Genomic DNA, 57671 nt, shown 5'->3' on the forward strand with positions numbered 1-57671 from the left:
CGATAAAATTCATTTTGAACCTATTATTGATGCATATGGGGATTTGGAAAATCGTAAAGGGCATAGGGAGAAAAATTTAAAAAATAAAAATGTTTTAACAAAAACCCAACAAAATTTAACAATTGGCGCTCATTTCTCAGAATTATTTGATAAAAGTGATGAATTGATGCTATTTTTTCAATAAAAAGCTTCCATAATAGGGTAAAACTGCCTAATTTCGCGAAAAAAATATATGAAAATGGGTAAATTCAAATTAGACGAAACGGATCACAAAATTTTAGATCTATTAATTGACAATACGCGTATTCCATTCACAGATATCGCTAAGAAGCTTGAAATATCGGCAGGAACTGTACACGTTAGGGTTAAGAAGATGGAAGATGCAGGAATAATAACAGGTTCTTCATTACAGGTAGATTATCAAAAACTAGGATACTCTTTCATTGCTTATGTTGGAATCTTTATTTTCAAAACCTCTCAAACTCAATTTGTTTTAGAACGCATTAGTGAAATTCCATTTATTACAGTTGCTCATGTAACCACAGGAAAATTCAATATTTTCTGTAAAATTAGAGCGAGAGATACAGCCCACGCTAAAGAAATTATTTACGAAATTGACGATATTGAAGGTGTAAGTCGTACAGAAACAATGATTTCTATGGAAGAAAGCATTAATGATAAAAAGAGGATGCTACATTCAATCTTTAATGAGATGTAATCTTATTAACTAAACACTATTAAAACCTTTACTTCTTGGTAAAGGTTTTTTTTATTTCAAAATTTAAAGAGTTGAAATTAATTAAGTTTTTCTAAATTTATAAAAATCAACAATTGAATATGAAGCTATTCAAACTCTTAAAGAATACCTATTTAAGTTGGGATAAAAATGATCCTTGGGCTAAAAGTGCAATTATCGCTTATTATGCATTATTCTCACTGCCTTCCTTACTGATAATTACTGTACATTTTGCAGGCGTATTTTTCGGTCGAGAAGCGGTAGAGGGAAAAATTACAGAAGAAATAAGTGGCTTAATAGGAAAGGGAAGTGTAGACCTTATTGAAACAATGATAATAAATTCAGCTTTATCTGAAAGTTCTCTATTATTTATAATCTTTGGTGTAGGAGTTCTAATTTTTGGTGCTACAGGAGTGTTTTTTCAGCTTCAAAAAGCTTTGAATAATATTTGGAGCGTTCGCGCATTAAAAAACAGCATTTTAGATACCTTAAAACGGAGAGCAGTTTCTTTTGGAATGGTGCTAATTATAGGCTTATTGTTATTAATATCATTGGTGTTAAGCACGGCTGTAAATGCATTAAGTGATTTAATTGGAAACTATTTCAATGAGTTTTCTACTTTTTTTATAAGATTGCTCAACTTTGTTATTTCACAAATTATAATAACTGCATTATTTGCATCAATTTTTACTTTACTTCCAGATGTAAAAGTTAAGTGGAAAACCAATCTAATTGGTGCATTTATGACATCCTTGTTATTCTTAATAGGTAAGTACTTAATAGGATTTTACTTTTCAGAGTCAGATCCAGCTTCTGTGTATGGTGCTGCAGGGAGTGTCGTTTTGGTTCTATTATGGGTATATTATACTTGTTTAATATTATTCTTTGGTGCTGAATTTACCGTCAACTGGGCACTTTATAAGAATATTAAAATTGAACCCACTGAAAATGCTACGCTATCATACGAATTAGAAATGCAGGAACTCAGAGAATATAAACGTAAAGTTGAGGAAGATAAAAAAAAAGCCTTAGCCTTAAAAAGTAATGTGAAGAAGTAAGCGTTGCCTAAAAGTAAAAAAGAGGCTCTAATGAGCCTCTTTCCTTATTAATGCGTTCAAAAGAGGTTTACTCCTCCTCGTCCATTTTTCTCTTATCTAACATTTCGCTAATTGGTTCGTTGAAGTCTGCTTCTTCGTAATCATCTTCATCAAAATTAGCCATGGACACTTCAAGTCGAGAGCTTACTTTTACCAAATATATGGCATCTTCCGTTCTTACCTCAACTGCTTCAACTAATTCGTTTTTTGCGTTTTTAAAGGTAATAACATGGTCATCATCATACCCATCAGGGTATTTTTCAACTAATAAAGAAAGTATTTCTGGAGTCAACTTTCGGTAATCTACAATTATGCGCTTCATGTAATTTTTAATCTTTAAATTATGGGATAAAACTATTTAAAATATGATTACTTAAAAATGTTTTAAAGAATTTTTTTACAAATTTTTATAGTACTCAAAAGCTTTGTAAATCAATTCGTTGTTAACAGTGCAATTAATTTGATAAACACCAATGTCCTCTAAAAGTACAAAAAGAACTTTACCGTTTCTGTTTTTCTTGTCAAATACCAGCAATTTAATGATGTTTTCAATGTCCGAATTAGTGAATTCAATCTTCGAAAAATAATTTAAAATGCTTGTAGAAATTTCTTCTAGGGTATTTTTTGGAAAATTATGTGTTTCCGATGAAATGTAAGTTGCTAAAATAATACCTATCGCAATAGCTTCCCCATGTAATAATGTTTTTTTCTCTGAGCTTTCGAGAAAGTAGGATTCTATTGCGTGACCAAGTGTATGGCCGTAATTTAAAGTTTTTCTTAAATCTTCTTCAAAAGGATCTTTAGTGACAACCTCTTTTTTAATGTTTATAGAACCCCAAATTAATTTTTCAAACTCATCTTTATTGAACACATTTATATTCTTAACTTCATTCCAATATGTTTTACTGTGTATAACTCCGTGTTTTAACATTTCAGCAATCCCAGAGGTTAAGTGTTCTGAAGGAAGTGTTTTTAAGAATACTGTATCAATAAGTATCATTTCGGGAGCGTTAATTACTCCAATTTGATTTTTTAAATGCCCTAGGTCTATTCCGTTTTTTCCTCCTACTGAAGCATCAACTATAGCGAGTAGGGAAGTAGGTATATTAATAAAATTTACACCTCTATTATATGTAGATGCCACAAAACCACCTAAATCAGTTACTACACCACCTCCAAGGTTTATTATTAAGCTATTTCTGTCGGCTCCATTTTCTGAAAGTGTATTCCAAACATCTACACAGGTAGAAATGCTTTTGTATTTTTCACCGGCAGGTATCGTTATAATGTAAGGAGTAGATTCAAAAAAAGTTTCTTCTAAAAAGTGAGGAATGCAATGTTTGCGCGTATTTTTGTCGGTTATTATGAAGATATTAGAAGGGCTTGATTTCTCGATAAAACTACCCAAGGCTTTCCAAGCTTCTTTGCTGTTGTAAATCAATTCGTTATCCTTTTTATTTGTAGACATTAATTTCTTGAATTTTATGGTGTAAACACAATTCAAATCTAAGTATATTTGTACACTTTATTTCCCCTTTTATGTCAACAAATTCTCTTTTCGATAATACGGAAACTGCATTTCAGTTAAAAAGTGATTCAGAACTAGAACGCGCTTATTTCCTGTTTAAAATGATTTCTAACGAACCTTTAGTAAAAATAGGTTCTGCGGTTACAAAGTTTGCATTAAATATAAATTTGCCTGTAGAAGGGCTGATACGCTCTACAGTATTCGACCATTTTTGTGGTGGTGTAAATGAGTTAGACTGTATGCCTACCGTGGATAGGTTGCAAGAGGTGGGTGTGTCTTCGATACTTGATTACTCTGTAGAAGGTAAAGAAGAAGAAGAACAATTTGAAGCTACTGCTAAAAAAGTTATTGAGTTAACAAAATTTGCTAAAAATAAGGAAGCAATGCCTTTTTCGGTATTTAAACCTACAGGACTTGGAATGTTTAAAATTTGGCAAAAGCTTACAGAAAAAGAAGCTTTAACAAATGAAGAAAAAGATCTTTGGAATAATATCGTGTCCAGATACGATAGAATTTCGAAAGTAGCTCACGAGTGTGATATTCGCATTTTAATTGATGCAGAGGAATCTTGGATGCAAGAGGCAGCAGATGATCTTTGCGAAAAGATGATGGAGAAATACAATAAGGAGCGACCAATAATATTTAATACTTTACAATGCTATCGCTGGGATAGATTAGACTATCTAAAAGAATTACATAAACGCGCTAAAGAAAAAGGATTTAAACTAGGGTTTAAGGTTGTTCGTGGCGCATATATGGAAAAGGAAAATGATCGCGCCCTGGAGAAAGGTTATAAAACGCCTATTTGCGAAAGTAAAAAAGCAACAGATGATAACTTTAACAATGTATTACAATACATTTTTGATAACTTAGACGATATCGAGTTGTTCGCTGGTACTCATAATGAATATAGCACTTATTTAGCCATGGATATTATGAAGCAAAATGGAATCTCTAAAAGTGATGACAGGGTTTGGTTCGGACAGTTATATGGTATGAGTGATCACATTTCTTTTAACCTTGGTGCTGAGGGATATAATGTTGGAAAATATATTCCATTCGGACCTGTAAAAGATGTTATGCCTTACTTAATCCGTCGTGCTGAAGAAAACACATCTGTGGCTGGGCAAACCAGTAGGGAACTTACTTTGCTTAAAAAAGAAAAAGAGCGAAGAAATCTCTAAGAAATTAAAAAACCTCTTATTTAAGAGGTTTTTTTTATGTTTTTATTTTTGCTGAGTTACTTCCGCTTTTGAAACAGTTGCTGTGTTATTGCAATTTTCAACTCTAATCTTTAGCGTTTTCTCTGAAAATTTCTTTTCAATTACATATTGATTGCAAGAATCTAAATTGGTGATACTTTGAGAGAATATTACATCTCCATCAATTAATAAACTAGATACAGCCGAAGTGTCCATTTTGTTTTCGCGAAGGACTCTCAAGCTTTCTGTGGTAAAGGCTCTTTCTTTGTTGCGAATGTTTTTTAATGTCCGAGATTCTGGACCATAATCACAAGATGTCTTTTTTCCGCTTAAAATAAAAAACAATAAAAGTATTCCTATTAAGAAACCCCCTGAAAAATAGGCGAATCGGTGTGTTAATTTCATTTTATGGGATTAGAGTTTTGGTATGTGTATTTATTAAAGTAGAATTTTATATCTAAATTTAAAATATCAATAAATTAATATCGCTATAAGACATATCAAACCAATCGGCAATAGCTTTGTTGGTTAAAATTCCGCGGTAAAAGTACAAACCATTTTTCAAACCGTTGTCAAAACGTACAGCATTTTCTAATCCACCACTTTCGGCGATTTCTAAAAGATAGGGGGTGAAAATATTACTGATAGAAATTGAAGCTGTTTTCGGATATCGCGCCGGGATATTAGGCACCCCGTAATGTATTACATTGTGCTTAATTATTGTAGGATTATCGTGACTAGTAGTTTCGGTAGTTTCAAAACACCCACCCATGTCTACGCACACATCTATCACTACAGCGCCTTTTTTCATATTCTCCACCATATCTTCGGTTACAATTATAGGCGCGCGGTTGTGACCTCTAACGGCGCCTATCGCCACATCACAACGTCGTAAAGCTTTCATTAAATTCTTTGGCTGTATAGTAGAGGTGTATAAAATACGACCTACGTTAGTCTGGATTTTTCGAAGTTTCGTAATTGAACTATCAAAAACTTTGACGTTGGCACCTAGTCCAAGAGCAGATCGCACAGCAAACTCACCAACGGTGCCAGCCCCGATAACAACAACTTCAATAGGTGGAACGCCGCTAATATTTCCAAAAAGTAAGCCGTTACCTTTTTTTGCGTTTACCATTAATTCTGCTGCTATAAGAACAGAAGCAGTTCCTGCTATTTCACTTAAAGCTTTAACTGCAGGGTAGGTGTGATCTTCATCTCTTATAAATTCAAAAGCGAGCGCGGTAATTTTCTTTTTTGCCAGAACGTCAAAATATGATTTCTGACGAGTTTTTAATTGTAGTGCAGATATTAAAACAGTTTTAGGATTTATAAGCTCTAATTCGTCGAGAGTTGGTGGCTCAACTTTTAAAACCATCGGGCATCCAAATACCTTGGTTTTATCTTCGGTAATCTGAGCTCCAGCTTCAGAGTAATCTTTATCTGTAAACCCTGCATCATCTCCAGCGCCTCGTTCAATCAAAACTTTATGCCCATTGTTAACCATTGCATTCACAGCATCTGGGGTTAGACAAATTCTTTTTTCTTGAAAATAGGCTTCCTTAGGTATCCCAATAAGGAGTTCACCCTTTTCTCGGGATATTTCAAGAGTTTCCTCTTGAGGAATTAATTGAGCGTGTGTGAAAGGAGATGTGGGATGAGACATAATACTAGATTAACCGTCTCAATTTACGAATAATTTTCATTTTTGTTTAGAAAATTTCAATAGCAATTAGACTTCAGAAATTTATAAACCATAAGAAGTGAACTTAGTTATCAATCTTTAAAATTCTACTTCCGTCTTCATTTTTGGATAAGTATACCTTCGTTGCATTTTCAGGTAATAACGAAGAAACTTTTTCTGGCCATTCAATAAAAACGTAATCTCCAAATTCAAAATATTCTTCAACGCCCATATCAAAAGCTTCTGATGGATCTTCTAATCTATAAAAATCGAAGTGATAAATTTGTAAGTCTTCAGCTCGATACTCATTTACTATTGAAAATGTCGGACTTCCAACTGTGTCTGTGCAGCCAAGTTGTTTAATTAATTCTTTAATGAGTGTTGTTTTACCAACACCCATTTTTGCAAAGAATAAAAATATATTATGTGGTGCCTTTTCAAGTAGCTGTTTAGCTACTTCAGCAATTTTATCTTCAGTATAAACAATCTCCATCACAAATGTCTATTTATCGAGTCAAAAATAATTTAAGGAATGCAATTGAACACCTTAATTCCATTTTTTATTTAGGTGTAAATACTGAAAATGGAATTATCATTTCTTCTAAAGAAACCCCTCCGTGCTGATATGTGTTACGATAATAACTAACGTAATGGTTGTAATTGTTAGGATATGCAAAGAAGTAATCTCCTTTAGCAAATATGAACGAACTACTCATGTTTATAGTTGGTAAACATAGCTTTTTAGGGTCTTTGGCTGCCAGAACTTCCTTGTCTTCATAGGTTAAACTTCTACCTGTTTTATAACGTAAGTTTAAACTAGTGTTTTTATCGCCAATAACTTTAGACGGGTTTTTCACATTAATTGTTCCGTGGTCGGTAGTGATAATAAGTTTAAAACCTAAACGGGCAGCTTGTTGTATAACTTCTAATAAAGGTGAATTCTTGAACCAACTTTGGGTTAACGAACGATACGACTTATCTGTTGAAGCAAGTTCCTTAATTACTTCCATTTCGGTTTTGGAATGCGAAAGCATATCAACGAAATTATAAACTACCACAGTTAGATCTTCGTCTTTGTGGCTTTTAAAATTTTCAACAAGTTTTTTTCCTTGTTTTAAACTTGAAATTTTGTGGTAACTCCAATTTATATTTATTCCCAATCTTTTTAATTGTGCAGTTAGAAACTCTTCCTCCTTCATGTTTTTTCCACCTTCATCTGTATCATTTAACCATAAATCTGGGTGAAGTTTTTCCATTTCACTAGGCATTAAACCTGAGAAAATTGCATTTCTAGCATATTGAGTAGCCGTTGGAAGAATACTGCAAAACAGTTCTTCGGTAGTTTTTTTGTAAATGTTGGCTACGGTAGGTTCGAAGGCTTTCCATTGGTCAAACCTAAGGTTGTCTACAACAACTAAAAGGGTAGGAGTACCCGTTTTAAGCTCTGGCTGTATTTTATCTCTAAAAAGGGTATGCGACATTACTGGTGCTTCACTTGTATCTTCAAACCAAGAGGGGTATGCTTTATCTATAAACTTGCAGAATTGGTTGTTAGCCTCGGTTTTTTGTGATTCTAAAATCTCAAACATCCCCGAATCTTCAATTCCTTCCAATTCTAATTCCCAGTAAACTAATTTTTGATAAAGTTCTTTCCACTCCTCAAAGCTGTTAACCATAGAAAGGTCCATCGCAATTTTTCTAAATTCTTGCTGATAATTTGAAGTTGTTTTTTCAGAAACTAACCTACTGTGGTCTAAGTTTTTCTTTAAGCTAAGAAGAATTTGATGAGGATTTACGGGTTTAATTAAGTAATCGGCTATTTTAGAACCAATGGCTTCTTCCATTATATATTCCTCTTCACTTTTAGTTATCATTACAATAGGAATCGAAGCTTGTTGCTCTTTAATTTCAGCTAAAGTTTCAAGTCCACTAAGGCCTGGCATGTTTTCATCTAAAAAAACAATATCAAAAACTTGTTTTTTTATTTCTTCTAGGGCCTCCATACCGCTCTGTGCAGTAGTTACTTTATAGTTTTTATTTTCTAAGAACAGAATATGTGGTTTAAGTAAATCTATTTCATCATCTACCCATAGTACTTTTATGTCGCTCATATATGTATATTTGTGTTGTTGCTCCTTTACACTTAACCTATATAATAATGTTTATAAAAGATGCTAGCCTAGGAGAATTGTTAAATCAATATGGTATAATTCTCACAAATTTGCGAAGAATCACTTCAAAAATAGCCCCGAATTGTGTCAAAAGAATATTGTAGCTATTAATTTAAAGTTAAAGTTTGAAAACCTTTCCCAAACTCAAGTTTATAAACGACCCCATCTATGGTTTTATTACCATACCAAGTAAATTGGTTTTCGATTTGATAGAACATAGATACTTTCAAAGATTGCGCAGGATTTCACAAATGGGTTTTTCCTACATTGTATATCCAGGAGCCCATCACACGAGATTTCATCACGCATTAGGGGCCATGTTTTTAATGCAGAAAGCTGTACAAACTCTCAAGTCTAAAGGAGTTGATATTTCAACAAATGAAGAAGAAGGGTTGTATATAGCTATACTTTTACACGATATAGGTCATGGTCCGTTTTCACATGCTATGGAAAACAGCATAGTAGAAAATGTAAGTCACGAGCATATTTCACTATTGTTTATGGAAACTTTAAATAGTGAGCTTAATAATCGATTATCCTTGGCTATTGAAATATTTAAAAATGAATACTCTCGTAAATTTTTCCATCAATTAGTATCTGGCCAGTTGGATATGGACCGATTGGATTATTTAAAACGCGATAGTTTTTTTACAGGAGTTCCAGAGGGAACTGTAAATGCTCAACGTTTAATTGCGATGTTGAATGTAAAAAACGATGCTTTAGTGGTAGATGAAAAAGGAATTTATTCGGTGGAAAATTTTCTTGTAGCAAGACGTTTGATGTATTGGCAGGTTTATCTTCACAAAACAGGAATCGTAGCTGAACAACTTTTAGTTCGAGTTTTAAAACGTGCAAAACAACTTACGGCACAGGGAGTAGAGTTGCATGCTAGTAAAAACCTACAATTTTTTCTAAAGAATAATATAACCATAGATAGTTTTTCAGAGGAAGTACTCGATACCTTTTCTAAGTTAGATGATTACGATATTGTATCTGCGATGAAGGTTTGGGTTGACAATGACGACTTTGTATTAAAGAATTTATCTTCAATGCTACTTAATCGCGATTTATTAAAAGTAAAAGTTAAGTCGAAACCGTATTTAGATAAGAAAGTAAAAAGTAAAAGAGAGAAGTTGATGGATAAATATCAGCTTTCAGAAGAAGAAGCTGCTTACTTTGTTTTTAGCGGTACGCTTCAGAATCAGGCTTATAGTATGGAAAAGGAAACCATTAATCTATTGTTGAAAAATGGAAAAATTATAGATGTGGCAAAGGCTAGTGATCAGCTAAACTTAGAGGCTTTATCTAAGTCTGTGGTTAAGTACTATATGTGTTATCCAAAAAACAGTACTGATAGCTATAGAGACTAAGTCCTTTTTTTCTATTTTTGCAGGAATGAAAATTAACAACCTATATTTAAATCATTTTATTAATGCTAATTTGCGGTTGATTATTTTCCGAAATTCGGTTGAAGAAAATCCACTCGCATTATGAAATTTACAGCAGCCCAAATAGCAGGAATACTTGACGGAACCGTAGAGGGAAACGACAGTGTAGAAGTTTCTGAACTATCTAAGATTGAAGAAGGTAGTGAAGGAAGCTTAACGTTTCTAGCAAATCCTAAGTATACGCATTTTATATATTCAACAAAGGCTTCGGTAACTATTGTTAATAATGATTTTGTTGCAACCGATAAAATTTCAACTACACTTATTCGAGTTGAAAATGCCTATAATGCATTTTCCAAATTACTAGAATATTATAATCAAGTAAAGATGAATAAGACGGGTATTGAAAACCCTGTTTTTATTTCAGAAAGTGCCAAATACGGTGAGAACTTGTATTTAGGCGCTTTTTCATATATAGGTGAAAATGTTAAGATTGGGAAGAATGTAAAAATTTATCCGAATTCTTATTTAGGAGATAATGTAACTATTGGCGATAATACTGTGATTTTTACTGGTGCAAAATTGTATTCAGAAACTAAAGTTGGCGAATCTTGTGTGTTAAACAGTGGTGTTGTAATTGGAGCTGATGGATTTGGCTTTACGCCAAATGAAAAAGGGGAATATAAAAAAGTTCCTCAAACCGGAAATGTAATTCTAGAGGACAATGTAGATATAGGTCCGGGAACGACAATAGATCGCGCTACATTAGGATCTACAATAATTAAGAAAGGGGTTAAGTTAGACAACCAAATTCAGATTGCTCATAATGTAACTATTGGAGAAAATACCGTTATTGCAGCTCAAACTGGAGTAGCCGGTTCTACCAAAATAGGAAAAAATTGTATTATTGGTGGCCAAGTAGGAATAGCTGGGCATATTGTAATTGGAGATAATGTAAAAATACAAGCTCAGAGTGGTATAGGAAGAAATGTAAAAGATAATGAAACCTTACAAGGCTCTCCAGCGCTAAGTTATGGCGATTTTAATAAAAGTTATGTATATTTTAAAAACCTTCCTAAAATAATGGAAAGGTTTAATATAGTAGAAAAAAAACTTGATAATGAATAAAAGTGTGGTAAAACAACGCACCATTGGTAAAGAGATATCTCTTACTGGGGTAGGCCTACATACTGGCAAGGAAGTTACAATTACGTTTAAACCTGCACCTGAAAACCATGGCTATTCTTTTGTAAGAATAGATTTGGAAGGTCATCCTGAGATTGAAGCAGATGCCAATTTTGTAGTCAATACACAACGCGGAACCAATTTAGAAAAGCGAGGTGTAAAAATTCAAACTTCAGAACACGTTCTTGCTGCATTAGTAGGACTTGAGGTTGACAACTGTATTATGGAGCTCAACGCTTCAGAACCGCCAATTATGGACGGTTCATCTAAGTATTTTGTTGAAGCTATTGAAAAAGCTGGAATAGAAGAACAAGAAGCTGAAAGAGATGAGTATATTGTTACTGAAGTTATTTCGTATGTAGATGAAGAATCAGGTAGTGAAATACTTGTAATGCCATCGGATGAATACCAAGTAACTACAATGGTGGATTTTGGCACTATGGTTTTAGGCACTCAAAATGCTTCATTAAAAAAGATTTCAGACTTTAAGGACGAAATTGCAAACGCGCGAACTTTTAGTTTCCTTCACGAAATTGAAATGTTGTTAGAACACGGCCTAATTAAAGGTGGTGATTTAAACAATGCTATTGTTTATGTAGATAAAGAGCTTTCTCCGGAAACTATGGAAAAGCTTCGCAAGGCTTTTGGAAAAGATAATATCTCGGTTAAGCCAAATGGAATTCTTGATAATCTTACGCTTCATTATCCAAACGAAGCAGCTAGACATAAGCTGTTAGATGTTATTGGTGATTTAGCGCTGATTGGTACTCGAATTCGCGGGAAGGTTATAGCGAACAAGCCAGGCCATCACGTAAATACACAATTTGCTAAAAAACTTTCAAAGAGAATTAAAATTGAAAGACGAAATAAAGTTCCTAAATTTGATTTCAACCAACCACCTGTAAAAGATGTAAATGATATAATGGCTATGCTTCCACATAGACCACCATTTTTATTGGTTGACAAAATTATGGAAATGACTGAAACAGGGGTGGTAGGCCTTAAAAACGTGACTATGAATGAACCTTTCTTCGTTGGTCACTTCCCAGGAGCACCCGTTATGCCAGGAGTTTTAATTGTTGAAGCTATGGCACAAACAGGTGGAATTTTAGCATTAAGCACTGTGCCAGACCCTGAAAACTATCTTACATTTTTTATGAAAATAAACAATGTAAAGTTTAAACAACAGGTTAATCCTGGAGATACCCTTATATTTAAATTGGAACTAATTACCCCTATCCGCCGTGGAATTGTACATATGCAAGGAAACGCTTATGCTAATGGTAAATTAGTTACAGAAGCTGAGCTTATGGCTCAAATGGTTAAAACAAAAAATTTATAAATGAACCAACCACTTGCATACGTCCATCCGGGCGCAAAAATTGCCAAAAACGTTGTGATAGAACCTTTCACAACAATCCATAATAACGTCGTAATTGGCGAAGGAACTTGGATTGGAAGTAATGTAACTATTATGGAAGGTGCACGTATTGGTAAAAACTGTAATATTTTTCCAGGTGCTGTAATTTCTGCAGTTCCTCAAGATTTGAAATTTAAAGACGAAGAAACAACAGCCGAAATTGGAGATGGTACTACTATTAGAGAGTACGTTACAATCAATAGAGGTACGGTAGATCGCGGGAAAACTGTAATCGGTAAAAATTGCTGGATCATGGCTTATTGCCATATTGCTCACGACTGCATCGTTGGAGATAACTGTATTTTTAGTAATAACAGTACACTTGCTGGGCATATTACAGTAGGCGATCACGTAGTATTAGCAGGAATGACTGCTGTTCATCAGTTCTGTATGATTGGTAATCACGCATTTGTTACTGGTGGGTCGTTAGTACGAAAGGATGTACCACCATACGTTAAAGCCGCTCGAGAACCACTTAGTTATGTGGGTATCAACTCGATTGGATTAAGAAGAAGAGGATTTACATCAGAAAAAATCACTGAGATTCAGAATATTTATAGATTGCTATATCAGAAGAATTATAACACCTCTCAAGCTACAGAAATTATTGAAGCTGAAATGGAGGCAACTCCTGAACGAGATGAAATCCTTCAGTTTATTAAAAATTCCAAGCGTGGAATTATGAAGGGATATTTCAATTCAAATTAATTTATACAAAAATACTATCAATTAACCATAAAAATAAATAATGGCTACTTCATCAGATATAAGAAAAGGACTTTGTATTCGTTACAACAACGATATTTACAAGATTATTGAATTCCTTCACGTAAAACCAGGAAAAGGCCCTGCATTCGTAAGGACTAAATTAAAAAGTGTCACTACTGGAAAAACTATTGATAACACTTTTTCGGCTGGTCATAAAATTGACGATGTGCGTGTTGAAACTCATAAATTTCAATACTTATATAGTGAAGGTGAAATGTATCACTTTATGAATACAGAAGATTATTCTCAAATACAATTAATGAGGGGAATACTTGATACTCCAGAATTAATGAAAGAAGGAGAAGTCGTATCTGTACTTATAAATGCAGAAGACGGTGCGCCACTTTCAGTTGAAATGCCTGCGCATGTAATTTTAGAAGTTACATCAACAGAACCAGGTGTAAAAGGAAATACAGCTACAAACGCTACTAAACCAGCAACTGTTGAAACTGGAGCTGAAATTAATGTTCCGTTGTTTATCAATGAAGGCGATAAAATTAGAATCGATACCGAAAAAGGTCAGTATCAAGAACGTATAAAAGAATAAACTTTATTCATTTATTAAACTTCAAAAACATTATTCATCAATTCTATAGCTGACTAAAAGTGAAATTTCCAACTCCACAAACTCTTGAAAATATAGCCATTATTATTGGTTCAGATTACGTAGGTAATCCTAATTTTCCAGTTTTTGGAATGAATGAGATTCACGTAGTTCAGCCTGGAGATATTGTTTTTGTAGACCACCCAAAGTACTACGATAAAGCACTACAATCGCAGGCTACAGTTATTCTTATTAATAAAAAAGTAGATTGTCCTGAAGGGAAAGCTCTATTAATTTCAGATGATCCTTTCCGAGACTTTAACAAGCTTAGTCGTTATTTCAAACCTTTTACTGTTTCTACCAGTTTAGTTTCAGAATCTGCTGAAATAGGAGAGGGAACAATTATTCAACCCAATGTATTTATTGGTAACAACGTAAAAATTGGGAAAAACTGCTTAATTCATCCTAATGTTAGTATTTATAACAATACTGTAATCGGAAATAATGTTACAATTCACGCGGGTACTGTGTTAGGTGCTGATGCTTTTTACTATAAAAACCGTCCCGAAAACTTTGATAAATTATTAAGTGGCGGAAATGTTGTAATAGAAGACAATGTAGATCTTGGCGCACTTTGTACTATAGACAAAGGAGTAACAGCATCTACTATCATTGGAGAAGGCTCCAAGCTCGACAATCAAGTTCACGTAGGGCACGATACCGTAATTGGTAAACGCTGTTTAATTGCTGCTCAAGTTTGTATAGCAGGCTGTGTTTTGATAGAAGATTTTGTAACACTATGGGGTCAAGCAGCAGTTACTAGTGGGGTTACAGTGGGCGAAAAAGCAATAATATCTGCACAAAGTGGCGTAAGTAAATCACTTCCTGGGCATAAATCATATTTTGGTTCGCCTGCAGAAGAATTTAGAAAAAAATATAAGGAATTGGCCATGGTTAAGCTAATTCCAGACATAATTAAAAAATTGGATAAATTGCCATGAGTAAAAAAGCAAAAGAATTAGTTAGGGATTTTTATAATTCCGATTTATTAAAAGACGAAACAATTTTAGAGCGTTTTTTCCATCCAGATTTACAGTTGATATGGAATAGTGCTGATGGTCTTAATATTTTAAATTATGACGACTTAAAAAACTTCTTAAGTGAGGTTAAGCGTTCTTATAACGATTTGCGAATTGAAATTAGTCATCTCTTATCAGACGGGCCACACGTAACAATACGATACAAATATTACATCCGTACTATGGAAAATCCAGATGAAGAGTTAGGAATTGCTCATTTCATTGGTATTTGGGAGGTTAAAGACGATAAAATTTACAAAGGATATCAAGTTAGTCAGCCTGTTACAGAAAATGACGACACTACCGAAAGTTATCAAAAAGTTAAGGTTTAATTATTTTTAAAACCGTTGTCAAAAACTGTATCTTTGCAGGAATTCTGAATAAAATTCGAAAAGTTTATTTGAATTTAAATTATATATAACAATTACAAAATAGTTAAAAATGAGCGTTTTAGTAAATAAAGATTCAAAAATAATAGTTCAAGGATTCACTGGAAGTGAAGGAACTTTCCACGCTGAACAAATGATTGAATACGGAACTAATGTTGTTGGAGGAGTAACTCCAGGAAAAGGTGGACAAAAACATCTTGATAAACCGGTATTCAATACAGTTGAAGAAGCTGTAAAAGAAACTGGTGCCGACACCACTATTATTTTTGTGCCGCCTGCATTTGCTGCAGACGCCATTATGGAAGCTGCTGATGCAGGTATCAAAGTAATTATCACAATTACTGAAGGTATTCCAGTAAAAGATATGATTACTGCTTCAAACTATATTAAAGACAGAGATTGTCGCTTAATTGGTCCTAACTGTCCAGGAGTTATTACTCCAGGTGAAGCAAAAGTTGGTATTATGCCAGGTTTTGTTTTCAAAAAAGGTAATGTAGGAATCGTTTCAAAGTCAGGAACACTTACTTATGAAGCTGCCGATCAAGTTGTAAAACAAGGTTTAGGAATTACCACGGCAATCGGTATTGGTGGAGATCCAATTATTGGAACTACTACAAAAGAAGCTTTAGAATTGCTTATTAACGATCCAGAAAGTGAAGCAGTTGTAATGATTGGTGAAATTGGTGGTCAATTAGAAATTGATGCAGCAAAATGGTATAAAGAAAGCGGTAGCAAAAAGCCAGTAATTGGTTTTATCGCTGGTGAAACAGCGCCTGCAGGACGTACAATGGGCCACGCTGGTGCAATTGTTGGAGGTAGTGACGATACTGCTCAAGCAAAGAAAAAAGTAATGCGCGAATGTGGAATGCACGTAGTGGATTCTCCAGCAGAAATTGGAAAGAAAGTAAAAGAAGTTTTAGGCTAATCTTTTCTACATATAGATTAAAAAGCTCTGTGAAATTCACAGAGCTTTTTTTATGGTGAAGCCACAAGCTTTTGTTATATTTGAAATCCGCCTCTCGCGGTTATCCTGCAAGGTTTAAATAATCATGAGGATATATTAGATTAAATAAAAACAAACCTTAATATGAAATTACTGGAAGGAAAAACAGCAATTATTACAGGCGGAAGCCGCGGAATTGGAAAAGGAATTGTAGAAGTATTTGCTAATCACGGCGCAAATGTGGCTTTTACCTATAGCTCCTCAGCCGAAGCTGCAAATAATTTAGCAGAAGAGGTTGCCAAATTAGGTGTTAAAGCTAAAGCATATCAAAGTGATGCCGCTTCTTTTACTGAAGCTCAAGCTTTGGTAGATGAAGTTTTAAAAGACTTTGGAAGTATTGATATTCTTATAAACAATGCTGGAATTACCAAAGACAATCTTTTGATGAGAATCTCTGAGGAAGATTTTGATAAAGTAATAGAAGTAAATCTAAAATCCGTTTTCAATATGACTAAGGCTGTACAACGTACAATGCTGAAGCAACGCAAAGGTTCTATAATTAATATGAGCTCTGTTGTGGGAGTAAAAGGGAATGCAGGTCAAACAAATTATGCAGCTTCCAAAGCAGGGGTTATAGGATTTACAAAATCTGTAGCGATCGAATTAGGATCTCGTAACATTCGTTGTAATGCAATTGCGCCTGGTTTCATTGAAACTGAAATGACGCAAAATTTAAATGAAGACGCAGTAAAAGGGTGGACAGACATTATTCCACTTAAACGTGGCGGTTCGCCACAGGATGTTGCAAATGCTTGTGTATTTTTAGCAAGTGATTTATCTGCTTACGTTACTGGACAAGTTCTCAATGTAGATGGAGGAATGCTTACTTAAAAAATACCTTTTCGGTGGTAAAAATCAGTACCTTGAAATGATAAACTTGAAACTAATTTAGTGACCACAGAAACCATATTTTATATTTTAATCGCCGGAGTAATTTCTATTGCTCTGGCGGTTTTTATGTATGGATATAAGTCCAAGCAAAAAGGACTGTTGGCTTGGATTTTTGGCGTACTTAGATTTATTTCAATTTTTTCAATTTTACTTTTATTGATTAATCCTAAGTTTAAAAGTGAAACTTATACCATCGAAAGGCCTAAACTCCCTATATTAATAGACAATTCAGCATCTATAAATGAGTTAGAGCAAACAGATAATGTTTCTAAATTTCTTGAAAAATTAAAAAACAATAAGGAGTTAAATACCAAATTTGAACTTTCTTATTTTTCTTTCGGAAGCGATTTCAAAGAAAGCGACTCTTTAACTTTTGATGATAGGAACACCAATATTTCAAAAGCGCTTTCATCATCAAATGAAATTTTTAAAAATGAAATCGCCCCAATAATTCTTATTTCAGATGGAAATCAAACACTTGGGAGTGATTACGAATTTTCTTCTACAAATAGTAAAAATCCTATTTATCCTGTAATTCTCGGGGATTCTGTACAGCATAAAGATTTAAAGATATCGCAATTAAATTCAAATCGATATGCTTTCTTAAAAAATCAATTTCCAGTAGAAGTTATTGTAAATTACACAGGTCCAACACCTGTCAATACCGAATTTATCGTTAATCAGGCCGCTTCCTCTGTATATCGAACTAATGTTTCGTTTTCTAATAATGAAACTTCGAAAACAATAAACTTTACGCTTTCCGCAAATTCGGTAGGACTTCAAAAATATTCAGCAGAACTTCTTCCACTTTCAGATGAAAGGAATAAAACTAATAACAGTAAGTATTTTGCTGTAGAAGTAATCGACCAAGCAACAAATGTTTTGGTAGTTAGCAATATAACACATCCAGACTTGGGTGCGCTTAAAAAGGCAATTACATCAAACGAACGCCGAACTATTACTTTCAAAAAGCCTTTTGAAGCTGTTTCAGTTTTAAACGATTATCAATTGGTAATCCTCTATCAGCCCGATAGAAATTTTGCTACAGTATATTCTGAAATAGAAAAATTAAACAAAAACAATTGGGTATTCTCTGGATTGCAAACCGATTGGCATTTTTTAAATGCTGCCCAAAATAATTATATTAAAGAAGCATCAACACAAACAGAAGATGTTCAAGCAAAAGTTAATAGCAATTACGGTACATTTGCGTTCGACGATATAGGATTTGACGATTTTCCACCCTTGCATACTGAATTTGGATCTTTGTCTGTAACTGTTTCAAATGAAGAAATGTTAGCGCAAACCGTAAGTGGAATTTCTAATGGCAATCCACTCCTAGCTACAATGGAAGTAAATGGTACACGCAACGCTCTTTGGGATGGTGAAGGCTTTTGGCGTTGGAGAGCACGTAACTATGTGAATAGCAATAGCTTTAAAGAATTTGATGATTTTATCGGAAATATTGTTCAGTATTTGGCATCTAATAAACGCAGAAGTAGGCTAGAAGTGTCTTCTGAAACTTTCTATTACAACAATAATCCTATTAAAATCTCAGCCCAATATTTTGATAAAAATTATGTGTTCGACAATCGTGCTTCCCTAAATATACAGGTGAGAAACACTGAAACTGACGAATTGACGATTTTCCCAATGCTACTTCGTAATAATTATTTTGAAGTGGATTTAAACACCTTAGCTGCTGGCGAGTATGAGTATACGGTCTCAACTGCAGACGAATCAATTAAAAGCAGTGGAGGTTTTACTATTTTAGATTTTAATGTAGAACAACAATTTTTAAACGCAAATGTGTCAAAATTAAATAGAGTGGCAGTAAACTCTAACGGAAAAGCATACTTCGCATCACAAAGCGACGCCTTGATAGATTTGTTGATAGCCGACACTAACTACCAAAATATTGAAAGAAGCGAACAAAAAGTAGTACCTTTGATAGATTGGAAATATCTTCTAGCAATTATCATTCTAGCGCTCGTTTTAGAATGGTTTATCAGAAAATATAACGGACTTATATAGAAACCCAAACACTTTTTAAAAATGGAAAAACTTCCCAAATTAACAATACCTGTAATTGTAGGAATTGTATTGTTTATTATTTTAATCTCAAAATCATCTGTAACTATTAGCTCTGGTCACGCAGGAGTTTTATATCAAACTTTCGGAAATGGTGTAGTAACCGATAAACCACCGTTGGGTGAAGGTTTTCATATTATAGCACCTTGGAATAAGGTGTTTATATACGAGGTACGTCAACAAGAATTAAGTGAAAAAATGCAAGTTCTTTCGTCAAACGGTCTAGAGATTAAATTAGATGCTTCTGCTTGGTATCAACCAGAGAGTAACGACATTGCAAAACTTCACCAAGAAAAAGGTGAAAATTATTTACAACGTGTAATCCAACCAGCAATTAGAAGTGCTGCAAGAAGTGTAGTTGGTCGCTATACTCCAGAACAACTTTATTCTAGTAAAAGAGATGCAATTCAAGAGGAGATTTTTGAAGAAACTAAAAAAATATTAGACAAACAATATATTCAATTAAACGAAGTATTAGTTCGCGATGTAACGCTTCCACCTGCAATTAAAGATGCTATTGAGCGTAAACTACGTCAAGAACAGGAATCTTTGGAATATGAGTTCCGTTTAGAAAAAGCGACTAAAGAAGCTGAAAAAGTGAGAATTGAAGCACAAGGTAAAGCAGACGCAAACGCAATTTTAAGTGCTTCGTTAACAGATAAGGTGCTTCAAGATAAAGGAATTGATGCAACTTTAAAGCTAGCACAATCACCAAACTCTAAAGTTGTGATCGTTGGTTCTGGAGATAGTGGTTTACCTTTAATTTTAGGGAATAACTAAAAATAAATGACAAATTGATATCTTTCGCACAGTGTGCATTGACTTAAATTGCACTAAATTCGAAATTTATAAAATGTATATAATTAAAACCTTCCCGCGTGGAAGGTTTTTTTATGGAACAAATTCAGAAAGGTTTATAAACATCGATATAACTAACATTGTTTTCCTAATTTTGGATTATGCTTATCAAGGTTGTCCCTATAAAAGTAGCAGAATATGAAAAACACCAAAATAATTTTCGGTTTAATTGGCTTGATAGTAGGTGTCATTTTATTAATTCTCTCGGTTAGTTTACTATCTAAACCATCAAATTCTCCTCTGACTTTTGATCCTATCGGGAGTTTTCAAACATACTTTTTTAGCTTCGGCTTTACTTTAGGAGTAATTGGATGGATTATTGGAAGTGTATTACTTATAGGGTATTTAATTTTGTTTTACTTTATAGGAATATGGATAAGTAAAAAGATAGCAAAACAATAAACTATCAAAACGATATGAAAACCACCCCAGAACATAACGAGCGTATAGCCAAAATGACTTTCGCTTCGGTTTACCCACATTATATTACAAAGGTTGAAAAGAAAGATAGAACAATAGAAGAATTACATCAAGTAATCGAGTGGCTTACAGGCTTCAATGACAAGGATTTAAAGAAACTGATTGATGAAAAAGCTACTTTCGAAACCTTCTTTAAAAAAGCTAATCTTAATCCTAATGCCACTCTCATCAAAGGAGTAATTTGTGGATATCGCATAGAAGAACTTGATAATCCATTAACAAGACAAGTGCGTTACCTAGATAAATTGGTAGACGAGTTAGCTAAAGGCCGTAAAATGGAAAAAATACTTAGAAATTAATAAATTTCAATAACAGTTGATTAAACCCTTTAAAAACTTACTTATGAATTATAAAAAAATAGGTTTATCAGTATTAACAGTTCTATTATCATTTGGGATTGGATTATATATCAATAATGTATTTGCAAATCTTCCAAAGGAGGATAATTTCACACTAACAAAAATTAATAATATGAAAGATAACGATATGAAATTAGGCGCGTTCTCAGTAAGTCTGAATGTAAAGGATTTAGAAGTTTCAAAACAATTTTACGAAAACTTAGGATTTAGAGTTTTTGGAGGAAGTATGGAGCACAATTACCTAATAATGAAAAATGGAAATGCACTAATCGGAATTTTTCAAGGAATGTTTGAAGGTAATATTTTAACCTTTAACCCAGGTTGGGATGAAAATGCTCAGAATGTAGAAAGCTTTATGGATGTAAGGGACATTCAAAAAAACCTTAAACAGAATGGGGTAGAACTCGCTACAGAAGCAGATGAAAATACATCGGGGCCCGCAAGTATAACTCTTACTGATCCTGATGGAAATATTATTTTAATAGATCAACATCGATAGATTGATTTATTATATAATAATACAGACTTTCTAATTTAGAAGGTATTTGTTATTTGGTTTATTCCGTTTTCTGAAAAGATTTTATAACTGCCAATCCGCAGATTACAGCTACGGCAGTGAGACTAAATGCTAAAATGGTATTACTGTACATAAAGTTCCCGATGGCGAATAGTGTACAGTAAACACCTACAACCCCTGCAAAAAATCCCAGTATCTTCATTCCAAACCCTTTAAATTTGGATTCGTTTCCAAAAATTAGGCTATTAAAGCTATTTAGTGTTTCAGCATTTGACGGTTTTGTCAATAGCGTTACAAGTACCCATCCAATCGTGGTAATTACAACCCCAAGGACTAATTGCCAATGACCAGCCATTTCAATCATTGGAGTGTCCATTTTGCCATTAATAAAGAAAAAGGCAGCGATTAAAAATGAAATTAACATAGCGGCAATTTCACTATACGGGTTTATTCTACTCCAAAACCATCTTAAAATAAACAACAATCCAGTACCTGCTCCAATTGAAAGTAATAAGTTGAAGCCATCTCGAGCTTCTTCCAAAATAAGGGCTAACAAACCTGCGAAGATCATCATTACTACAGTAGAAATTCTACCGACGGCAACTTGTTCTTTACCCGTAGCTTTTTTTCGAAGAAAACGTACATAAAAATCATTTACCACGTAAGAACTTCCCCAATTTAAATGCGTTGAAATAGTACTCATAAAAGCTGCTATTAACGAAGTAACTACAATTCCTAATAATCCAGCAGGTAAAAAGGTGAGCATTGCGGGATAAGAAAGATCATTTTTTACAAAATCAGGATCTAAATTTGGGAAGGCCGCTTGTAAACTTTCTAAATTTGGAAAAATCACAATAGATGCCAGTCCTATAATAATCCATGGCCAAGGTCTAAGCGCGTAATGTGCAATATTAAAAAATAAGGTAGCATAGGTTGCGTGTTTTTCATTTTTAGCAGCTAACATTCGTTGTGCAATATAACCACCACCACCAGGCTCGGCACCGGGATACCATACGCTCCACCATTGCACAGCTAATGGTATTATAAGCAAAGGAATTAATAATTCAGGTTTCGAAAAATCAGGCAGCATTGCTGTTTTCGCTGCTACCGTTGGGGTAGTAAGCAACTTATCTATCCCACCAATTTCAGGCATATTTACAATGTAAATTGTAGCCCAAATACTTCCGACCATTGCGATAATAAACTGTACAAAATCTGTAAGTAAAACCCCTTTTAATCCCCCAAAGGCTGAATAAATAACAACTACAGGGGAGGCAATCAATAATACTTGATAGGAAGACAGACCGAACATTACGTGTCCAATTTTAATTGCCGCTAGACAAACATTCGCCATAATTACAATATTGAAGAAAACTCCTAAATAGATGGCTCTAAAACCTCTTAAAAAGGCGGCGCTTTTTCCGCTATATCGCAATTCGTAAAACTCTAAATCGGTTGTAATCCCGCTTTTTCGCCATAATTTGGAATAGAAAAAGACAGTTAGCATTCCGGTAAGTAAAAAACTCCACCAAATCCAGTTTCCAAAAACTCCATCTTCACGGATTACACCTGCAACAAAGTTTGGCGTATCTGCAGCAAAGGTCGTTGCAACCATACTAACCCCTAGAAGCCACCAAGGCATATTTCTATCGGAAAGAAAAAACGATTTCGAATCTTTTCCAGCTTTTTTAGACACGATTAAACCTATTGCGATAAAAACGATAAAAAATGAAATTATAATTACCCAGTCAATAATTTCTAAATGCATAAGTAGAATATGTTTTTTCGGTTGCTCACTTTTGAATTTGTGAAAGTAAAGAATTTGAATTGAAATTAATTAATCGTTAAAATTTTATATTCACAGTTTAATAACCATAATTTTAATTTAGTTTTGTGCTCACAATTATGAATAAATCTATTTTACATCATATCCATATTATTTTCCACGCTCACGCGAGGTGATATGGCTGTTGTATAATTTAAACAATATTCTAGACCCGTTTGAGCAATCAAACGGGTTTTTTTATTCCCTAAACTCAACCTAAACTCCAATATTTAGCAAATGAAAAAATTAAAAATAGCAGTTCAAAAATCAGGAAGATTAAATGAAGAGTCACTTGCCTTATTAAAAGATTGTGGCATTTATATAGATAATGGTCGGGATCAACTAAAAACCTCAGCCTCTAATTTTCCTCTGGAAATATATTATTTACGCAACGGCGATATTCCGCAGTATTTAAAAGATGGAGTGATAGACTGTGCGATTATCGGCGAAAATCTTTTGGTTGAAAAAGGTCCGCAAATTCCAATTTTAGACCGGTTGGGCTTTTCTAAATGCAGGGTTTCTCTTGCCGTTCCAAAAACCTTTAAATACAATTCTCTAAAAGATTTTAACGGAAAAAAAATTGCGACGAGTTATCCTGAAACTATTCTTAATTATTTAAACGAACATGAAGTAACGGCAGAACTTCACATCATTAGTGGAAGTGTGGAGATAGCACCAAACATAGGACTTGCCGATGCAATTTGTGATATTGTGAGTAGTGGTAGTACACTCTTTAAAAACAATTTAAAGGAAGTAGAAGTAATTTTAAAAAGTGAAGCTGTGCTCGCAGTTTCACCGAATATTTCAGTAGATGCAAATAAAATTCTAGATAAAATTCGCTTTAGAATTCAGTCTGTTTTGCAGGGCCGCGATTCCCGATATGTGTTATTAAATGCCCCAAATGTTAAGGTAAACGAAATAATTAAAATATTACCTGGAGTAAAAAGCCCAACCTTACTCCCTTTAGCTAAAGAGGGTTGGAGCAGTATTCACTCCGTAGTAAATCGAGATACTTTTTGGGATGTGATTGAAGAATTAAAGGCAGCTGGAGCTGAGGGAATATTAGTTTGTCCAATTGAAAAAATGATTCAGTAAAATCTGCAACTTCAACGTTGAGCGACGCAATATAATTTTTAAATAGAATTTAAGATGAAAAAAATATACAACCCAAAACCTGAAACTTGGACTAAGCTTTTAGAACGACCTTCCCAAATCTTTGTCGATGTGGAAGCAACAGTGAATGAAATATTTTATGAGGTAAAGTTAAAAGGCGATGCCGCCGTACGAAAATATACGCAGTTATTTGATGGAGTTTCCATTGACGAACTATCAGTTTCAAGAGAAGAAATTGAGTTAGCAAATAAGGAGATACCTAAAGAATTAAAGGCCGCAATCAAACTTGCTAAAATAAATATTGAAAAATTTCACAAGGCTCAAAAAACTAAAAGTATTACAATAGAAACAACAGAAGGTGTAAAGTGCTGGCAAGAAAAACGTTCTATTCAAAAGGTAGGTTTGTATATTCCTGGAGGTTCGGCGCCATTGTTTTCAACGGTTTTAATGTTAGCTATTCCTGCAAATATCGCAGGGTGCAACGAAATTATTTTATGCACACCTCCCGATAAAACCGGTAAAATAAATCCTGCAATTTTATATGCTGCAGCTCTATGCGGCGTCACTAAAATTTTTAAAATCGGCGGTATACAGGCAATTGCAGCAATGACTTTTGGTACCGCAAGCGTACCTTCCGTTTACAAAATTTTCGGTCCAGGAAACCAATTTGTTACCGTGGCAAAACAAATTGCAACCAAATATGGTGTAGCAATAGATATGCCCGCGGGCCCTTCGGAATTATTAGTTTTTGCCGACGAAACAGCAAATGCATCCTTTGTGGCTTCTGATTTATTATCACAAGCCGAACACGGTGTAGATAGTCAAGTGATTTTGGTTACAACCTCCGAAAGGTTTTTAAATTCAGTAGCCAAGGAAATAGCCCAACAAATTGAATTACTGCCAAGGAAAACAATTGCAGAAAAAGCAATAGAAAATTCAAAACTAATTTTAGTTGATAGTAATGAAGAAGCTATAAAACTGATTAATGAATACGCTCCAGAACACTTTATTATTATATCAAAAGAAGAAGAATTTTTTATAGAAAAAATTCACAATGCCGGTTCTGTATTTATAGGTAATTACACTCCTGAAAGCGCTGGTGATTACGCCTCGGGCACTAATCACACTTTACCCACCAACGGTTATGCAAAGCAGTATAGTGGTGTAAATCTAGAAAGTTTTTTAAAAAGTATGACTTTTCAAAAAATTTCAGAAAAAGGGATTCAAAATATAGGTAAGAGTATAGAAATAATGGCAGAAGCTGAAGGTTTACAAGCACATAAAAATGCCGTAAGTTTAAGATTAAACAGTCTAAAGGGAAAGCGAGATGAATAAAACTGAATTTAATATAAATAATGTAATTCGTCCTAATGTAGCTAGTATGGTGGCATATAGTTCGGCACGAGATGAATTTAAAAATTATGATAGTGAGATGATTTTTTTAGATGCTAATGAAAATCCATTTGAAACTAGTGTAAATCGGTATCCAGATCCGCAACAGCGAGAGCTAAAAGGTATCTTTTCAAAACAAAAAAACCTTCCAACAGACCAAATTTTTTTGGGAAACGGAAGTGACGAAGTGCTGGACCTAATTTTTAGAGCTTTTTGTGAACCTACAAAAGACAATATAATCACGTTGCCACCAACATATGGTATGTACAGCGTATTGGCTAATTTAAACGATGTTGAAAACAGAGAAGTGCTTCTTGATTCAAATTTTCAACCGAATTTGGATGCGATTTTAGGAGCTATCGATACACGCACTAAACTGTTATTTATATGTTCACCTAACAACCCAACTGGAAATTTAATTGCTTCAGAAAAGATTTCACAACTTTTAAAAAGCTTCAACGGTTTAATTGTAATTGATGAAGCCTATATCGATTTTGCAAATGGAGAGAGTTGGATTTCGAAATTGGATGAATTCCCAAACTTGATTATCACACAAACCTTGTCAAAAGCATACGGCTTGGCGGGAATCCGTTTGGGAATCTGTTATGCTTCACAGGAAATTATATCGGTTTTAAACAAAATTAAACCACCCTACAATATCAACATACTCACTCAACAAACCGCAATTGAGAAATTGAACAATACGCTAAGAATTAAGCGTGAACTAAGCTTACTAAAAGTAGAAAAAGAAACTATACTCAAAGCTTTAAATCAGGTCAGTTTTATTAAAAAAATTTATCCAACCGATGCCAATTTTATACTCTTTAAAGTTGATAATGCTAAAAAACGCTATTTGCAATTAGTAGCGAAAGGCATTGTTGTGCGCAATAGAAGTTCGCAGCCACTTTGTGAGAACACGCTTCGAATAACCATAGGAACAATTTTAGAGAATAAAAAGTTAATGAAAATTTTAAAAGAACTGTAATGAAAAAACGTGTATTGTTTATAGATCGTGACGGCACAATAATTAAAGAAACCGTGGATGAGCAGATTGATGCTTTTCATAAAATGATTTTTTACCCAAAAGTTTTTACCTATCTCGGTAAAATTGCTACTGAACTCGATTTTGAGTTGGTAATGATAACCAATCAAGACGGATTGGGCACTGATTCGTTTCCAGAGAAAAACTTTTGGCCAGTACATGATTTTATAATTAAATCTTTTTTAAATGAAGGAGTGTGTTTTAATGAGGTTCTTATTGATCGCACCTTTCCGCACCAAAATGCTACTACGCGTAAACCCGAAGTAGGACTCTTAACAAAATATTTTTCAAAAGAATACGATCTTCAAAAATCATTTGTAATAGGCGATAGATTAACTGATGTTGAATTGGCTAAAAACTTAGGTGCTAAAGCAATTTTTATTAACGATAATACCTATTTGGGAACTTCGGAAATATCAGTTAAAGCTGATGAACTTCAACCATTCATTGCCAAGGAAACTAATGACTGGAAAGAAATTTATGAATTTTTGAAACTCGAGCAACGCGTTTCCGGAATACAGAGGAAGACTAATGAAACAGATATTTCAATTAAAATTAACTTAGACGGCAACGGAAAAAGCACAATTAACACGGGTATTCCTTTTTTCGACCACATGCTAGACCAGTTGGCCAGACACGGTCAAATGGACTTAGAAATTACCGTAAATGGTGATTTAGAGATTGATGAACACCATACTATAGAAGATACCGCGATTGCCTTAGGAGAAATATTTAATACAGCGCTAGGAGACAAATTGGGGATTGAGCGTTACGGATTTTGTCTACCCATGGACGATTGTTTGGCACAAGTTGCTATTGACTTTGGTGGTAGAAATTGGCTAGTGTGGGATGCCAGCTTTAAACGTGAAATGATTGGACAGATGCCCACAGAAATGTTTTACCATTTCTTTAAAAGTTTTACCGATGGTGCTAAGGCAAATCTTTACATAAAAGCTGAAGGAATAAATGAACATCACAAAATTGAAGCCATTTTTAAAGCATTTGCAAAAGCAATAAAAATGGCTGTTAAGCGCGATGCGGAAAAAATGATTCTTCCTTCAACAAAAGGAATGTTGTAGTTTCAAAAAACAACTTTGAAAAATATTAAACGTATAGTGAAAGACTTTATGGAATATAAAATTCAAAATAATTTGAAAGAATCTACCAGTCGTGGGGATGGGAAAATTGTGATAATTAATTACGGAGCTGGAAATATTCAAAGCATAATTTTTGCTTTAAAAAGACTTGGAGTAGAAGCTATTTTATCAAATAATGAAACTGAAATCCGCAATGCAGATAAAGTCATCTTTCCAGGTGTAAGCGAGGCTAGTACCGCCATGCAAAAATTGAAAACTTCAGGATTAGACAAAGTAATTCCGACTTTAAAACAACCCGTTTTAGGAATTTGTTTGGGAATGCAATTGCTCTGTAATTTTTCGGAAGAAGGCCATACAACTGGGTTGGGTATTTTTGATGTTGATGTTATAAAGTTTTCCACAAATGTAAAAGTGCCACAGATTGGGTGGAACCAAATTCAGAATTTAGAATCTGATTTGTTTAAAAATGTGCCTGAGAATGAATTTATGTATTTAGTACATAGTTTTTATGCTCCTATTTGTAAAGAAACCATAGCGACCTGTGTTTACGAAAAGCAATATTCAGCAGCTTTAAAAAAAGACAATTTCTACGGGGTACAATTTCATCCAGAAAAAAGTAGTTACAAGGGAGAACAAATTTTAAAAAACTTTTTGAGTCTCAAATCTCAAATCTAACATCACCAAATTAAATATGAGAATAATACCAGCAATAGACATCATAGACGGCAAGTGCGTCCGATTATCAAAAGGCGATTACAACACCAAAATAATTTATAACGAAAACCCGTTGGAGGTAGCGAAACAATTTGAAAACCATGGAATTAAGTATTTGCACCTAGTGGATTTGGACGGCGCAAAAAGCAAGCATATTGTAAATTATAACATTCTGGAAAAGATTGCGCTAAATACTGCATTAAAAATCGACTTCGGGGGTGGTTTAAAGTCTGATGATGATTTACGTATTGCCTTTGAAAGTGGTGCAAATCAGATTACGGGAGGGAGTATTGCAGTAAAAGACCCAGGAGTTTTTAAAAACTGGTTTCTAAAATTTGGAAGTGATAAAATTATTTTAGGTGCAGATGCCAAAGACGAAAAAGTGGCAATAAGTGGGTGGACGGAGCAATCAGATTTAAAGTTGATCCCCTTTATTCAAAAATTCGTAGCAGAAGGTATTAGCCACGTTATCTGTACGGATATTAGTAAAGACGGAATGTTGCAAGGACCGTCGTATGAATTATATAAAAAAATTATTAGCAAAACTAAAGCGGTTAAACTCATTGCTTCTGGCGGAATCTCGACATTTGAAGAAATTCCACAGCTAAATGATATTGGTTGCGAAGGAGTGATAATTGGTAAGGCTATTTATGAAAATAGAATTAGTTTAAAACAACTAGAAAAATATATCTTAAATGCTTAGCAAAAGAATAATACCCTGTTTAGATGTTAAAAATGGAAGAACCGTAAAAGGAGTCAATTTCCTTGATTTGCGTGACGCTGGTGATCCTGTGGAACTGGCAAAAATCTATTCCGAAAATGGGGCAGACGAACTTGTGTTTTTAGATATCTCAGCAACTGAAGAACGCAGAAAAACATTGGCTAAGCTTGTATTAAAAGTAGCAAAAACTATTAATATACCTTTTACCGTTGGCGGTGGTATTTCTTCTGTAGAAGATGTTGAAATGCTGCTAAAAAATGGTGCCGATAAGGTTTCGATAAATTCTTCAGCAGTAAAAAATCCACAATTAATAAATGACTTAGCTTCCAAATTTGGATCACAATGCATTGTAGTGGCCATAGACGCAAAACAAATTGACGGTAAGTGGTTTGTGCATTTGGTAGGGGGAAAGGTACCTACGGAGCTGGATTTATTTGCCTGGGCTAAAGAAGTAGAACAACGTGGTGCAGGTGAAATACTTTTTACTTCCATGGATCACGACGGCACCAAAAATGGCTTTGCTACTATAGCTTTGGCAAAACTATCTACTTATTTAAATATTCCTGTTATCGCCTCTGGTGGTGCAGGAAAAATACAACATTTTACTGATGCATTTACATCTGGAAAAGCAGATGCAGCCTTGGCTGCTAGTGTTTTTCACTTTAAGGAATTAACCATTCCAGATTTAAAAAAAGAATTAAAAACACAGGGAATACCTGTTAGAATATAAGTAATATGAACATAGATTTTAAAAAATATATTAACGGCCTTGTACCAGCAATTATCCAAGATAATATAACTGGTAAAGTGCTTATGCTAGGTTATATGAATGAGGAAGCTTTTTTAAAAACCAATCAATTAAAAAAAGTTACATTTTTTAGTCGAAGCAAACAAAAACTTTGGACCAAAGGAGAAGTAAGTGGAAATTTTTTAAATTTAGTTTCCGTTGGGGTTGACTGTGATAATGATGCTCTACTAATTAAAGTAAATCCTACCGGCCCCGTTTGTCACAAAGGTTCAGATACTTGCTGGCAAGAAAATAATGTTTCAGAATTTGGATTTCTTTATAAACTTGAAAATATTATTGAAAACCGACAAAAAGACCTAGATAATGAAAATTCATATATTTCATCTCTTTTCAAAAAAGGAATCAATAAAATAGCTCAAAAAGTAGGCGAGGAGGCCGTGGAAGTAGTTATTGAGTCAAAAGATGGTAACGATACGCTATTTTTAGATGAAAGTGCTGATTTACTTTTTCATTACTTAATACTGCTTAGGGCAAAAGGATTTTCTTTAAACGATGTAGCGGAAATTCTTCGTCAACGTCATAATTCTAAATAATGTAGAATCTTTTCCTACCTTTAAAAACAAATTCATTTTTATGGCAAAACGTAGGAACAAAGCGAAAGCTACTAAAATAGAACCCAAAAGAGCCAGAAATTTATCTCCCGGTACTGTAAGTTACACAGGAAAAAAGGCAACCACAATTACAGAATTAGATATAATTGATTACTCCAAAGATCATTATCATCGGTTTAAAACCAATGATATTAATGAAGCCTTCAATTACGAAGAATCTACAAATATTACTTGGATAAATGTAAACGGCCTTAGCAATGCTGATGATATTATTAAACTAGGTACCCATTTTGAACTGCATCCATTAATTCAAGAAGATATAGTTAGCACGTATCAACGTCCAAAAATTGATGAATACGAAGAATACTTGTTTATAGTATTTAAAATGCTTCACTATGACAACGATAAGCTTAACAATGAGCATATTAGTATGATTATGGGGAAGGATTATGTGTTAACTTTTCAAGAAGCTGAAGGAGATGTGTTTAGTGATTTGAGGGAGCGTTTAGAACACGGAAAAGGTAGAATTCGTGGGGTAGGAGCAGACTACTTAATGTTTGCTATTCTAGATGCAGTTGTAGATAATTATTTTACAGTTATTGAATACCTAAGTAATAAAGTAGAGTTATTAGAGGATAAGCTTTTCGATAAGAAGGAGGATCCAGATATTGCAGAGGAGATTCAACAATTAAAAAAGGAAATATTAAAAATTAGAAAAGCAGTAGTTCCTTTACGAGAAGTAGTAAATAGATTAGAAAAAATAGATTACACTATCATTGAAGAGCGTACCAATAAATATATTCGTGATTTATACGACCATATTATTCAAGTTAATGAAAGTGTGGAAATTTACCGGGAGATGATTTGGAGTTTAATGGATATGTATATGACCACAATAAGCAATAAGATGAATGAGGTTATGAAGGTCTTGACAATTATGGCTTCTATATTTATTCCGCTCACCTTTATGGCGGGTATTTACGGAATGAATTTTGATCATATGCCTGAACTTCATCTTAGATATGGGTATTATTACCTTTGGGGGTTAATGATTCTTGTTTTTCTGGGTTTACTTTGGTATTTCAAAAGAAAAAAGTGGATATAATTGGCTTCTCTATTTTGATGAAATTTTAAAAATATTATAAAATTAAAAAAACGATATAATGGAATTAATGACAGTTGGTGGTGGATGTTTTTGGTGTACTGAAGCGGTGTTCGATCAAGTGAAGGGAGTAGAAAAAGTTGTTTCGGGTTACACTGGAGGAACTGTTCCTGGAAGACCAACCTATCGTGAAGTATGCTCAGGTTTGACAGGTCACGCTGAAGTAGTACAAGTTAGATTCGATCCCGAAGTAATTTCGTACGAAGATTTAGTAGTAATTTTTATGACGAGTCACGATCCAACAACCCTAAATCGTCAGGGGGCGGATGTAGGTACACAATACCGTTCGGTAATTTATTATCACAACGAGGCTCAAAAGGAGATTTCAGAAACCATAGTAAAGGAAATGGCGCCTTATTATACAAATCCAATTGTTACAGAAATAAGTCCCTTACAAACTTTTTATGAAGCTGAAGAAGATCACCAAGATTATTATGCAAACAATCAAAACGCTGGATATTGTACAGCAGTAATTTCTCCAAAATTGGCAAGGTTACGTAAAATGCACAGTGATAAGCTCAAATAGAATTAAAAATATAATTTTAAATTTTATCATTTAAAACTTTCTTAAACACTGAAGGTGAGGATTTTTAGCTGCCTTTTTTTTGCTGTTATTCGTTAAAAATTTAAGCGTCAAAATATATTATTTTGCAATGTGAAAAAAGGACGTAATTTTGCACCTTCCAAAAAAGGTAGAATTTATGATGGAGGTAACAGACGCATTAAAAGAAAAAAAGACTGATAAGGAGCTATATAGCTATCAAAAAGGCGCAATAGATCAAATTTTTGAAAAATTTGAAACCGCTCCAGACGATTATCATTTGTTGTATCAATTGCCAACAGGTGGAGGTAAAACAGTTATCTTTTCTGAAATCGTCCGTCAATATCTTAAACTTCACAATAAAAAAGTTTTGGTGATGACTCACCGAGTGGAGCTTTGCAAGCAAACGTCTGAAATGCTTACAAGTTTTGGGGTTGTAAACAAAGTTGTTAATAGCACTGCTGATCTTTCCGATCAAGCAAAATACAGTTGTTTTGTGGCAATGGTTGAAACTTTAAACAACCGTTTGAACGATGATAAGCTTGATATTTCAGATATTGGATTAGTAATTATTGATGAGGCTCACTACAACTCATTTACAAAACTTTTTAAATTCTTTGAAAAATCATTTATCCTTGGCGTTACAGCAACTCCATTAAGTTCTAATAGAAATCTTCCGATGAAGGATAACTATCAAGAGCTAATTGTTGGAGAAAGTATTCAATCGTTAATTGATAATGAGTTTCTAGCTCAAATTGAAGTTTTTCAATATAATATGGGGCTAACGTCTTTAGAGATTGGATCTAATGGTGATTATACTGTTAAATCATCAGACGATTTATATTCTGGAGTAAATATGCTTGACCGTTTACTTGAGGCGTATAGAACGCACTCTAACGGCAAGAAAACGTTGATTTTCAACAACGGTATTAACACATCTATACAAGTGTATTATCATTTAAAAGCAGAAGGTTTGCCTGTAATGCATTTAGATAATACAGCTACAAAAAAACAGCGAAAGCAAATTTTAAATTGGTTCCGTGAAACTCCTGATGCTATACTAACATCTGTAAGTATTTTAACCACAGGATTTGATGAACCATCGATAGATACAATTATTCTAAACAGAGCGACACGTTCCTTAACGCTTTATTTTCAGATGATTGGTCGTGGTTCCCGTATTTGGAATAATAAAACTAAGTTCTCGGTTATCGATCTTGGTAATAACTTTCAGCGATTTGGACCGTGGGAGGCACCTTTAGATTGGCAGGCAATTTTTAATTCACCTGACTTTTTTATGGATCGCTTAGTAAGCGATGAGGAGTTAGAAAGTAACTTCCGTTACGAAATGCCAGAAGAGGTTCGCAATGAGTTTGCAAAGAGTGAGAATGTTTATTTTGATATTAAACAAACCTATCAAGATTCTGTAGCAAAGGGTGAATCTAGTAAGGTAATTTTAGAAAGATCTATTGAACAACACGCGCGAATTTGTATAGAAAACAGTGAAGATGTTTATGACGCACTTGCTTTAGCGAAAATGCTAGGAGATGATATCGATCATCGAATTGAAAAATATGCGCAGTGCATTAGTAAGAGTACAGGTAATTTTATTAGTTGGTTAAAAGAAGATTACCGTTTAAAGTTTAGAAATTATCTTCGAGAGAACTTTGATGAAGTTTTTGAAGAAATTCACGGATATGCACCTGAAGAATAAGAAGTAATTAAAAACTCTGAATTCTAATTTAATTTTTAGAATTCAGAGTTTTAAATTATAGACCTAATATTGTTCACTTTCATTGGGAAAATCGCCGCTCTTTACGTCTTTGCTATATTGTGTAAAGGCGTTTTTCATATCAGTATACAAGTCTAAATAACGTCTAAGAAAACGAGGGTTAAATTCGTGAGTCATTCCAATCATATCGTGAAGCACTAAAACTTGTCCATCAACGCCATTTCCGGCTCCAATTCCAATAACTGGAATATTAATTTTTTCGGCTACTTGTTGTGCTAGCTTTGCTGGAACTTTTTCTAGAACAATTGCAAAGCATCCAATTCTTTCCAATAAAAGCGCGTCTTCAATTAATTTATCGGCTTCTTCCTCTTCCTTAGCGCGTACAGTATAAGTTCCAAACTTATAAATTGATTGGGGGGTTAACCCTAAGTGCCCCATTACAGGAATACCTGCATTTAAGATTCGCTTTACCGATTCTTTTATTTCTTTTCCACCTTCCAGCTTAACTGCGTGTCCGCCACTTTCTTTCATAATCCTGATAGCAGAGCGAAGCGCTTCTTTTGGGTCGCTTTGATAGCTTCCAAAAGGTAAATCAACTACAACTAGACTGCGTTCAATAGCGCGAACTACTGAAGCGGCGTGATATATCATTTGGTCTAAGGTAATTGGTAGAGTGGTTTCGTGTCCAGCCATCACATTACTAGCAGAATCACCTACTAAAATTACGTCTATTCCTGCACTATCAACAATTTTGGCCATGGTAAAATCGTATGCAGTTAGCATCGAAATCTTTTCACCTTTCTTTTTCATATCCACCAGAGTTTTGGTGGTAATGCGTTTGTATTCTTTTTTAGCTATACTCATAGTTATATTGAAATTGAATGGTAAAAGTAATAAATTACGACATTAGAAACTTGGATTTTAGATTTGATAATTCTTAGATATTTTTAAACCAATTATGAATACTGTGAATTAACAATCGCTCACATTAACTTGTACTGCAAGACCTCCTTCGCTAGTTTCTTTATATTTCGATGTCATATCTTTTGCCGTTTCCCACATTGTTGCAATTACCTTATCTAAAGGTACTTTTGCCTTGGCAGGATCACTGTTAAGTGCCATTTCGCAAGCATTTATGGCTTTAATTGCACCCATTGCGTTACGCTCTATACAAGGAATTTGAACCAAACCAGCAATTGGGTCACAGGTTAAACCTAGGTGATGTTCCATTGCAATTTCACTAGCCATTAAGCATTGGTCTGGCGTTCCTCCCATAAGTTCGCATAAGGCACCTGCAGCCATCGATGATGATACACCAATCTCTGCCTGGCATCCTCCTAAAGCCGCTGAAATAGTAGCTCCTTTCTTAAAAAGGCTTCCTATTTCGCCAGCAGTCAATAAATATTTCTGAACGTCTTCAAAATTTGCATCGTGGTTTTCAATCACCATGTAATACATCATTACAGCAGGAATTACACCAGCACTTCCGTTTGTTGGAGCGGTTACAACTCTACCTAAAGAAGCATTTACTTCGTTAACAGCTAAAGCAAAACAAGAAACCCATTTCAGAATTTGGCGGAATTTTACTTCGGTATTTCTGATGGCATCTATCCATTCTTCAGCATTATTGTATGAAGTTTCTCCAATAAGGTTTTTATTCATTTCGTAAGCTCTTCGAGTAACATTTAAGCCGCCGGGTAAAACTCCTTCAGTATGCGCTCCTACATACATAGAGTCGAGCATTACATCCCATATTTCTTTTAAACCTTGTGTAATTTCAGCTTCCGAACGCAATGATTTTTCATTCTCGAGAACAATTTCTGAAATACTTTTATTTTCAGATTTGCAGTAAGCAGCTAGCTCCGCTCCGTTTTGAATAGGGAAGGGAAACTGTGCAAACTTCTTCATTTTAGCTTTTTCCTGCTTGCGCTCTTCTTTAACAGTGAATCCTCCACCTATGGAATAAAAAGAAGTAGATTCATTCGATCCGTCTCTAAAGCTTGCATTGAAAGTCATTCCATTAGGATGGAATTCAAGAAACTTTCTATTAAAAATTATATTTTCTTTAGGAACAAACGGTACCTCTAACTCATTGTTGAGTTTAAGCTTGTTTTCTGAAGTAATAAAGTCTATTTCCTTATTTATATTTTCAATGGGGAATGTAACAGGGTCAAACCCCATTAAACCTAGCATTACAGCTAAATCTGTAGCGTGACCCTTCCCCGTTAGTGAGAGCGAGCCATATAAATCTACAGTTAGCGAAACCACCTTATCAAATTTATTATCATCTTTTAACTCCTCTATCCAACGCAAGGCTGCACGCCAAGGACCTAATGTGTGGGAACTAGACGGCCCCACACCTATAGACAACATGTCAAAAACACTAATACTTTCCATAAATTTTATCTTGAGTCAAACCTAAGAAATTTTAAAACATTTAGCTAAACAGAACGCGTTAATTGTTAACAATTAATGCTTGGATTCGTTTTTTTCAAGTAAACCTACAAAAATAAAGAGAAGATACTAAATAGGTGTTCTTTTGCAGTTAACTAAAGGTTTATTTTAATAAGTGGAAGTTTGTTAAAAAGAAAGAGGCTAAGAGATACTATAGAAAGGGGAGACTTATTTAAAAGGTTATAGATAAATTATCAATAAATGTATTATGCTTAAAAATCATAAACATTGATAAACGATTTTAAATAAACCTCATTTTACAACGGAATCTTTATCCGCGAACTCTATTAGGTTTTAGCTATTACTTTTTGAAATTCTATAAAAAATAAATGACGCTAAAAATCCTACTACCGAGAAAATTATCAGCATCCAAAATACTTGCTGGTGGCCTTTTTCACCAGGTGAGCCATCTAAAAAATACCCGATAGCGGGCCCGGCAAAAACTTCGGGTGTATACCCTATAAAGGAAATAATTCCCACTGCAGTTCCTGTAAGCGTTAAAGGTATGTTTCCTTCTTTCATAACGGCGAAATAGAGAACACGAGCAGCATAAACTCCGACGGCTGTAACAATTATAGAAAGAAAGAATAAAACATTTGTTTCTTGATCTAAAATACCAGAGGCAAAAAGTAACCCACCAAAAATTGAAAGTAAAAATCCGATACAAAGGTAAATAGAAGGACGAGAACGATCTGCCAGAAAGCCGATAACAACACCTACAATTGGGCGGATAAATAATAAAAATGTTCCCGTTTTCGCAGCATCTACTTCGCTATACATCATTACATCCTTGGCATAAAGCGAAAATATGTCGGTTATTTTATACCCTACATAGGCACAAATAATAATAATCATAAGAAGCCAAACAGAAGGTAATTTTAGGACTGTTTTTATATTCTTAAAGGTGATTTTCTCAAGGTTTGTCGGTTCAGTGTTTTTATCAATTTTTAAAAAAAATAATACTATTACTCCAATTATAGCAACTAGGGCTGAGGAGGTATATACTACATAGTGGAAGGCTTTTAATTGAACTTCAGAAGATATTTCAGTTTCAGACACAAACAAAGAAAACACAAATACACCAAGCAATCCAAAGAGTGCGCCTACTAGTCCGCGTCCTCCATCTAAAAAGCCAAATGCTTTTCCTTGACTGTCATTTCCACCCCAAACGCGGGTGGCTTTTATCATTGCCGACCAAAACAGAAAGATTGTTGTAAACCCCCAAAAACCATAAAGAATTATTAAAGTTTGAAAGCTTGGGGAGCTGGCATAAACAAGTCCGCCTAATGCTGTAAGTAGTAAAGCTGTACCCATCAATTTGCGAGGAGGAAATCTATCTGCTAAAGGGCCACCAAATAAATAAGAGAAAACTGCCACTATTCCATATACCGAGAAGCAAAACCCCAATTCTGTATTATTAATTTGAAAAACTTCAAGAACCGTAGCTCTAAAAACCCGTGCCAATACAAATGGTAAGATAAAAGCAGCTTCCCCCGCTAGTATTAATAGGATAATATATGTAATATATTGTTTTGAGGGCTTTTTATTATTCAATTGCGTGTTTTATAAATTCTGCTTAATGTAAAAGTAGTGTATTTTATAAAAATGATGTTTTTATTATAGTTGCGATAGGTTTTCACCATTTTTAAATGCTCAGGAAGATATTCAAACCCTTATTAATGATGCATTTAAATTTATTTATGACATGATGGCAGTACAATTTGGTTGGCACAATCATTGACTTATAGAACTCGAAATTAAGAATACACAACATAAATCAAAAACAATAAACAATACTATTATGAGTAAAATAATTGGAATCGACTTAGGAACAACAAACTCTTGCGTTGCCGTAATGGAAGGAAGCGAGCCAACAGTTATTCCTAATGCCGAAGGAAAAAGAACAACTCCTTCTGTAATCGCATTTGTGGAAGGTGGCGAAATTAAAGTAGGTGATCCTGCGAAACGTCAAGCTGTTACTAACCCAGAAAAAACCATTAGCTCTATTAAGAGATTTATGGGGAATAAATATTCTGAGTCTTTAAAAGAAACAGAACATTCTGCATACAAGGTAGTAAAAGGTGATAACGATACAGCTCGTGTTGATATTGACGGCCGTTTATACACGCCACAAGAATTAAGTGCAATGATTCTTCAAAAAATGAAGAAAACTGCAGAAGATTATTTAGGACAAGATGTTACTCGTGCAGTAATTACTGTTCCTGCATACTTTAATGACAGTCAGCGTCATGCTACTAAAGAAGCTGGAGAAATTGCTGGTCTTAAAGTAGAGAGAATTATTAATGAGCCAACTGCTGCTGCACTTGCATACGGTCTTGACAAAAAAGGAACAGACCAAAAAGTGGTTGTGTTTGACTTTGGTGGTGGTACACATGACGTTAGTATCCTAGAATTAGGAGATGGAGTTTTTGAAGTACTTGCGACTGATGGAGATACACATTTAGGTGGTGATGACGTTGACCAAAAAATAATCAATTGGTTAGCAGATGAGTTTAAGGCTGAAGAGGATTTCGATCTTCGTAAGGATCCTATGGCGTTACAACGTTTAAAGGAAGCTGCTGAAAAAGCAAAAATTGAGCTTTCTTCTGCCGCACAAACAGAAATCAACTTACCTTATGTTACTGCTACTGCTAGCGGACCAAAACACTTGGTTAAAACATTATCTCGTGCTAAGTTCGAGCAATTGATTGACGATTTAGTTAAGAGAACTATGGTTCCTTGTGAAACTGCAATGAAAGCTGCAGGTTTAAGCAAGAGCGATATTGATGAAGTAATTTTAGTTGGTGGTTCAACTCGTATTCCTGCAGTTCAGGAAGCTGTTGAAAAATTCTTTGGAAAGAAACCTCATAAAGGTGTAAACCCTGATGAAGTAGTAGCTGTTGGAGCTGCAATTCAAGGAGGTGTATTAACTGGAGATGTTAAAGATGTACTTCTTTTAGATGTTACGCCACTTTCTCTTGGAATTGAAACTATGGGAGGTGTTATGACTAAGTTAATTGAAGCTAACACTACAATTCCTACTAAGAAAAGTCAAGTGTTCTCTACAGCTGCAGACAATCAGCCAAGTGTTGAAATTCATGTATTGCAAGGAGAGCGTCCAATGGCAAACGATAACAAAACAATTGGTCGTTTCCACTTAGATGGAATTCCACCAGCGCAAAGAGGTGTGCCACAAATTGAAGTAACGTTTGATATTGATGCTAATGGTATCATTAAAGTAAGCGCTACAGATAAAGCCACTAATAAATCGCAAGACATCCGTATCGAAGCTTCTTCAGGATTAACAGAAGAAGAAATCGCCAAGATGAAAGCTGATGCAGAAGCAAACGCTGAAAGTGATAAAACTGCTAAGGAAAAAGTAGATAAGTTGAATGAAGCAGATGCTATGATTTTCCAAACTGAAAAGCAACTGAAAGAATTTGGTGAAAAATTATCTGATGATAAAAAGAAACCAATTGAGGAAGCTTTAGAAGAATTGAAGAAAGCACACGCATCACAAGATTTAGCTACAATTCAACCAGCTTTAGATAAGATAAATGAAGCTTGGAAAACTGCTTCAGAAGAAATGTACAAAGCGCAAGCAGATGCTCAAGGTGCACCTACAGGTGATGCTGGAGCAGGAGCTGAGCAAGGAAGCAACACTGAAAACAGTGATGTGGAAGACGTTGACTTCGAAGAAGTAAAGTAAGGTGAGAGCTATTTTTGCTTAAGTGAAAATATGTCATTCGCTTATCCCAAGCATTGTTGAGGGATTTTTATAAGCAAGATTATATATGCTTAATACAAAACCGCAACCTGAAAAGGTTGCGGTTTTTTTTATGTTTAATTGAAGTTTAATTTTATTTATATAAAATATTTAAAAAAAAATAGTAGCAGGATATACCTTTTTAAGGTTTTTAGATAAATATGATTAGGATGTGAGACGGGAGCATTTTGAGATTTACACCTAAAATCTAAAAAAGAACGGCCCTTTCGGGCCGTTCAATTTTAAAGCTTTGTTTTTAACCAAATATTAAGCTTTAAGGTTATTTGGTTGGAAAGTGGGGGTTTCCAATTAATAACCGAGGGCCAAATTATAATTAAATAAACATTATCCCAAAATAATTGGGGATATTTTTTAAAAACTTAACTATTAAATGAAATTTATGTTTTATTTAGATACTTTATTTATAAATTTTTGGTTCACTTCATGAACTCCGTCGAAGACCTCAATTTCTAGCCGGTTTTCAAACAACTCGCTTCCTTTTAGTTGTTCCTCAGTTTTTCTGGCTTCCGTAATGTATTCATCTTTATCACCATATAAGTAAATAACCCTAGCAGAAGGATTTAAAAATTTAAAATCCGAGGCTTTCAATTCTTTTGGTATTCCTCCTGAATGGAGTATCAGCTTATCACACATTATCTTTCTATTTGCAACCCAGCGAGTGGCAATTGAAACTCCTTGTGAATATCCTAAAATAATTAAATTAGGTGTTTCTCCGTTTATTTCTTTTTTAAAAACGGCATCTATATAATTTAATATATTTTCAGTTTCTATAACTGTGTTTTCGCGTGTAAGCCAAGAAGCGCCCACATGTTTAAACCTTCTATCTTGGTAGTATTTTGAGGGGGCTTGCGGGGCGATGATGTAATTTTCTTCAGGATTTAATTCCGAGAAATATCTAATAAAGTATTTGCTTAAATACCCCAAACCGTGAAATACTATCCAAATATTTTTGGTGTTTTCGGTTAACGTATTTAATGTTGAATAAGTGTTGACCGATTTGTAAGAAGCTTCTTTTTCAGTGCTCATTTGTTGTATGCAATTTTGTATTTTTACAAATGTAATTTAATAAGATGAAGTACACTAAAGATCAGATTTTAGCTATGTCCAAAAAAATGTGTGAAAACACATTAATGGAAACTTTAAATATAGAATTTACGGAAGTCGGAGATGACTTTTTAATTGCAAAAATGCCTGTAACCCCTAGAGTTCATCAACCAGACGGTGTTTTACACGGCGGTGCATCTGCCGCTTTAGCAGAAAGTGTTGGAAGTGCGGGAGCTTATTTCTTTTTAAACGCCGAAAACATTGTTGTTCGCGGGATTGAAATTGCAGCTAACCATGTAAAAAGTGTCCGTGAAGGTTTTGTGTATGCTCACGCGAGTATTCTGCATAAAGGACGTACAACTCAGTTATGGCAGATTAAGATAACCAATGAAGAAGGCGACCTTGTCTCTCTTGTAAAACTCACAACTATTAGTTTACCAAAAACCAAATAATGGATTTTAATATATTATCTGATAAAATTTCAAATCATTATTTGAAGAAATTACCATTTGTAATATACAGTAAACCAAATAGTAATAAGTTGTCAACGCTTCTACAAAAGAATGATTTCTTATATAAAATTGAAGATTTGAATCAGTCTGGATTTATCCTTTCTCCATTCAACTATCAAAATTCTTGTTGTTTTATACCTGAAAGGGAATCTGAGATTTATGTTTCTGATTTTTTTAAAAAAACCTTTACAGCAGAAGCTACATCAGTTTCATACGAGGAGGATGAGGAAGCCAGTTATATAAAACTGTTAGAAGATACTATAGAAGCAATAAAAAATGACCTAGCGAGTAAAATTGTTATTTCCCGTCCAAAAAACCTAAAGCTTCAAAGTTTTTCTATTGATAAATTACTAAAACGATTATTCTCGGCCTATCCTACAGCCTTCCGATATATTTGGTATCATCCCAGAACCGGCTTGTGGTGTGGTGCTACACCAGAAACACTTGTAAGTTTAGACAACGCTATTTTTACAACTATGGCTTTGGCAGGAACCCAAGCTTATATTAGTGATGAGTCTGTAACTTGGAGACCTAAAGAACTAGATGAACAACAGCAGGTAACCAATATGATTTTAGACAAATTAAAACCTGTGACTTCTTCATTAGAGGTTTCTAAAACATATACCCACCGTGCTGGTTCGTTATTACATCTTAGAACAGATATAACGGGTAAACTTAATGACAATACAACCCTCACAACCGTAGCGTCTGCTCTACACCCAACACCAGCAGTAGGTGGTAATCCCAAAGAAATAGCACAAAAATTCATTTTAGAAAATGAAGGGTATAATCGCGAGTTTTACACAGGGTTTTTTGGTCCGGTATTCAACAATGGGACTTCGGCTAACCTTATGGTAAACTTGCGATGTATGAAAATAGAAGATGACGTTGCGCGTATATTTGTTGGTGGAGGAATCACTTTAGAGTCTAATCCAAAAGAAGAATGGCAGGAAACTCAAAATAAAATGCAAACAATGTTACAAGTGTTGCAGCCAATGCTTTAAAATCTACAGTGTCTTTGTACCTTTACACCCCATGAAATTTACAAATAAAATCCTTGCACAAACCCTTATTCAATTATTTTTGGATAAAGGAATTAATCATATCGTAATTTCTCCAGGGTCGCGAAACGCCCCATTAACCATAGGTTTTGGAGAACACCCAGAATTTAACTGTTTTAGTATAGTTGATGAACGTGCTGCTGCATTTTTTGCAATGGGAATGGCGCAACAATTAAAAAAACCTGTAGCTGTTGTTTGCACCTCCGGCTCTGCACTAATAAATTATTACCCAGCAATTACCGAAGCGTTTTATAGTGATATTCCGCTTATAGCTATTTCAGCAGATAGACCTGCAGACCGAATAGATATAGGCGATGGACAAACCATTCGTCAGGAAAATGTTTTTCATAACCATATTCTTTACAGTGCTAACTGTATCGAGGGGGACGAATTTCAACAAAAAAATGAAACCGAAATAAACGTTGCCTTAAACACAGCAATTGAGCTATCGGGACCTGTTCATATTAATATTCCCTTTTCAGAACCTTTATACCAAACTGTTGACAAGCTATTAGTTTCACCACAAAACGTTAAAGCTAGGTTGAATAGTTTTGACTTATCAGAAGATTTAACACCTTTTCAACAGAAGTGGAACAGTTGTAATCGCAAAATGATTTTGGTTGGCGTTCTAGCTCCAAACAGTGTAGCGCAACATTTTATCGAATATTTAGCAAAAGATGAAAGTGTTTTAGTTCTAACCGAAACAACTTCAAATCTTTATAATGAAAATTTTATTTCTGCTATAGATCAGCTTATAACGCCATTGACAGATGAAGATTTTAAAAATCTTCAACCAGAAATATTATTGAGTTTTGGAGGAATGGTGGTTTCTAAAAGAATTAAAGCGTTTTTGAGGAATTATGCCCCAAAAGAACATTGGCACGTAGACTCAAAAAAAGCTTACGATACTTTTTTTGCTTTAACGCATCATTTTAAAACACCAATAAATAAATTTTTAACTGAATTTCTTCCACAAACGAATGCTGTTAATAGTAAGTATCGTGAAAAGTGGTTATCGTTAAAATCTTATAGATTACAACGTCATAATATATATGAAACCCAAATACCGTATTCAGATTTTATGGTGTTTTCTGAAATATTTAAACAGCTTCCACAAAATATTCAGCTTCAACTAAGTAATAGTGCCACCATTAGATATGCCCAACTGTTTAAGTTGCCAGAATCCTCAGAAGTTTTTTGTAACCGAGGAACTAGTGGAATTGATGGTAGTACAAGTACAGCAATTGGAGCAGGGTACGCTTCAAAGTTGCCTACGGTGTTTATTACTGGAGATTTAAGCTTTTTCTACGACAGCAATGCGTTGTGGAATAATTATATTCCGAAGAATTTTAAAATTATCGTTATAAATAATGGAGGTGGCGGTATTTTTAGAATTCTTCCTGGTGAAAAAGACACTAAAGTGTTTGATACTTATTTTGAAACCAAACACAATTTAACTGCCAGACATCTTTCAGAAATGTATGGTTTTAAGTATCAATCTTTATCTAAAAAGGAAGAATTAAGCAAAGGAATTGCTACATTCTTCCAAGCAGATGAAGGGCCTTCATTGTTAGAGATATTTACACCTTCAACTATCAATGATAAGGTGCTTTTGGATTACTTTAAATTCATTGCCTAAGGCCAATTAATTACATTGGAATTTATTAAGTTTTCCATTGTTTATTATATTTTTAATTTTCTTTAAAACACTACCTTTGCAGTTATGATAAAATTGGGTGAATACAATACATTAGAAATCCTAAGGGAAACCGAACCAGGTTTGTATTTAGGTGATGACGAAGAAAACGTAGTTCTCTTACCTCACAAATACAAACCAGAAGAATATGAAATAGGAGATGATCTCACGGTTTTTATATATCTTGATAATGAAGAACGTCCTATAGCTACCACATTAGACCCTTTTTTACAATTAAACACTTTCGGATATTTACATTGTAGCGATGTTACCGAATATGGTGCTTTTATGGATTGGGGATTAGAAAAACAGTTGTTTGTGCCTTTTAAGGAACAAGCACGCCCAATGAAAAAAGGAAATTGGTATATCGTTTATTTATATATAGACGAAAAAACCAACCGCTTAGTTGGTTCAAGTAAAACAAACCATTTTCTTCAAAATGAAAACCTAACGGTTGAAGCTTATCAAGAAGTTGATATTTTAGTAACACATTTAACTGAAAAAGGAGCAAATGCTATTGTAAATGGTGTTCATAAAGGATTGATTTATATAGAAGATATTTTTGAAGATATTAGAACAGGTGATAAGCTAAAAGCATTCGTAAAGAAAATACGCCCTGACAATAAAATCGATTTAGTGCTTCAGCAGCCAGGTTACAAGAGCATCGAGCCAAACGCTAATTTTATTAGAGAAGAATTAGAGGCCGCAGGAGGATTTCTTCCACTTCACGACAAATCAGATCCAGACACTATCAAAAATATGTTGGGTATGAGTAAGAAAAGCTTCAAGAAAGCAATAGGAACCCTTTATAAGGACAAACAAATCATCATTAAAGATGATGGTATTGAGTTGAAGTAAATTCTATTTAATTCAAATATCTAGATAGGGTTGTGGATTTTAGTAAATAACTTAGTAATATCTACGCCCTAGTCTAAATGGAGCACAACGTGCGCAAATTCCGTGTGGCGGACAAGTGTTTGCATTTAAAAACCCACGGTTTGCTTCGTAAATTGCCTTGTTTTTAACCTTGGTGGATCCATCTGCACTATAACTGCTATTACCGCCATAAACTCCGTATTCTCTAGGATCCAAAGATATTTTAAGATCAGATTCTACATAATTTTGGTTTGTAATCATCGCATCAATCATACTTACTGGTTCGCGATAGTTTTGCTTATTCAACTTAAAAGATGGGAGCCTTTTTAAACCTTTTGACCGAAAATCTCCTTCAAATAATAGGGAAGTGGTAGTTAAACTTTCAATTTCTGGAAGCTTAACAAAATCTAACTTATATTTATTGGTCTCGTAATCCAATTGAGCCGAAGCCAATAATGGGAATAATAATATAAGAAACAATAATTTTTTCATCGAAACAAAGATATCAAATTTTAAGCCAAGAATAAATAGATTTGAGATGTTAGACTTGAGATGTGTGACCGAACGCTTCCAAGGATTAAAAGGCAGAATAATTATTCTTTTTATAACCGAATTTTATCAAATTAAAATTTATCAAAATTTAGGTGATTATTTAATAACGGATATGCAATTAGTAACCTATTGATTTTTGGTATATCTTAAAGCAAGTCATTTATCTTTCAGCGCAGCGGTTTTATATGTTATTCGAACATTAATAATTACAGACTTATTTTTTTAGCCACTTTCTTAGGAAGTGCATCTTTATGTATGGTAATGCTTATAACCTTTAAACGCATATAAGCTTCACTAAAATACACATAGCCTCCATTAGCAACACGGCTTTCATCGTTACCCCAACTGTTTTTAACTTTATAATATTTTGTGCCATTTTGATCGTGAAGAATTCCAGTAATATGCATTAAATGATCATCGGTAGTATTGTAGTTTTCAAACTCCTGCTGGCGGTACTCTTGAGTTATCGTTTTTTCAGGGAATATAAAGCTTAGTGCTTTCAGTTTATTTTCATGATCTTCAGGAACGACTGCAATTCCTTCTTTAGATGAAAAGCTACGCTCGCTTACATCACAATCCAATTCTACAGTATATCCGTTTTCCAATGCGTTGTCTAAGGCCGCTATCAATTCATCTAATGGTAAGTTGTAAAAACTGCCATTACTCCAGTTGTCAGGAACATTTAAAATAAAATTTGAATAAAACGGAGCGTGAGTAAAACTTGTTAAACTTATATAATCTTTTGGCTGTATTTTAGTCATGGTTAAGAAGGATTGTGGTGTATATTGTTTCCCTTCGTAAGTAAAACTATTCACATTCTCACCAATATATATATTCAATACTGCATCGATTGCTGCACGCCACTTATTACTTAATTCTCTACCTGGATTTTCTACGTAGGTTTTTAGCATAGCCTCCAATACTGCAGACATTTCGGCGTGATTGTGTTTGTTTTCCCCGTTAGACATTCCGTTAAAAGTCTCTTGAGGTACTAATCCGTATTTTTCCACAGCATTCATTACATCGTGAGCAAGTCCACCTTCCCCAAATTGAGCTTTTCCTTGTCGCATGATAAAGTTTTCGGCCTTAAGCGGATAGGTATTACGTACTTGATACATTTCGCTTAAATCGATACGTTTTCCGGTTAGGCGAATTACTTCACTTTCTAAAAATGAAATACTGCTGAAACTCCAACACGTTCCTGTAATCCCTTGACTTAATACAGGGGTAGTTTCAAGGTCTGTAACAGTTGTGAATTTATATTGTTCTTGGGCGGATAGATTTAATGTAAATAGAGTTACCAGTAGGAGTAGAAGGCTGCGCATTGTTTTATTTATTTTAATAATATTTATTTCAGGATTTTGAGACATCTTTTCTTTGTGAACTCTATGTCTTTACGGTAAATTTGAAACCGCAGAAGCGTAGAGCGCGCAGAGATTTTATGTTTAATTTCAAAGAAGATAGAAAATGATACTAAACAATATCTACTATCTTTGAAAACAAAAATAATAATTATGAATACTCCCAATTGGAAAACAGCAAAAGAATACACCGATATAACCTATAAAAAATCTAATGGTGTTGCCAGGATAGCTTTTAACAGACCTGATGTAAGAAATGCATTTCGTCCAAAAACTACCGCCGAACTACTTGACGCCTTTCACGATGCGCAAGAAGATACATCAATTGGGGTAGTTTTACTTTCAGCTGAAGGTCCTTCATCTAAAGACGGCGTATATAGTTTTTGTAGTGGGGGCGATCAAAAAGCACGAGGACATCAAGGTTATGTAGGGGAAGATGGATACCACCGTTTAAATATTCTTGATGTACAACGTTTAATTCGTTTTATGCCAAAAGCAGTTATTTGTGTTGTACCAGGTTGGGCTGTTGGTGGCGGACATAGTTTACACGTGGTTTGCGATTTGACGTTAGCTAGTAAAGAACACGCTATTTTTAAACAAACCGATGCCGATGTAACAAGTTTTGACGGGGGATATGGAAGTGCGTATTTAGCTAAGATGGTAGGACAGAAAAAAGCCCGTGAAATCTTTTTCTTAGGAAGAAATTACAGCGCACAAGAAGCTTTTGAAATGGGAATGGTAAATGCTGTTATCCCTCACGCCGAACTGGAAGATACAGCTTACGAATGGGCGCAAGAAATACTTGCAAAAAGCCCTACATCTATTAAAATGTTGAAGTTTGCCATGAACCTAACCGATGATGGAATGGTTGGGCAACAAGTATTTGCTGGTGAAGCTACTCGTCTTGCTTATATGACGGACGAAGCAAAAGAAGGTCGTGATGCTTTTCTAGAAAAACGCAAACCAAATTTTGATAAAAAGTGGTTGCCATAGTATAATGTTTCTGTAGCAACTAGCATTTTATAATATAGTAAAGATATTTAAACGGATTTCAAAAGTATCAATTAAGCATAAATGGAATTTGTCCGAAATCATATTGAAAGTATATCAAAAATATCTGATGAGGATTGGCATTACTTTTCCTCTAGATTAATAGAAAGAAATTTTTCTAAGAAATCCGTTTTTTTAAAACTAGGAGAGATAGAAAACTACATTTCTTTTATAAAATCTGGGGTTGTCCGATTTTACCTGCCAAAGGAATTTGTAGAAAAGGAGGTAACCTTTAGTTTTAGTTTTAAAAATCAATTTGTAAGCGCCTACGATTCATTTTTAACCAGAAAACCTTCACTTTACGAATTGGAGGCTTTATCAGATACACATATGTATAGCATTTCCTACGCCGATTTACAGGATGTGTATGCCAATACTCAATTTGGAAATTTAATTGGCAGACTAACTGCCGAACGTCTTTTTCTTATGAAATCGAAGCGGGAGCAGTCTCTTCTTAACGAAACTGCTGAGGAGCGGTATTTAAAGCTTTTTAAAAACCGTCAAGATTTTATTAATGATATCCCACTAAAATACATCAGTTCCTATATTGGAGTGACGCCACAAGCCTTAAGCCGTATTCGGAAGCGTATTAATTGATTTAGGTTCATTGTTTGGCTTGGCTATTGCAAGTATGTTTGTAAAAAAAAATAGCTAATGACAATATTGATATTTATAGTGGTACTTTGGTACGGAGGATTATTTTTCCAAACCTTCTTCTTACACCGCTATGCCGCTCACCAATCCTTTACCATGTCTAAACTCAACGAGAGAATTACGTTTGTGTTAACTTGGTTTTTTCAGGGTTCAAATTACTTAAGTGCTTATGGATATGGCGTTATGCACAGAATGCACCACGCCTATGCCGATACTGAAAACGATCCTCATTCCCCAAAATACGATGCCAGCGTTTTTTCAATGATGTGGCGCACTAAAAACATATACGCCGATATAAATGAGAAACGCATTGAGGTGGACGAAAAATATACCAAGAATGTTCCACAATGGGAACGCTTTGACAGTTTTGCAAGTTCTTATTTTTCTAGAATTATTTGGAGTATACTGTATTTCGCATTTTTCTTTTATTTCGCAACTGCTTGGTGGCAATGGTTGTTTTTTCCGGTAGCGCTATTTATGGCACCTATTCACGGAGTAATTATTAATTGGTACGCACATATCTACGGATATGTTAACTTTAAATCTAAGGACACCTCAAAAAATCTTTTGCCTTTTGATTTTTTAATGATGGGTGAGGGGTACCACAACAATCACCACAAACACGCTAGTCGCGCTAATTTTGGAGGCGTTCGCTGGCACGAGGTTGATATTACTTATAAAATAATGCAGGTTTTACACGCCTTAGGAATTATAAAAATTAAACCTATTAGCCAAGTGGTTAGAAGAGAAGTGTAACAACTTAAACGTTTAAATAAAATCCGCTTTCTTATTTTAGGAGAGCGGATTTTTTATTTACACTATTAACTAATATGTGAGGTTTATATACGTACGTGTAAATGCGCCTTAGTGGAAGCAAAAAATGGGATGAGAACTATGAAAGTTATTGAGGAAAGATTATTAAACGTTTTATGCGTATTGATAGCTGGTATACCAAATTAATATTTATCTATGAATATATGTATTTGATTTCGTTTCGTTTAATGATTCCCATGAATCTTTAAATTTTTTATGAATTAAATAAAAATATCCTGTCTTACCTTACAAATCGCTTCTGAAACCTCTTCAATTAGTTTTGCACACATCAAAATAAAATCATTGTTGACATCGATTAATGTTGACATTTCAGAGGCATCTCCTTCCTCAAAATAATTCTCGCCAGGAAATTTTATCTTAAATGGTAATATCTCTGATTCAGCTACTAAAGTATTATAGCTTCGTCCTTTTCCGTGTTTTAGTACGTTAATTGCACAAATAAAAATAACAAAGCGTTTATTAATTTTTTCGTTTCCTGATTGTATTAAAATCTTTTTTGCTTCTTCAAAGCCATTATTACAATTTAAACGGTCTTGTAAAATTGATTCAAATAAAGAAAACATTCCTATTGCCGTGATTGTTTTTTGCAATTCAATCATTTGTAAGTTTTTTACCAGAATAGTTGAACCACTTATTTGAGGTGGTTTTACAATTTTATCTTCCACTTCTTTCAATGAGTCTAAAGTAAAAGTAGTACTTCCGAATATTAGTTCACTAAAGTTATGCATCTCATTATTTTAGTATTGGCTAACGATAAAACTATATTTCAACTGTTTGTTTTTTTAATAATTGCAGTTACGGATAAATTTACGAGATTTTTAGGTTTAGCATTGACTTTAGCAATTATGGGTGGATTCGGACGTAGTCGTATCCGCCGAAATTGCGGTTTTACATTGTTGTGCTTAGTACTTTATAGTTTATCTGTATCAAACTCCCTATTCAGTTCAGTTTGTTTTGATTTTATTTTTTTCAATTCCAATTGACTGTCTACAAAGTCAGAAATTTTAATTATTCTTTCGTGCATATCTGTTGCACTAAATTCAATTAATCTTCTCTCATAGTGTGAAAAGTCATTTCCAATTTTGAAAGTGTTATTAATACTATTTGCTAAAGATTTCAAGTTTTCCAATTCCGCGTTAATGCTTTTAAAGTCTTCTTTGTTTTTAATTATTAGTTGGTCATCTTGTATATCGTAGAAATGCCTAATAATTTGCCCAATTGTTTTTCTATTCAAGAGGTTTTCATAAGTTTTTGGTAATTGATCTTTAAGAAAATCTTTAACCAAAATCTCAAGTGCTTTTCTGAAAATCATTCCAGAACTTTCCTTAAAGCCTATTGAATTTATTATTGTTGCTTCTCTGAAAATGTCATAGAAATTAGGACTAATCTCAATGATGTTTTCTTTGCGAATTGGCTCATATGGATTATCCCGCTTAATTGCTTCAATCCATTTTCTGATATGATATTTGAATTTATTCCATTCTTTATGTTCGAATGATCGTTCATCACCATTGGAGGTCGTGTAGTTTGTTCTATAACCTTGACTATTTTTTCTAAGTTCAGAATGAATGTATACACTTCCTTTGAAATCTACATTAATTGAGTTGTCTGATTTTACAACACTCAAATACATTGGTATTCCAATTTGAGTAATTAATTGTTGTAGTTCTAAAATTTCCCTTTGGTTAAATATTTTTCCTTTCTCTATCAATGTTCTATTTTCTGTATTAAGCACAACTCCTTATAAAGCAATATTCACATACTTTATATCTCGAGATTTTAAAGTTTAACAATCAAATATAACCTATATATTAAAACTTTAACATAAAATATTAAGGAGTTGTCAACTACTTATTTACATGAAAAAAAGCACCTCAGAAAACTCTGAGATGCTTTTTGAGTAATTAATCCTGTATTTTAATATGCATCGTCGTGTACATTTGCAACGGCACGACCGCTAGGGTCGTTCATATTTTTAAAACTTTCGTCCCAATCCAATGCAACTTGACTACTGCAAGCTACACTAGGTACGCTGGGTACCGTTAAGGCTGCGGCATCACTAGGGTAATGACTTTCAAAAATGGTGCGGTAGTAAAACTCTTCTTTACTAGTAGGCGTTTGTATCGGGAAACGATAATGCGCATTTGTCATTTGCTCGTCTGTTACTTTATTGTTTACCATTTCTTTTAAAGAGTCAATCCAGCTGTAACCTACGCCGTCGCTAAATTGTTCTTTTTGGCGCCAGGCAACAGCTTCGGGTAGCATATCTCCAAAAGCTTCGCGTAACACCCATTTTTCCATGGCTTGTTTATCATGAGATCCTTTTTTACCAGCGATGATCATTTTGTCTTTAGGGTTTAGTCGCATAGCCACATCCATAAATTCTTTGTCTAAGAATGGCACTCGACCTTCGATTCCCCATGAAGCTAAAGATTTGTTTGCACGTAAACAGTCGTACATATGTAGTTTGTCTAATTTACGTACATTTTCCTCGTGAAAATCCTTTGCGGAAGGAGCTTTGTGAAAGTAAAGATATCCACCAAAAATCTCGTCGGCTCCTTCGCCAGAAAGCACCATTTTTATACCCATTGCCTTAATAGCACGCGCTAATAAAAACATTGGGGTAGAGGCACGGATAGTAGTTATATCGTAGGTTTCCACGTGATATATCACATCGCTGATGGCATCAAGCCCTTCTTGAATTGTAAAATTGATTTCGTGATGTACAGTTCCTAGATGATCGGCAACCAGTTTGGCGGCGGCTAAGTCTGGCGAGCCTTCTAAACCTACGGCAAAAGAGTGTAACCTTGGGTACCAAGCATTCTCAATATCTCCAGATTCTACTCGCTTATCGGCATATTTTTTAGCTAGGGCAGAGGTGATGGAAGAGTCTAAGCCACCAGAAAGTAATACGCCGTAAGGCACATCACTCATTAGCTGTCTTTTTACTGCAGCATCTAGAGCTTGGCGTAAATCGGCAATACTGGTTTCATTTTCTTGAACCGTACCAAACTCCATCCAGTCTCTTGTGTACCACCGCTTAATTTCACCCTCACGGCTATCTAAATAATGACCAGGAGGGAAGAGTTCAATTTTGGTACACGTACCCTCTAGGGCTTTTAATTCTGAAGCAACATAAAAGGTTCCGTTTTGGTCCCATCCCATATACAGTGGAATTACGCCCATGTGATCGCGAGCAATAAAGTAATTATCATTTTCGATATCATAAAGTGCAAAGCCGAAAATTCCGTTCATTTCGTCAAGAAAAGCTGCACCTTTTTCTTTATACAATGGCAGAATTACTTCACAATCACTTTTAGTTTGAAAGTCATAACCGTTTAATTGCTTTCTCAATTCGGTATGATTATAGATTTCGCCGTTTGCGGCCAACACAAGGTTACCATCACTGCTATAAAGTGGTTGTTTCCCTGATATAGGGTCTACAATAGCTAGTCGCTCGTGAGCCATAATAGCTTTATCATTGGTAAATACACCGCTCCAGTCTGGTCCGCGATGACGAATAGTTTTTGCCATAGATAATATTTGAGATCTTAATGCCTCAGAGGGCTCTTTTAACTTGAATGCACATACAATTCCACACATAATTTGAATATTTGGTTAATAGTTATTTAGTTTTTACAATTTCACTGCTATTTCGAGTATTGATAAAATTATCTAGCGGTGCCCTAGCACTTTTTGGTCCACGAGCGGTGTCGAAGAGACAAAAAAAAAGCCCGTCAGGTAAAAAACCTGACGGGCTATATATCGCGACAAGTTTTTGTTACGGCAGCTCGTTATTATTATTATTATTAAAGCTAACTAATGACATAAACTTGTTTTTTTATAATTATATATTGCTAATGTATGCTAAAAATACTATTAAAACAATAATTTGTTGAATTATATTAAAATTTAGGGGAAATCCCCCTTGAATTTAATATTATCTCAATTTTGGAAATTCACTTGGATTTGCTTCGTGCATAATGCTATAAACTTTTTCATAAACATCTTCTACTGATGGTTTAGAGAAATAATCTCCATCGGTCCCATAAGGAGGTCGGTGATCTTTAGCTGAAAGGGTTTGTGGCTTGCTATCCATATATCTATAACCTCCTTGTTCTTCAATAACGTGATTTAATATATAGGCTGAAGCTCCACCTGGAACGTCTTCATCGATAACTAACAATCTGTTAGTCTTTTGAACACTTTTAACAATATCGTGATTAATATCTAGCGGAAGCAATGACTGAACATCGATGATTTCAGCATTAATCCCGGCTTGTAGCAATTCTTTAGCAGCTTCTTCAACGATACGTAAAGTACTTCCATAGGACACTAAAGTTATATCTGTACCCTCCTTTATTGTTTCTACAACCCCTATTGGAGTTTTAAGTTCACCAAGGTTGTTAGGCATCTTTTCTTTCAAGCGGTAACCATTTAAACATTCAATTACCAATGCTGGTTCGTCTGTCTCTAACAGTGTGTTATAGAAGCCTGCTGCCTTGGTCATATCTCTTGGCACCAAGATATACATACCGCGTAGTAAGTGGATTAAACCAGCCATTTGAGAGCCACTGTGCCAGATTCCTTCTAAGCGGTGACCTCGAGTTCTAACAATTAGTGGAGATTTCTGCTTACCATTTGTTCTGTAACGGGTAGTAACTAAATCGTCACTCATAATTTGAAGACAGTATAAAATATAATCTAAATACTGAATTTCAGCTATAGGACGTAGTCCACGAAGTGACATCCCGATACCTTGCCCTAAGATAGTAGCTTCGCGAATTCCTGCATCGGCAACTCTAAGCTTGCCGTACTTTTCTTGCATTCCTTCTAAACCTTGGTTTACGTCACCAATTTCCCCGGCATCTTCACCAAAAATTAGAACTTCTGGATGTTTGCTAAAAATAGCGTCAAAATTATCACGTAAAATTACACGACCATCAACTTCTTCCGCATCATCAGAATATGTAGCAGGCACTTCTTTTACTGTTTTGGCATTTTCTTCAGCTTCAGAGTAAAGGTGGGCACTGTATTTTGGTTGAATTATTTCGAAATAATTCGCAATCCAATCTTGTAATTGTTTCTTTTCAGGAGAATCTTCTTTAACAACATAACGCAATGCTTTACGCGCAGCGCCTAGTATGTCTTTACGCAATGGACTTTTATCAGCCTCTAATTCGTTTTTAATCTTCTCGATGAAATTTTTATTTGCACTGTTTTCCGCTAGGTTTCCTAACAATAAAACAGCTTCTTCCTGTTCTCTTTTTTGTGGATTTAAAAAAGCATCCCATGCCGCTTTCTTACCGTCACGTACTTGTTTTTTAATATCTTTTTCAATCTCAGAAAGCTCTTCCTCTGTAGCAATTTCATTGGCGATCATCCATTCGCGCATTTTTAAATTGCAATCATTTTTTGCTTCCCAATCTAGGCGCTCTTTACTTTTGTAACGCTCGTGCGAACCACTAGTACTATGGCCTTGAGGTTGAGTAAGTTCTTGTACGTGAATTAATACCGGTACGTGTTCTTCGCGAGCTATCTTAGACGCACGGTTGTAAACCTCTATAAGCTCTGGGTAGTCCCAACCATTTACACGAATGATTTCATAACCATCTTCTGTATCGGTACGTTGAAAACCTTTAAGGATTTCAGATATATTTTCTTTTGTAGTTTGATATTTTGCGTGAACAGAAATGCCGTATTCGTCATCCCAAACACTCATTACCATTGGTACTTGTAAAACTCCAGCAGCATTAATGGTTTCCCAAAAAAGACCTTCACTGGTACTTGCATTTCCAATAGTTCCCCAAGCTACTTCATTTCCATTTATAGAAAAGTTTGTTTTGTCTTCTAAGCCTTCTACATTTCTGAAAATCTTTGAAGCTTGTGCTAAACCTAATAAACGAGGCATTTGCCCAGCGGTAGGTGAAATATCTGCACTACTATTCTTTTGTTCTGTTAGGTTTTTCCAACTTCCATCTTCATTTAAGCTATGCGTAGCAAAGTGACCTCCCATTTGTCTTCCGCCACTCATTGGGTCTACAGTGATATCGGTATGTGCGTAAAGCCCAGCAAAAAACTGTTGTATGGTTAATTCGCCAATAGCCATCATAAATGTTTGATCGCGGTAGTATCCACTGCGCCAATCTCCTTTTTGAAATGCTTTTGCCCAAGCAAGTTGAGGGACTTCTTTTCCATCTCCAAAGATCCCGAATTTAGCTTTACCTGTAAGTACTTCTCGTCGGCCTAGTAAACTACATTCACGGCTAGTTACAGCAATTTTATAATCGTTTAAAACTGTTTCTTTAAAATCTTCAAAAGAAATCTCTGTATTTATCTTAGGATCTGTCTGCATTTCTATAAATTTTAGGAATTGCAAAAATAGCAAATTTAAGGGGGTTTTACAACGCCAAATTGTTTAGTAGAAGTTAATTAAAAATTAATATTATTAACTATTCTCTTTTAGTCTTGAATCCTTTAACAATCAGTAGTCTAAGGAGTAGAATAAACGGAAAACCGTGAAACAATACATCAAACCAATCTGCAGCTTGCATCCCATTAGCTCCTCCCGCAATCCATTTTAATTTTCCCCACAGATGTGGTTCGGGCATAAATGGAGCTAAACCTAGAGTTAGACAAAGTAGAATAATTATACGCCAGTTGTTTAGGAAATCCATATAGGGAGTTTATAGTTTATTGTTGTTTGAATGAAGCTATCTTATAGAATTTGTTTTTTTATATATAAACTTTCTTTAATACCATTTTCTAGTAAACAGACCAAGTAGCGTTTGAGGGCTTAAGGTTACTATAAAACGAACCTTTTCGTCATAGTGGGGAAGGTTAGGTTCAAACCCTAAACTTGAATAAAGAGGGAAGTAGAGTTCGAAATAATCTGCTACCAAACTCAATCTAATTCCACTGTCAAAAACAGCAGAAGTACCACTGTGTGTATTGTGAACTAACCCTACATCGCCATAGGCATATATCCATTTCCATATATTAGTACTTGCATTGGCTGTTACCATCCAACTATTTGCGAAAGCAGGTTCCAATTGTGATTTAAATCCACCTTCAGCAATTACTAATTGTTGACTGAAAAGTCCAGAGTCTTCACTTCTTCCGTAATAGTTATAATCGAATAAATAATCGCTAGGACGGTCTAGTGCAAAACTGAAAAAATCTTCATTCTCACGCGTATCGTTGAAAAGAAAAACCCCTGCAAAAAAGCGTAAGTTTAATTGTCGATTGCTTAAAAATAGCTTGCGATACTCCAAGTTTGCTGAGAGTTTACTGAATTTAGACGAAATTTCATAGTCCACTACAGACCTAAAATAATTAATAAGGTTTGGATTTGAATAGACGTACTGAATATTGTAAACACTGTAATTTGGTTCTTGATCGGGATCGTTAGGATCATTATCCTTATAAACGTTTATGTTTCTAAGATTGATAAATTGTTTTTCATTATCTCTTAAATCATCGTTTCGAAAAGAGAATGTGATATAGGGTGTGAATTTTTTATAGAACAAACCACGATCGTAGGAGTAGTAATTTCCTGAAAAACCATAGCGCATTCTGTAAAGTTTGTCTTCATCTAAATATTGAATATAACTAACAGATGCACCACCTACTAATTTCTTAGAACGAAAACCATATTGGGGTTCAAAACTAAAGTGAACTGGTTTGGGTAACACAGTTTTGTTGT

56 protein-coding genes (2 of these 56 cut by a window edge) are annotated in these 57671 nt (G+C 34.5%); 37 read left to right on the forward strand and 19 right to left on the reverse strand.

Going from position 1 to position 57671, the window contains the following annotated elements; translation table 11 throughout:
• The 3 genes from RT250_RS06645 to RT250_RS06655 form a co-directional block, all read left to right on the forward strand.
• Positions 1–184 carry the 3' portion of a M14 family zinc carboxypeptidase gene (locus RT250_RS06645; RefSeq protein ID WP_313113264.1) on the forward strand. Its footprint begins 962 nt before the window's first position, so the window shows 184 of its 1146 coding nt (coding positions 963–1146); its start codon lies beyond the left edge, outside the window; its stop codon occupies positions 182–184.
• A gap of 54 nt (positions 185–238) precedes the next feature.
• Positions 239–718, forward strand: a complete 480-nt coding sequence (locus RT250_RS06650; RefSeq protein WP_139854522.1) for an Lrp/AsnC family transcriptional regulator — start codon at positions 239–241, stop codon at positions 716–718.
• 119 nt (positions 719–837) lie between these two features.
• Positions 838–1794 (forward strand): YihY/virulence factor BrkB family protein, encoded by a 957-nt coding sequence (locus tag RT250_RS06655; RefSeq protein ID WP_313113268.1) that lies wholly within the window; start codon positions 838–840, stop codon positions 1792–1794.
• A gap of 67 nt (positions 1795–1861) precedes the next feature.
• Here RT250_RS06655 and RT250_RS06660 read toward each other — a convergent pair whose 3' ends face one another.
• A complete protein-coding gene (locus RT250_RS06660) occupies positions 1862–2155 on the reverse strand; it encodes a hypothetical protein (protein ID WP_139854524.1) in 294 nt (97 codons plus the stop codon).
• Positions 2156–2230: 75 nt separating this feature from the next.
• The gene (aroB, locus tag RT250_RS06665; protein WP_313113270.1) at positions 2231–3301 is read right to left on the reverse strand and encodes a 3-dehydroquinate synthase; all 1071 of its coding nucleotides are present in this window, start codon (positions 3299–3301) and stop codon (positions 2231–2233) included.
• 71 nt (positions 3302–3372) lie between these two features.
• On the opposite strand from aroB, the gene RT250_RS06670 reads away from it, so the two are divergent.
• Complete coding sequence (locus RT250_RS06670; RefSeq protein ID WP_313113272.1) at positions 3373–4545, forward strand: proline dehydrogenase family protein; 1173 nt, start codon at positions 3373–3375, stop codon at positions 4543–4545.
• A gap of 42 nt (positions 4546–4587) precedes the next feature.
• On the opposite strand, the gene RT250_RS06675 is transcribed toward RT250_RS06670, so the two are convergent.
• The 4 genes from RT250_RS06675 to porX form a co-directional block, all read right to left on the reverse strand.
• Positions 4588–4968, reverse strand: a complete 381-nt coding sequence (locus RT250_RS06675; protein ID WP_313113274.1) for a hypothetical protein — start codon at positions 4966–4968, stop codon at positions 4588–4590.
• Positions 4969–5026: 58 nt separating this feature from the next.
• Positions 5027–6226: an alanine dehydrogenase gene (locus tag RT250_RS06680; protein WP_313113275.1), complete on the reverse strand. Its 1200-nt coding sequence runs from the start codon at positions 6224–6226 to the stop codon at positions 5027–5029.
• A 103-nt stretch (positions 6227–6329) separates the two neighbouring features.
• Complete coding sequence (gene tsaE / locus RT250_RS06685; RefSeq protein ID WP_313113278.1) at positions 6330–6737, reverse strand: tRNA (adenosine(37)-N6)-threonylcarbamoyltransferase complex ATPase subunit type 1 TsaE; 408 nt, start codon at positions 6735–6737, stop codon at positions 6330–6332.
• Between the two features lie 67 nt (positions 6738–6804).
• Positions 6805–8355: a T9SS response regulator signal transducer PorX gene (gene porX / locus RT250_RS06690; RefSeq protein WP_313113280.1), complete on the reverse strand. Its 1551-nt coding sequence runs from the start codon at positions 8353–8355 to the stop codon at positions 6805–6807.
• Between the two features lie 185 nt (positions 8356–8540).
• On the opposite strand from porX, the gene RT250_RS06695 reads away from it, so the two are divergent.
• The 14 genes from RT250_RS06695 (at position 8541) to RT250_RS06760 (ending at position 21369) form a co-directional block, all read left to right on the forward strand.
• Positions 8541–9785, forward strand: a complete 1245-nt coding sequence (locus RT250_RS06695) for an HD domain-containing protein (RefSeq protein ID WP_313113283.1) — start codon at positions 8541–8543, stop codon at positions 9783–9785.
• A gap of 120 nt (positions 9786–9905) precedes the next feature.
• Positions 9906–10931 carry a UDP-3-O-(3-hydroxymyristoyl)glucosamine N-acyltransferase gene (lpxD, locus tag RT250_RS06700; protein WP_313113286.1) on the forward strand — a complete coding sequence of 342 codons (1026 nt, stop codon included), beginning with the start codon at positions 9906–9908 and terminating at the stop codon, positions 10929–10931.
• Complete coding sequence (locus tag RT250_RS06705) at positions 10924–12330, forward strand: bifunctional UDP-3-O-[3-hydroxymyristoyl] N-acetylglucosamine deacetylase/3-hydroxyacyl-ACP dehydratase (protein ID WP_313113289.1); 1407 nt, start codon at positions 10924–10926, stop codon at positions 12328–12330. The genes lpxD and RT250_RS06705 overlap by 8 nt, the downstream gene beginning before the upstream one ends.
• Complete coding sequence (gene lpxA / locus RT250_RS06710) at positions 12331–13116, forward strand: acyl-ACP--UDP-N-acetylglucosamine O-acyltransferase (protein WP_139854537.1); 786 nt, start codon at positions 12331–12333, stop codon at positions 13114–13116.
• 40 nt (positions 13117–13156) lie between these two features.
• Entirely contained in the window at positions 13157–13723 is a 567-nt protein-coding gene (gene efp, locus RT250_RS06715; protein ID WP_313113292.1) for an elongation factor P, read from the forward strand.
• 59 nt (positions 13724–13782) lie between these two features.
• Entirely contained in the window at positions 13783–14721 is a 939-nt protein-coding gene (locus RT250_RS06720) for a UDP-3-O-(3-hydroxymyristoyl)glucosamine N-acyltransferase (RefSeq protein ID WP_313113293.1), read from the forward strand.
• Positions 14718–15131 carry a nuclear transport factor 2 family protein gene (locus tag RT250_RS06725; protein WP_313113295.1) on the forward strand — a complete coding sequence of 138 codons (414 nt, stop codon included), beginning with the start codon at positions 14718–14720 and terminating at the stop codon, positions 15129–15131. The genes RT250_RS06720 and RT250_RS06725 overlap by 4 nt, the downstream gene beginning before the upstream one ends.
• Before the next feature lie 109 nt (positions 15132–15240).
• A complete protein-coding gene (gene sucD, locus RT250_RS06730) occupies positions 15241–16113 on the forward strand; it encodes a succinate--CoA ligase subunit alpha (RefSeq protein WP_313113296.1) in 873 nt (290 codons plus the stop codon).
• A 162-nt stretch (positions 16114–16275) separates the two neighbouring features.
• Positions 16276–17022 carry a 3-oxoacyl-[acyl-carrier-protein] reductase gene (gene fabG, locus RT250_RS06735; RefSeq protein WP_313113298.1) on the forward strand — a complete coding sequence of 249 codons (747 nt, stop codon included), beginning with the start codon at positions 16276–16278 and terminating at the stop codon, positions 17020–17022.
• A 60-nt stretch (positions 17023–17082) separates the two neighbouring features.
• Positions 17083–19116, forward strand: a complete 2034-nt coding sequence (locus tag RT250_RS06740) for a vWA domain-containing protein (RefSeq protein WP_313113301.1) — start codon at positions 17083–17085, stop codon at positions 19114–19116.
• 21 nt (positions 19117–19137) lie between these two features.
• Positions 19138–19953 carry a prohibitin family protein gene (locus RT250_RS06745; RefSeq protein ID WP_313113303.1) on the forward strand — a complete coding sequence of 272 codons (816 nt, stop codon included), beginning with the start codon at positions 19138–19140 and terminating at the stop codon, positions 19951–19953.
• Positions 19954–20169: 216 nt separating this feature from the next.
• Positions 20170–20433, forward strand: coding sequence for a hypothetical protein (locus RT250_RS06750; protein ID WP_313113305.1), 264 nt, complete (start codon positions 20170–20172; stop codon positions 20431–20433).
• A gap of 14 nt (positions 20434–20447) precedes the next feature.
• Positions 20448–20810, forward strand: coding sequence for a DUF2200 domain-containing protein (locus tag RT250_RS06755; RefSeq protein WP_313113307.1), 363 nt, complete (start codon positions 20448–20450; stop codon positions 20808–20810).
• 187 nt (positions 20811–20997) lie between these two features.
• A complete protein-coding gene (locus RT250_RS06760; RefSeq protein WP_313113902.1) occupies positions 20998–21369 on the forward strand; it encodes a VOC family protein in 372 nt (123 codons plus the stop codon).
• Between the two features lie 58 nt (positions 21370–21427).
• Here RT250_RS06760 and RT250_RS06765 read toward each other — a convergent pair whose 3' ends face one another.
• On the reverse strand, positions 21428–23155 hold the full coding sequence (locus RT250_RS06765; RefSeq protein WP_313113308.1) for a sodium:solute symporter family protein: 1728 nt from the start codon (positions 23153–23155) through the stop codon (positions 21428–21430).
• A gap of 294 nt (positions 23156–23449) precedes the next feature.
• Here RT250_RS06765 and hisG point away from each other — a divergent pair, with 294 nt between their 5' ends.
• The 11 genes from hisG (at position 23450) to RT250_RS06820 (ending at position 34067) form a co-directional block, all read left to right on the forward strand.
• The gene (gene hisG, locus RT250_RS06770) at positions 23450–24307 is read left to right on the forward strand and encodes an ATP phosphoribosyltransferase (protein WP_313113309.1); all 858 of its coding nucleotides are present in this window, start codon (positions 23450–23452) and stop codon (positions 24305–24307) included.
• Between the two features lie 54 nt (positions 24308–24361).
• Entirely contained in the window at positions 24362–25660 is a 1299-nt protein-coding gene (gene hisD, locus RT250_RS06775) for a histidinol dehydrogenase (RefSeq protein WP_313113311.1), read from the forward strand.
• Entirely contained in the window at positions 25653–26702 is a 1050-nt protein-coding gene (gene hisC / locus RT250_RS06780; RefSeq protein WP_313113313.1) for a histidinol-phosphate transaminase, read from the forward strand. The genes hisD and hisC overlap by 8 nt, the downstream gene beginning before the upstream one ends.
• Positions 26702–27838: a bifunctional histidinol-phosphatase/imidazoleglycerol-phosphate dehydratase HisB gene (hisB, locus tag RT250_RS06785; RefSeq protein WP_313113315.1), complete on the forward strand. Its 1137-nt coding sequence runs from the start codon at positions 26702–26704 to the stop codon at positions 27836–27838. Before hisC ends, hisB begins: the two co-directional genes overlap by 1 nt.
• A 48-nt stretch (positions 27839–27886) precedes the next feature.
• Positions 27887–28531 (forward strand): imidazole glycerol phosphate synthase subunit HisH, encoded by a 645-nt coding sequence (gene hisH, locus RT250_RS06790; protein ID WP_313113905.1) that lies wholly within the window; start codon positions 27887–27889, stop codon positions 28529–28531.
• A 16-nt stretch (positions 28532–28547) separates the two neighbouring features.
• A complete protein-coding gene (gene hisA, locus RT250_RS06795) occupies positions 28548–29273 on the forward strand; it encodes a 1-(5-phosphoribosyl)-5-[(5-phosphoribosylamino)methylideneamino]imidazole-4-carboxamide isomerase (protein ID WP_313113318.1) in 726 nt (241 codons plus the stop codon).
• On the forward strand, positions 29266–30021 hold the full coding sequence (hisF, locus tag RT250_RS06800) for an imidazole glycerol phosphate synthase subunit HisF (protein WP_313113320.1): 756 nt from the start codon (positions 29266–29268) through the stop codon (positions 30019–30021). Before hisA ends, hisF begins: the two co-directional genes overlap by 8 nt.
• 5 nt (positions 30022–30026) lie before the next feature.
• Positions 30027–30632, forward strand: a complete 606-nt coding sequence (gene hisIE / locus RT250_RS06805) for a bifunctional phosphoribosyl-AMP cyclohydrolase/phosphoribosyl-ATP diphosphatase HisIE (RefSeq protein ID WP_313113323.1) — start codon at positions 30027–30029, stop codon at positions 30630–30632.
• A 40-nt stretch (positions 30633–30672) separates the two neighbouring features.
• The gene (corA, locus tag RT250_RS06810) at positions 30673–31755 is read left to right on the forward strand and encodes a magnesium/cobalt transporter CorA (RefSeq protein WP_313113325.1); all 1083 of its coding nucleotides are present in this window, start codon (positions 30673–30675) and stop codon (positions 31753–31755) included.
• Positions 31756–31813: 58 nt separating this feature from the next.
• A complete protein-coding gene (gene msrA, locus RT250_RS06815) occupies positions 31814–32338 on the forward strand; it encodes a peptide-methionine (S)-S-oxide reductase MsrA (protein ID WP_313113328.1) in 525 nt (174 codons plus the stop codon).
• A gap of 175 nt (positions 32339–32513) precedes the next feature.
• Complete coding sequence (locus RT250_RS06820) at positions 32514–34067, forward strand: DEAD/DEAH box helicase (RefSeq protein ID WP_313113330.1); 1554 nt, start codon at positions 32514–32516, stop codon at positions 34065–34067.
• A 63-nt stretch (positions 34068–34130) separates the two neighbouring features.
• Here RT250_RS06820 and panB read toward each other — a convergent pair whose 3' ends face one another.
• The 3 genes from panB to RT250_RS06835 all read right to left on the reverse strand — a co-directional run bounded on the left by panB (position 34131) and on the right by RT250_RS06835 (position 38093).
• A complete protein-coding gene (gene panB / locus RT250_RS06825) occupies positions 34131–34949 on the reverse strand; it encodes a 3-methyl-2-oxobutanoate hydroxymethyltransferase (RefSeq protein ID WP_313113333.1) in 819 nt (272 codons plus the stop codon).
• A gap of 108 nt (positions 34950–35057) precedes the next feature.
• Entirely contained in the window at positions 35058–36482 is a 1425-nt protein-coding gene (locus RT250_RS06830) for an L-serine ammonia-lyase (protein WP_313113335.1), read from the reverse strand.
• Positions 36483–36833: 351 nt separating this feature from the next.
• On the reverse strand, positions 36834–38093 hold the full coding sequence (locus RT250_RS06835; protein WP_313113337.1) for an MFS transporter: 1260 nt from the start codon (positions 38091–38093) through the stop codon (positions 36834–36836).
• A 247-nt stretch (positions 38094–38340) separates the two neighbouring features.
• Between RT250_RS06835 and dnaK the strand changes: the two genes are divergently transcribed.
• Positions 38341–40248: a molecular chaperone DnaK gene (gene dnaK / locus RT250_RS06840; RefSeq protein WP_313113340.1), complete on the forward strand. Its 1908-nt coding sequence runs from the start codon at positions 38341–38343 to the stop codon at positions 40246–40248.
• 462 nt (positions 40249–40710) lie between these two features.
• Here dnaK and RT250_RS06845 read toward each other — a convergent pair whose 3' ends face one another.
• Positions 40711–41352 carry an alpha/beta hydrolase gene (locus RT250_RS06845; protein ID WP_313113342.1) on the reverse strand — a complete coding sequence of 214 codons (642 nt, stop codon included), beginning with the start codon at positions 41350–41352 and terminating at the stop codon, positions 40711–40713.
• Positions 41353–41396: 44 nt separating this feature from the next.
• On the opposite strand from RT250_RS06845, the gene RT250_RS06850 reads away from it, so the two are divergent.
• The 4 genes from RT250_RS06850 (at position 41397) to RT250_RS06865 (ending at position 45497) form a co-directional block, all read left to right on the forward strand.
• The gene (locus RT250_RS06850) at positions 41397–41822 is read left to right on the forward strand and encodes a PaaI family thioesterase (RefSeq protein WP_313113345.1); all 426 of its coding nucleotides are present in this window, start codon (positions 41397–41399) and stop codon (positions 41820–41822) included.
• Positions 41822–42886: an isochorismate synthase gene (locus RT250_RS06855; protein WP_313113347.1), complete on the forward strand. Its 1065-nt coding sequence runs from the start codon at positions 41822–41824 to the stop codon at positions 42884–42886. The genes RT250_RS06850 and RT250_RS06855 overlap by 1 nt, the downstream gene beginning before the upstream one ends.
• A gap of 31 nt (positions 42887–42917) precedes the next feature.
• Positions 42918–44582, forward strand: a complete 1665-nt coding sequence (gene menD / locus RT250_RS06860; protein ID WP_313113349.1) for a 2-succinyl-5-enolpyruvyl-6-hydroxy-3-cyclohexene-1-carboxylic-acid synthase — start codon at positions 42918–42920, stop codon at positions 44580–44582.
• 84 nt (positions 44583–44666) lie between these two features.
• Positions 44667–45497 (forward strand): CvfB family protein, encoded by an 831-nt coding sequence (locus tag RT250_RS06865; RefSeq protein WP_139854573.1) that lies wholly within the window; start codon positions 44667–44669, stop codon positions 45495–45497.
• Positions 45498–45548: 51 nt separating this feature from the next.
• Here the strand turns inward: RT250_RS06865 and RT250_RS06870 are convergent, their stop codons facing one another.
• Both RT250_RS06870 and RT250_RS06875 read right to left on the reverse strand, forming a co-directional pair.
• Positions 45549–46007 (reverse strand): hypothetical protein, encoded by a 459-nt coding sequence (locus tag RT250_RS06870; RefSeq protein ID WP_313113352.1) that lies wholly within the window; start codon positions 46005–46007, stop codon positions 45549–45551.
• A 266-nt stretch (positions 46008–46273) separates the two neighbouring features.
• The gene (locus RT250_RS06875; protein WP_313113354.1) at positions 46274–47392 is read right to left on the reverse strand and encodes a C1 family peptidase; all 1119 of its coding nucleotides are present in this window, start codon (positions 47390–47392) and stop codon (positions 46274–46276) included.
• Positions 47393–47581: 189 nt separating this feature from the next.
• Between RT250_RS06875 and RT250_RS06880 the strand changes: the two genes are divergently transcribed.
• The 3 genes from RT250_RS06880 to RT250_RS06890 all read left to right on the forward strand — a co-directional run bounded on the left by RT250_RS06880 (position 47582) and on the right by RT250_RS06890 (position 49888).
• Positions 47582–48421, forward strand: coding sequence for a 1,4-dihydroxy-2-naphthoyl-CoA synthase (locus tag RT250_RS06880; protein ID WP_139854577.1), 840 nt, complete (start codon positions 47582–47584; stop codon positions 48419–48421).
• A gap of 81 nt (positions 48422–48502) precedes the next feature.
• Complete coding sequence (locus tag RT250_RS06885) at positions 48503–49075, forward strand: Crp/Fnr family transcriptional regulator (protein WP_313113357.1); 573 nt, start codon at positions 48503–48505, stop codon at positions 49073–49075.
• Between the two features lie 57 nt (positions 49076–49132).
• Positions 49133–49888: an acyl-CoA desaturase gene (locus RT250_RS06890; RefSeq protein ID WP_313113360.1), complete on the forward strand. Its 756-nt coding sequence runs from the start codon at positions 49133–49135 to the stop codon at positions 49886–49888.
• A 278-nt stretch (positions 49889–50166) separates the two neighbouring features.
• Here RT250_RS06890 and RT250_RS06895 read toward each other — a convergent pair whose 3' ends face one another.
• The 6 genes from RT250_RS06895 to RT250_RS06920 form a co-directional block, all read right to left on the reverse strand.
• Positions 50167–50694: a hypothetical protein gene (locus RT250_RS06895; RefSeq protein WP_313113361.1), complete on the reverse strand. Its 528-nt coding sequence runs from the start codon at positions 50692–50694 to the stop codon at positions 50167–50169.
• A 182-nt stretch (positions 50695–50876) separates the two neighbouring features.
• The gene (locus RT250_RS06900) at positions 50877–51677 is read right to left on the reverse strand and encodes a hypothetical protein (protein WP_313113364.1); all 801 of its coding nucleotides are present in this window, start codon (positions 51675–51677) and stop codon (positions 50877–50879) included.
• A gap of 206 nt (positions 51678–51883) precedes the next feature.
• Positions 51884–53569 (reverse strand): asparagine synthase B, encoded by a 1686-nt coding sequence (asnB, locus tag RT250_RS06905; RefSeq protein WP_313113366.1) that lies wholly within the window; start codon positions 53567–53569, stop codon positions 51884–51886.
• A 337-nt stretch (positions 53570–53906) separates the two neighbouring features.
• The gene (locus RT250_RS06910; protein ID WP_313113368.1) at positions 53907–56321 is read right to left on the reverse strand and encodes an alpha-ketoacid dehydrogenase subunit alpha/beta; all 2415 of its coding nucleotides are present in this window, start codon (positions 56319–56321) and stop codon (positions 53907–53909) included.
• A 97-nt stretch (positions 56322–56418) separates the two neighbouring features.
• On the reverse strand, positions 56419–56643 hold the full coding sequence (locus tag RT250_RS06915) for a hypothetical protein (RefSeq protein ID WP_313113370.1): 225 nt from the start codon (positions 56641–56643) through the stop codon (positions 56419–56421).
• 75 nt (positions 56644–56718) lie between these two features.
• On the reverse strand, positions 56719–57671 hold the final stretch of the coding sequence (locus tag RT250_RS06920) for a gluzincin family metallopeptidase (protein WP_313113372.1). The gene runs 1807 nt beyond the window's last position; 953 of the gene's 2760 nt are visible here — the last part of the coding sequence; its start codon lies beyond the right edge, outside the window; it ends in the stop codon at positions 56719–56721.

This window comes from Aequorivita sediminis (assembly GCF_032080575.2).
In the GTDB taxonomy this organism is placed as follows: domain Bacteria; phylum Bacteroidota; class Bacteroidia; order Flavobacteriales; family Flavobacteriaceae; genus Aequorivita; species Aequorivita sediminis.

What these genes read in the sequence shown, in the direction of transcription:
- RT250_RS06755 (WP_313113307.1), top strand. Translation starts at nt 20,448, where the DNA reads ATGAAAACCACCCCAGAACATAACGAGCGTATAGCCAAAATGACTTTC.
- RT250_RS06890 (WP_313113360.1), top strand. Translation starts at nt 49,133, where the DNA reads ATGACAATATTGATATTTATAGTGGTACTTTGGTACGGAGGATTATTT.
- RT250_RS06660 (WP_139854524.1), bottom strand. Translation starts at nt 2,155, where the DNA reads ATGAAGCGCATAATTGTAGATTACCGAAAGTTGACTCCAGAAATACTT.
- RT250_RS06760 (WP_313113902.1), top strand. Translation starts at nt 20,998, where the DNA reads ATGAAATTAGGCGCGTTCTCAGTAAGTCTGAATGTAAAGGATTTAGAA.
- RT250_RS06850 (WP_313113345.1), top strand. Translation starts at nt 41,397, where the DNA reads ATGAAGTACACTAAAGATCAGATTTTAGCTATGTCCAAAAAAATGTGT.
- RT250_RS06845 (WP_313113342.1), bottom strand. Translation starts at nt 41,352, where the DNA reads ATGAGCACTGAAAAAGAAGCTTCTTACAAATCGGTCAACACTTATTCA.
- lpxD (WP_313113286.1), top strand. Translation starts at nt 9,906, where the DNA reads ATGAAATTTACAGCAGCCCAAATAGCAGGAATACTTGACGGAACCGTA.
- RT250_RS06830 (WP_313113335.1), bottom strand. Translation starts at nt 36,482, where the DNA reads ATGGAAAGTATTAGTGTTTTTGACATGTTGTCTATAGGTGTGGGGCCG.
- porX (WP_313113280.1), bottom strand. Translation starts at nt 8,355, where the DNA reads ATGAGCGACATAAAAGTACTATGGGTAGATGATGAAATAGATTTACTT.
- RT250_RS06680 (WP_313113275.1), bottom strand. Translation starts at nt 6,226, where the DNA reads ATGTCTCATCCCACATCTCCTTTCACACACGCTCAATTAATTCCTCAA.
- RT250_RS06750 (WP_313113305.1), top strand. Translation starts at nt 20,170, where the DNA reads ATGAAAAACACCAAAATAATTTTCGGTTTAATTGGCTTGATAGTAGGT.
- aroB (WP_313113270.1), bottom strand. Translation starts at nt 3,301, where the DNA reads ATGTCTACAAATAAAAAGGATAACGAATTGATTTACAACAGCAAAGAA.
- hisA (WP_313113318.1), top strand. Translation starts at nt 28,548, where the DNA reads ATGAGAATAATACCAGCAATAGACATCATAGACGGCAAGTGCGTCCGA.
- RT250_RS06820 (WP_313113330.1), top strand. Translation starts at nt 32,514, where the DNA reads ATGATGGAGGTAACAGACGCATTAAAAGAAAAAAAGACTGATAAGGAG.
- RT250_RS06655 (WP_313113268.1), top strand. Translation starts at nt 838, where the DNA reads ATGAAGCTATTCAAACTCTTAAAGAATACCTATTTAAGTTGGGATAAA.
- RT250_RS06650 (WP_139854522.1), top strand. Translation starts at nt 239, where the DNA reads ATGGGTAAATTCAAATTAGACGAAACGGATCACAAAATTTTAGATCTA.
- RT250_RS06670 (WP_313113272.1), top strand. Translation starts at nt 3,373, where the DNA reads ATGTCAACAAATTCTCTTTTCGATAATACGGAAACTGCATTTCAGTTA.
- RT250_RS06915 (WP_313113370.1), bottom strand. Translation starts at nt 56,643, where the DNA reads ATGGATTTCCTAAACAACTGGCGTATAATTATTCTACTTTGTCTAACT.
- hisH (WP_313113905.1), top strand. Translation starts at nt 27,887, where the DNA reads ATGGAATATAAAATTCAAAATAATTTGAAAGAATCTACCAGTCGTGGG.
- RT250_RS06910 (WP_313113368.1), bottom strand. Translation starts at nt 56,321, where the DNA reads ATGCAGACAGATCCTAAGATAAATACAGAGATTTCTTTTGAAGATTTT.
- RT250_RS06725 (WP_313113295.1), top strand. Translation starts at nt 14,718, where the DNA reads ATGAGTAAAAAAGCAAAAGAATTAGTTAGGGATTTTTATAATTCCGAT.
- menD (WP_313113349.1), top strand. Translation starts at nt 42,918, where the DNA reads ATGAAATTTACAAATAAAATCCTTGCACAAACCCTTATTCAATTATTT.
- panB (WP_313113333.1), bottom strand. Translation starts at nt 34,949, where the DNA reads ATGAGTATAGCTAAAAAAGAATACAAACGCATTACCACCAAAACTCTG.
- lpxA (WP_139854537.1), top strand. Translation starts at nt 12,331, where the DNA reads ATGAACCAACCACTTGCATACGTCCATCCGGGCGCAAAAATTGCCAAA.
- hisB (WP_313113315.1), top strand. Translation starts at nt 26,702, where the DNA reads ATGAAAAAACGTGTATTGTTTATAGATCGTGACGGCACAATAATTAAA.
- RT250_RS06875 (WP_313113354.1), bottom strand. Translation starts at nt 47,392, where the DNA reads ATGCGCAGCCTTCTACTCCTACTGGTAACTCTATTTACATTAAATCTA.
- efp (WP_313113292.1), top strand. Translation starts at nt 13,157, where the DNA reads ATGGCTACTTCATCAGATATAAGAAAAGGACTTTGTATTCGTTACAAC.
- hisF (WP_313113320.1), top strand. Translation starts at nt 29,266, where the DNA reads ATGCTTAGCAAAAGAATAATACCCTGTTTAGATGTTAAAAATGGAAGA.
- hisG (WP_313113309.1), top strand. Translation starts at nt 23,450, where the DNA reads ATGAAAAAATTAAAAATAGCAGTTCAAAAATCAGGAAGATTAAATGAA.
- RT250_RS06885 (WP_313113357.1), top strand. Translation starts at nt 48,503, where the DNA reads ATGGAATTTGTCCGAAATCATATTGAAAGTATATCAAAAATATCTGAT.
- hisIE (WP_313113323.1), top strand. Translation starts at nt 30,027, where the DNA reads ATGAACATAGATTTTAAAAAATATATTAACGGCCTTGTACCAGCAATT.
- RT250_RS06895 (WP_313113361.1), bottom strand. Translation starts at nt 50,694, where the DNA reads ATGCATAACTTTAGTGAACTAATATTCGGAAGTACTACTTTTACTTTA.
- sucD (WP_313113296.1), top strand. Translation starts at nt 15,241, where the DNA reads ATGAGCGTTTTAGTAAATAAAGATTCAAAAATAATAGTTCAAGGATTC.
- tsaE (WP_313113278.1), bottom strand. Translation starts at nt 6,737, where the DNA reads ATGGAGATTGTTTATACTGAAGATAAAATTGCTGAAGTAGCTAAACAG.
- RT250_RS06880 (WP_139854577.1), top strand. Translation starts at nt 47,582, where the DNA reads ATGAATACTCCCAATTGGAAAACAGCAAAAGAATACACCGATATAACC.
- RT250_RS06765 (WP_313113308.1), bottom strand. Translation starts at nt 23,155, where the DNA reads ATGCATTTAGAAATTATTGACTGGGTAATTATAATTTCATTTTTTATC.
- RT250_RS06675 (WP_313113274.1), bottom strand. Translation starts at nt 4,968, where the DNA reads ATGAAATTAACACACCGATTCGCCTATTTTTCAGGGGGTTTCTTAATA.
- RT250_RS06870 (WP_313113352.1), bottom strand. Translation starts at nt 46,007, where the DNA reads ATGAAAAAATTATTGTTTCTTATATTATTATTCCCATTATTGGCTTCG.
- corA (WP_313113325.1), top strand. Translation starts at nt 30,673, where the DNA reads ATGGCAAAACGTAGGAACAAAGCGAAAGCTACTAAAATAGAACCCAAA.
- msrA (WP_313113328.1), top strand. Translation starts at nt 31,814, where the DNA reads ATGGAATTAATGACAGTTGGTGGTGGATGTTTTTGGTGTACTGAAGCG.
- RT250_RS06855 (WP_313113347.1), top strand. Translation starts at nt 41,822, where the DNA reads ATGGATTTTAATATATTATCTGATAAAATTTCAAATCATTATTTGAAG.
- fabG (WP_313113298.1), top strand. Translation starts at nt 16,276, where the DNA reads ATGAAATTACTGGAAGGAAAAACAGCAATTATTACAGGCGGAAGCCGC.
- dnaK (WP_313113340.1), top strand. Translation starts at nt 38,341, where the DNA reads ATGAGTAAAATAATTGGAATCGACTTAGGAACAACAAACTCTTGCGTT.
- hisD (WP_313113311.1), top strand. Translation starts at nt 24,362, where the DNA reads ATGAAAAAAATATACAACCCAAAACCTGAAACTTGGACTAAGCTTTTA.
- hisC (WP_313113313.1), top strand. Translation starts at nt 25,653, where the DNA reads ATGAATAAAACTGAATTTAATATAAATAATGTAATTCGTCCTAATGTA.
- RT250_RS06705 (WP_313113289.1), top strand. Translation starts at nt 10,924, where the DNA reads ATGAATAAAAGTGTGGTAAAACAACGCACCATTGGTAAAGAGATATCT.
- RT250_RS06865 (WP_139854573.1), top strand. Translation starts at nt 44,667, where the DNA reads ATGATAAAATTGGGTGAATACAATACATTAGAAATCCTAAGGGAAACC.
- asnB (WP_313113366.1), bottom strand. Translation starts at nt 53,569, where the DNA reads ATGTGTGGAATTGTATGTGCATTCAAGTTAAAAGAGCCCTCTGAGGCA.
- RT250_RS06745 (WP_313113303.1), top strand. Translation starts at nt 19,138, where the DNA reads ATGGAAAAACTTCCCAAATTAACAATACCTGTAATTGTAGGAATTGTA.